Annotated in this window: 58 protein-coding genes, 1 tRNA gene and 1 pseudogene (2 of these 60 running past the window's edge); 45 read left to right on the plus strand and 15 right to left on the minus strand. The window is 69.5% G+C overall.

Translation table 11 applies throughout. The annotated features are described in order from the left end of the window. The 4 genes from BMW88_RS03250 to BMW88_RS03265 form a co-directional block, all read right to left on the minus strand. Positions 1 to 715, minus strand: partial view of a 1,4-dihydroxy-2-naphthoate polyprenyltransferase gene (locus BMW88_RS03250; protein ID WP_089948902.1) — the 5' portion only. It extends 158 nt beyond the left edge of the window; the window shows 715 of its 873 coding nt (coding positions 1-715); the start codon lies at positions 713 to 715; its stop codon lies off the left edge, out of view. 46 nt (positions 716 to 761) lie between these two features. Beyond that, positions 762 to 1,859: a hypothetical protein gene (locus tag BMW88_RS03255; protein ID WP_089948904.1), complete on the minus strand. Its 1,098-nt coding sequence runs from the start codon at positions 1,857 to 1,859 to the stop codon at positions 762 to 764. 77 nt (positions 1,860 to 1,936) lie between these two features. Then, the gene (menE, locus tag BMW88_RS03260) at positions 1,937 to 2,968 is read right to left on the minus strand and encodes an o-succinylbenzoate--CoA ligase (protein WP_089948905.1); all 1,032 of its coding nucleotides are present in this window, start codon (positions 2,966 to 2,968) and stop codon (positions 1,937 to 1,939) included. A 13-nt stretch (positions 2,969 to 2,981) separates the two neighbouring features. Next, the gene (locus BMW88_RS03265) at positions 2,982 to 3,884 is read right to left on the minus strand and encodes a 1,4-dihydroxy-2-naphthoyl-CoA synthase (protein ID WP_425434595.1); all 903 of its coding nucleotides are present in this window, start codon (positions 3,882 to 3,884) and stop codon (positions 2,982 to 2,984) included. A gap of 19 nt (positions 3,885 to 3,903) precedes the next feature. Here BMW88_RS03265 and menD point away from each other — a divergent pair, with 19 nt between their 5' ends. From menD to BMW88_RS03295, 6 genes are all read left to right on the plus strand, one after another. Next, a complete protein-coding gene (gene menD / locus BMW88_RS03270) occupies positions 3,904 to 5,478 on the plus strand; it encodes a 2-succinyl-5-enolpyruvyl-6-hydroxy-3-cyclohexene-1-carboxylic-acid synthase (protein ID WP_089948909.1) in 1,575 nt (524 codons plus the stop codon). Between the two features lie 54 nt (positions 5,479 to 5,532). Continuing rightward, complete coding sequence (locus tag BMW88_RS03275) at positions 5,533 to 7,035, plus strand: M1 family metallopeptidase (protein WP_089948910.1); 1,503 nt, start codon at positions 5,533 to 5,535, stop codon at positions 7,033 to 7,035. 127 nt (positions 7,036 to 7,162) lie between these two features. Then, positions 7,163 to 8,011 (plus strand): helix-turn-helix domain-containing protein, encoded by an 849-nt coding sequence (locus BMW88_RS03280; RefSeq protein ID WP_089948913.1) that lies wholly within the window; start codon positions 7,163 to 7,165, stop codon positions 8,009 to 8,011. Continuing rightward, positions 7,986 to 8,159, plus strand: coding sequence for a DUF397 domain-containing protein (locus BMW88_RS03285; protein ID WP_089948915.1), 174 nt, complete (start codon positions 7,986 to 7,988; stop codon positions 8,157 to 8,159). Before BMW88_RS03280 ends, BMW88_RS03285 begins: the two co-directional genes overlap by 26 nt. Positions 8,160 to 8,274: 115 nt before the next feature. After that, complete coding sequence (locus BMW88_RS03290; RefSeq protein WP_089948917.1) at positions 8,275 to 8,448, plus strand: DUF397 domain-containing protein; 174 nt, start codon at positions 8,275 to 8,277, stop codon at positions 8,446 to 8,448. Positions 8,449 to 8,451: 3 nt separating this feature from the next. Continuing rightward, positions 8,452 to 8,997 carry a GrpB family protein gene (locus tag BMW88_RS03295; RefSeq protein ID WP_089948918.1) on the plus strand — a complete coding sequence of 182 codons (546 nt, stop codon included), beginning with the start codon at positions 8,452 to 8,454 and terminating at the stop codon, positions 8,995 to 8,997. On the opposite strand, the gene BMW88_RS03300 is transcribed toward BMW88_RS03295, so the two are convergent. Then, positions 8,994 to 10,226, minus strand: coding sequence for an isochorismate synthase (locus tag BMW88_RS03300; RefSeq protein WP_089948920.1), 1,233 nt, complete (start codon positions 10,224 to 10,226; stop codon positions 8,994 to 8,996). The genes BMW88_RS03295 and BMW88_RS03300 overlap by 4 nt on opposite strands. A gap of 78 nt (positions 10,227 to 10,304) precedes the next feature. Between BMW88_RS03300 and BMW88_RS03305 the strand changes: the two genes are divergently transcribed. The 8 genes from BMW88_RS03305 to BMW88_RS03340 all read left to right on the plus strand — a co-directional run bounded on the left by BMW88_RS03305 (position 10,305) and on the right by BMW88_RS03340 (position 15,736). Then, a complete protein-coding gene (locus tag BMW88_RS03305; RefSeq protein WP_218147980.1) occupies positions 10,305 to 10,736 on the plus strand; it encodes a DUF3592 domain-containing protein in 432 nt (143 codons plus the stop codon). A 10-nt stretch (positions 10,737 to 10,746) separates the two neighbouring features. Next, the gene (paaA, locus tag BMW88_RS03310; protein ID WP_089948923.1) at positions 10,747 to 11,688 is read left to right on the plus strand and encodes a 1,2-phenylacetyl-CoA epoxidase subunit PaaA; all 942 of its coding nucleotides are present in this window, start codon (positions 10,747 to 10,749) and stop codon (positions 11,686 to 11,688) included. Then, complete coding sequence (paaB, locus tag BMW88_RS03315; protein WP_089948924.1) at positions 11,685 to 11,969, plus strand: 1,2-phenylacetyl-CoA epoxidase subunit PaaB; 285 nt, start codon at positions 11,685 to 11,687, stop codon at positions 11,967 to 11,969. Before paaA ends, paaB begins: the two co-directional genes overlap by 4 nt. Next, the gene (paaC, locus tag BMW88_RS03320) at positions 11,966 to 12,850 is read left to right on the plus strand and encodes a 1,2-phenylacetyl-CoA epoxidase subunit PaaC (protein ID WP_089948926.1); all 885 of its coding nucleotides are present in this window, start codon (positions 11,966 to 11,968) and stop codon (positions 12,848 to 12,850) included. The genes paaB and paaC overlap by 4 nt, the downstream gene beginning before the upstream one ends. Next, positions 12,847 to 13,338 (plus strand): 1,2-phenylacetyl-CoA epoxidase subunit PaaD, encoded by a 492-nt coding sequence (paaD, locus tag BMW88_RS03325; protein WP_177220925.1) that lies wholly within the window; start codon positions 12,847 to 12,849, stop codon positions 13,336 to 13,338. Before paaC ends, paaD begins: the two co-directional genes overlap by 4 nt. A gap of 1 nt (position 13,339) precedes the next feature. After that, positions 13,340 to 14,395, plus strand: coding sequence for a 1,2-phenylacetyl-CoA epoxidase subunit PaaE (gene paaE / locus BMW88_RS03330; protein WP_089948928.1), 1,056 nt, complete (start codon positions 13,340 to 13,342; stop codon positions 14,393 to 14,395). Positions 14,396 to 14,433: 38 nt separating this feature from the next. Then, entirely contained in the window at positions 14,434 to 15,000 is a 567-nt protein-coding gene (locus tag BMW88_RS40800) for a hypothetical protein (protein ID WP_143115954.1), read from the plus strand. 118 nt (positions 15,001 to 15,118) lie between these two features. Beyond that, positions 15,119 to 15,736: a hypothetical protein gene (locus BMW88_RS03340; RefSeq protein ID WP_089948931.1), complete on the plus strand. Its 618-nt coding sequence runs from the start codon at positions 15,119 to 15,121 to the stop codon at positions 15,734 to 15,736. Here the strand turns inward: BMW88_RS03340 and BMW88_RS03345 are convergent. Further along, complete coding sequence (locus BMW88_RS03345; RefSeq protein WP_089948932.1) at positions 15,721 to 16,554, minus strand: inositol monophosphatase family protein; 834 nt, start codon at positions 16,552 to 16,554, stop codon at positions 15,721 to 15,723. The genes BMW88_RS03340 and BMW88_RS03345 overlap by 16 nt on opposite strands. Before the next feature lie 145 nt (positions 16,555 to 16,699). Between BMW88_RS03345 and BMW88_RS03350 the strand changes: the two genes are divergently transcribed. Genes BMW88_RS03350 through BMW88_RS03360 form a run of 3 tightly spaced genes read left to right on the plus strand, consistent with a single transcriptional unit; the run spans position 16,700 to position 19,632 of the window. Beyond that, positions 16,700 to 17,773, plus strand: coding sequence for a glycosyltransferase family 4 protein (locus BMW88_RS03350; protein WP_089948934.1), 1,074 nt, complete (start codon positions 16,700 to 16,702; stop codon positions 17,771 to 17,773). Next, positions 17,770 to 18,867 carry a glycosyltransferase gene (locus BMW88_RS03355; RefSeq protein WP_089948936.1) on the plus strand — a complete coding sequence of 366 codons (1,098 nt, stop codon included), beginning with the start codon at positions 17,770 to 17,772 and terminating at the stop codon, positions 18,865 to 18,867. Before BMW88_RS03350 ends, BMW88_RS03355 begins: the two co-directional genes overlap by 4 nt. A 36-nt stretch (positions 18,868 to 18,903) precedes the next feature. Then, positions 18,904 to 19,632, plus strand: a complete 729-nt coding sequence (locus tag BMW88_RS03360; RefSeq protein WP_089948938.1) for a demethylmenaquinone methyltransferase — start codon at positions 18,904 to 18,906, stop codon at positions 19,630 to 19,632. A 74-nt stretch (positions 19,633 to 19,706) separates the two neighbouring features. On the opposite strand, the gene BMW88_RS40805 is transcribed toward BMW88_RS03360, so the two are convergent. Beyond that, positions 19,707 to 20,669, minus strand: a complete 963-nt coding sequence (locus BMW88_RS40805) for a hypothetical protein (RefSeq protein WP_143115955.1) — start codon at positions 20,667 to 20,669, stop codon at positions 19,707 to 19,709. Between the two features lie 229 nt (positions 20,670 to 20,898). Between BMW88_RS40805 and BMW88_RS03370 the strand changes: the two genes are divergently transcribed. The 16 genes from BMW88_RS03370 to BMW88_RS03445 all read left to right on the plus strand — a co-directional run bounded on the left by BMW88_RS03370 (position 20,899) and on the right by BMW88_RS03445 (position 39,079). Continuing rightward, a complete protein-coding gene (locus BMW88_RS03370; protein WP_089948941.1) occupies positions 20,899 to 22,164 on the plus strand; it encodes a geranylgeranyl reductase family protein in 1,266 nt (421 codons plus the stop codon). 266 nt (positions 22,165 to 22,430) lie between these two features. Then, positions 22,431 to 22,796 (plus strand): NADH-quinone oxidoreductase subunit A, encoded by a 366-nt coding sequence (locus tag BMW88_RS03375; protein ID WP_030478224.1) that lies wholly within the window; start codon positions 22,431 to 22,433, stop codon positions 22,794 to 22,796. A 7-nt stretch (positions 22,797 to 22,803) separates the two neighbouring features. Then, entirely contained in the window at positions 22,804 to 23,355 is a 552-nt protein-coding gene (locus tag BMW88_RS03380) for a NuoB/complex I 20 kDa subunit family protein (protein ID WP_089948943.1), read from the plus strand. After that, on the plus strand, positions 23,352 to 24,104 hold the full coding sequence (locus tag BMW88_RS03385; protein WP_089948944.1) for an NADH-quinone oxidoreductase subunit C: 753 nt from the start codon (positions 23,352 to 23,354) through the stop codon (positions 24,102 to 24,104). The genes BMW88_RS03380 and BMW88_RS03385 overlap by 4 nt, the downstream gene beginning before the upstream one ends. Further along, on the plus strand, positions 24,101 to 25,498 hold the full coding sequence (locus tag BMW88_RS03390) for an NADH-quinone oxidoreductase subunit D (RefSeq protein ID WP_089948946.1): 1,398 nt from the start codon (positions 24,101 to 24,103) through the stop codon (positions 25,496 to 25,498). Before BMW88_RS03385 ends, BMW88_RS03390 begins: the two co-directional genes overlap by 4 nt. Next, positions 25,495 to 26,214, plus strand: coding sequence for an NADH-quinone oxidoreductase subunit NuoE (gene nuoE / locus BMW88_RS03395; protein ID WP_089948947.1), 720 nt, complete (start codon positions 25,495 to 25,497; stop codon positions 26,212 to 26,214). Before BMW88_RS03390 ends, nuoE begins: the two co-directional genes overlap by 4 nt. Positions 26,215 to 26,221: 7 nt before the next feature. Continuing rightward, positions 26,222 to 27,520, plus strand: coding sequence for an NADH-quinone oxidoreductase subunit NuoF (gene nuoF / locus BMW88_RS03400; RefSeq protein ID WP_089948949.1), 1,299 nt, complete (start codon positions 26,222 to 26,224; stop codon positions 27,518 to 27,520). After that, entirely contained in the window at positions 27,517 to 29,982 is a 2,466-nt protein-coding gene (locus BMW88_RS03405; RefSeq protein ID WP_089948951.1) for an NADH-quinone oxidoreductase subunit G, read from the plus strand. The genes nuoF and BMW88_RS03405 overlap by 4 nt, the downstream gene beginning before the upstream one ends. 20 nt (positions 29,983 to 30,002) lie before the next feature. Beyond that, positions 30,003 to 31,298 (plus strand): NADH-quinone oxidoreductase subunit NuoH, encoded by a 1,296-nt coding sequence (gene nuoH, locus BMW88_RS03410; protein WP_089949455.1) that lies wholly within the window; start codon positions 30,003 to 30,005, stop codon positions 31,296 to 31,298. Between the two features lie 2 nt (positions 31,299 to 31,300). Further along, positions 31,301 to 31,834: an NADH-quinone oxidoreductase subunit NuoI gene (gene nuoI / locus BMW88_RS03415; protein WP_089948952.1), complete on the plus strand. Its 534-nt coding sequence runs from the start codon at positions 31,301 to 31,303 to the stop codon at positions 31,832 to 31,834. Next, positions 31,831 to 32,679, plus strand: a complete 849-nt coding sequence (locus tag BMW88_RS03420) for an NADH-quinone oxidoreductase subunit J (protein ID WP_425434596.1) — start codon at positions 31,831 to 31,833, stop codon at positions 32,677 to 32,679. The genes nuoI and BMW88_RS03420 overlap by 4 nt, the downstream gene beginning before the upstream one ends. Then, positions 32,676 to 32,975, plus strand: a complete 300-nt coding sequence (nuoK, locus tag BMW88_RS03425; protein ID WP_089948954.1) for an NADH-quinone oxidoreductase subunit NuoK — start codon at positions 32,676 to 32,678, stop codon at positions 32,973 to 32,975. The genes BMW88_RS03420 and nuoK overlap by 4 nt, the downstream gene beginning before the upstream one ends. A 10-nt stretch (positions 32,976 to 32,985) precedes the next feature. Next, positions 32,986 to 34,920, plus strand: coding sequence for an NADH-quinone oxidoreductase subunit L (gene nuoL, locus BMW88_RS03430; RefSeq protein ID WP_425434598.1), 1,935 nt, complete (start codon positions 32,986 to 32,988; stop codon positions 34,918 to 34,920). After that, on the plus strand, positions 34,917 to 36,485 hold the full coding sequence (locus tag BMW88_RS03435) for an NADH-quinone oxidoreductase subunit M (RefSeq protein WP_089948956.1): 1,569 nt from the start codon (positions 34,917 to 34,919) through the stop codon (positions 36,483 to 36,485). Before nuoL ends, BMW88_RS03435 begins: the two co-directional genes overlap by 4 nt. Position 36,486: 1 nt before the next feature. Further along, the gene (gene nuoN, locus BMW88_RS03440) at positions 36,487 to 38,058 is read left to right on the plus strand and encodes an NADH-quinone oxidoreductase subunit NuoN (protein WP_089948958.1); all 1,572 of its coding nucleotides are present in this window, start codon (positions 36,487 to 36,489) and stop codon (positions 38,056 to 38,058) included. A gap of 55 nt (positions 38,059 to 38,113) precedes the next feature. Next, positions 38,114 to 39,079, plus strand: a complete 966-nt coding sequence (locus BMW88_RS03445; RefSeq protein ID WP_245777578.1) for a polyprenyl synthetase family protein — start codon at positions 38,114 to 38,116, stop codon at positions 39,077 to 39,079. On the opposite strand, the gene rarD is transcribed toward BMW88_RS03445, so the two are convergent. Beyond that, positions 39,076 to 40,116, minus strand: coding sequence for an EamA family transporter RarD (gene rarD, locus BMW88_RS03450; RefSeq protein WP_245777534.1), 1,041 nt, complete (start codon positions 40,114 to 40,116; stop codon positions 39,076 to 39,078). The two genes, BMW88_RS03445 and rarD, sit on opposite strands and share 4 nt — an antisense overlap. Before the next feature lie 73 nt (positions 40,117 to 40,189). Between rarD and BMW88_RS42635 the strand changes: the two genes are divergently transcribed. Then, entirely contained in the window at positions 40,190 to 42,253 is a 2,064-nt protein-coding gene (locus tag BMW88_RS42635) for a sunset domain-containing protein (protein ID WP_089948963.1), read from the plus strand. Positions 42,254 to 42,411: 158 nt separating this feature from the next. On the opposite strand, the gene BMW88_RS03460 is transcribed toward BMW88_RS42635, so the two are convergent. The 4 genes from BMW88_RS03460 to BMW88_RS03475 form a co-directional block, all read right to left on the minus strand. Further along, a complete protein-coding gene (locus BMW88_RS03460; RefSeq protein ID WP_089948964.1) occupies positions 42,412 to 43,461 on the minus strand; it encodes a 2-oxoacid:ferredoxin oxidoreductase subunit beta in 1,050 nt (349 codons plus the stop codon). Next, positions 43,458 to 45,296: a 2-oxoacid:acceptor oxidoreductase subunit alpha gene (locus BMW88_RS03465; RefSeq protein ID WP_089948965.1), complete on the minus strand. Its 1,839-nt coding sequence runs from the start codon at positions 45,294 to 45,296 to the stop codon at positions 43,458 to 43,460. The genes BMW88_RS03460 and BMW88_RS03465 overlap by 4 nt, the downstream gene beginning before the upstream one ends. 211 nt (positions 45,297 to 45,507) lie before the next feature. Beyond that, positions 45,508 to 46,248, minus strand: a complete 741-nt coding sequence (locus BMW88_RS03470) for an enoyl-CoA hydratase (protein WP_089948967.1) — start codon at positions 46,246 to 46,248, stop codon at positions 45,508 to 45,510. 10 nt (positions 46,249 to 46,258) lie between these two features. Further along, positions 46,259 to 46,699: an Lrp/AsnC family transcriptional regulator gene (locus tag BMW88_RS03475; protein WP_089948968.1), complete on the minus strand. Its 441-nt coding sequence runs from the start codon at positions 46,697 to 46,699 to the stop codon at positions 46,259 to 46,261. 147 nt (positions 46,700 to 46,846) lie between these two features. On the opposite strand from BMW88_RS03475, the gene ddaH reads away from it, so the two are divergent. The 4 genes from ddaH to BMW88_RS41635 all read left to right on the plus strand — a co-directional run bounded on the left by ddaH (position 46,847) and on the right by BMW88_RS41635 (position 50,195). Continuing rightward, entirely contained in the window at positions 46,847 to 47,659 is an 813-nt protein-coding gene (gene ddaH, locus BMW88_RS03480; RefSeq protein ID WP_425434608.1) for a dimethylargininase, read from the plus strand. A gap of 178 nt (positions 47,660 to 47,837) precedes the next feature. Beyond that, on the plus strand, positions 47,838 to 48,572 hold the full coding sequence (locus tag BMW88_RS03485) for a class I SAM-dependent methyltransferase (RefSeq protein ID WP_089949458.1): 735 nt from the start codon (positions 47,838 to 47,840) through the stop codon (positions 48,570 to 48,572). 497 nt (positions 48,573 to 49,069) lie between these two features. Beyond that, positions 49,070 to 49,897, plus strand: a complete 828-nt coding sequence (locus tag BMW88_RS43085) for a transglycosylase SLT domain-containing protein (protein WP_245777535.1) — start codon at positions 49,070 to 49,072, stop codon at positions 49,895 to 49,897. Between the two features lie 148 nt (positions 49,898 to 50,045). Next, positions 50,046 to 50,195, plus strand: coding sequence for a hypothetical protein (locus tag BMW88_RS41635; protein ID WP_177220927.1), 150 nt, complete (start codon positions 50,046 to 50,048; stop codon positions 50,193 to 50,195). 27 nt (positions 50,196 to 50,222) lie between these two features. On the opposite strand, the gene BMW88_RS03495 is transcribed toward BMW88_RS41635, so the two are convergent. Continuing rightward, complete coding sequence (locus BMW88_RS03495) at positions 50,223 to 51,254, minus strand: LysR family transcriptional regulator (RefSeq protein ID WP_089948972.1); 1,032 nt, start codon at positions 51,252 to 51,254, stop codon at positions 50,223 to 50,225. Between the two features lie 225 nt (positions 51,255 to 51,479). Here BMW88_RS03495 and BMW88_RS03500 point away from each other — a divergent pair, with 225 nt between their 5' ends. From BMW88_RS03500 to htpX, 4 genes are read left to right on the plus strand one after another with little or no spacing between them, the layout of a single operon-like run. Then, positions 51,480 to 51,890, plus strand: coding sequence for an NADH-quinone oxidoreductase subunit B (locus BMW88_RS03500; protein WP_177224550.1), 411 nt, complete (start codon positions 51,480 to 51,482; stop codon positions 51,888 to 51,890). Then, positions 51,887 to 52,417, plus strand: coding sequence for an NADH-quinone oxidoreductase subunit C (locus BMW88_RS03505; protein WP_089948975.1), 531 nt, complete (start codon positions 51,887 to 51,889; stop codon positions 52,415 to 52,417). The genes BMW88_RS03500 and BMW88_RS03505 overlap by 4 nt, the downstream gene beginning before the upstream one ends. Continuing rightward, entirely contained in the window at positions 52,414 to 52,866 is a 453-nt protein-coding gene (locus BMW88_RS03510) for a 4Fe-4S binding protein (protein ID WP_089948977.1), read from the plus strand. The genes BMW88_RS03505 and BMW88_RS03510 overlap by 4 nt, the downstream gene beginning before the upstream one ends. An 18-nt stretch (positions 52,867 to 52,884) precedes the next feature. Beyond that, on the plus strand, positions 52,885 to 53,748 hold the full coding sequence (gene htpX / locus BMW88_RS03515) for a zinc metalloprotease HtpX (protein WP_089948978.1): 864 nt from the start codon (positions 52,885 to 52,887) through the stop codon (positions 53,746 to 53,748). 21 nt (positions 53,749 to 53,769) lie between these two features. On the opposite strand, the pseudogene BMW88_RS03520 reads toward htpX, so the two are convergent. Both BMW88_RS03520 and BMW88_RS03525 read right to left on the minus strand, forming a co-directional pair. After that, positions 53,770 to 54,060, minus strand: a pseudogene (locus tag BMW88_RS03520) (sugar phosphate nucleotidyltransferase); the annotation flags it as partial. Further along, positions 54,057 to 54,548 (minus strand): YajQ family cyclic di-GMP-binding protein, encoded by a 492-nt coding sequence (locus tag BMW88_RS03525; RefSeq protein WP_089948979.1) that lies wholly within the window; start codon positions 54,546 to 54,548, stop codon positions 54,057 to 54,059. The gene BMW88_RS03525 and the pseudogene BMW88_RS03520, both read right to left, overlap by 4 nt. Positions 54,549 to 54,667: 119 nt before the next feature. On the opposite strand from BMW88_RS03525, the gene BMW88_RS03530 reads away from it, so the two are divergent. From BMW88_RS03530 to BMW88_RS03540, 3 genes are all read left to right on the plus strand, one after another. After that, positions 54,668 to 54,748 (plus strand) — tRNA-Tyr (locus BMW88_RS03530). A 613-nt stretch (positions 54,749 to 55,361) separates the two neighbouring features. Then, entirely contained in the window at positions 55,362 to 55,559 is a 198-nt protein-coding gene (locus tag BMW88_RS03535; protein WP_143115956.1) for a hypothetical protein, read from the plus strand. Continuing rightward, positions 55,546 to 56,335: the 5' portion of a helix-turn-helix domain-containing protein gene (locus BMW88_RS03540; RefSeq protein WP_089948983.1), read on the plus strand. It continues 314 nt past the right edge of the window; 790 of the gene's 1,104 nt are visible here — the first part of the coding sequence; the start codon lies at positions 55,546 to 55,548; its stop codon lies off the right edge, out of view. The genes BMW88_RS03535 and BMW88_RS03540 overlap by 14 nt, the downstream gene beginning before the upstream one ends.

Consider the following 56,335-nt stretch of genomic DNA (forward strand, 5'->3'; position numbering starts at 1 on the left):
CGTAGGGCACCCGCACGGTCATGCCGAGCGCGATCAGGAACGGCACCGCCACCAGCGCCAGGTACAGCCGGCGGGTGTCCTTGTCGCCCAGCACCACGGCCAGGGTCCGCTTGCCCGACACGGCGTCCGTCGGGATGTCGCGCAGGTTGTTCGCCACCAGCACCGCGGCGGAGATCGCTCCCATCGCGATGGACGAGCCGATGCCGATTCCGGTGATCTCGCCGGTTTGCACGTACAGCGTGCCCAGCACCGCGGCCGGGCCGAAGAAGAGGAACACCGCGATCTCGCCGAGCCCCGCGTAGCCGTACGGGCGTTTGCCGCCGGTGTAGAACCACGCCCCGGCGATGCACACCGCGCCGAGCGCGAGCAGCCACCAGAACCCGGACACCGCCACCAGCGCGAGCCCGGCCACCGCGCCGATGCCCAGCGCGATGAACGCCGCCAGCCGCACCTTCGCGGGCTCGGCCGCCCCGGAACCGGTGAGGCGGAACGGTCCCACGCGGTTGTCGTCGGTGCCGCGGATGCCGTCGGAGTAGTCGTTGGCGTAGTTCACGCCGATCTGGAACGCCACCGAGACGACCAGGGCGAGCGCCGTGTGGAGCGGCTTGAACTCGTCGATGTGGTGCGCGGCCGCCGCCCCCACGACCACCGGGGCGATCGAGTTCGGCAGGGTGCGCGGGCGGGTCCCCTGGATCCACTGGACGACTGAGGCCATGCCCCCATCCTCCGTCATGGTGCCTGAGGACCCGCCGACGGGTGGATCAGCAGGTAGCCGCCCCGGAGACGCCCGCCACGTACGCCTTCGCGATGTGCTTGCCGGACGCGATGCGGTACCAGACGTTCGACGTGCCCTGCGTGCCCGTGACCGACTGGCCGGTGAGCTGGCAGGTCACCCGCACCTGGGCGTGGTTCGCGGCGATGCCGACCTGCGACGCCGTGGAGGTCGCGCCGCTGCGGACGTTCACCGTGCCGGCGGCGTCGGCGGTGCGCACCGTCCCCACAGGACCGGAGCCGGTCCACAGGTACGTCACGGTCACCCACGCGTTGTTCGTCAGCTTGAGGCCGTCCCAGAACGTGCCGTCGGCGAGGTCGATGCCCGCCGGGTTCGCGACCTGGCGGCCGAACTGGTCCTCGCCGCCGTTGTAGTCGTCCTCGTACGCGGCCTGCGCCTCCGGCTTGCCCTGCGGCAGGTCCTTCCACATCTCCCGGGTCGAGGACGGGTTCCAGTAGTCGTCCTTGGTGTTCCACGGGCCGACGTCCCACACCGGCGCCCACTCGCACCGGCCGTTCGACGCGCACACCTGCACGCTGTAGTTGCCGGAGTTGCGGCTCGCGAGGCCACGCCGCGACGGCAGCGCCACGAAGTGGTCGCGCGAACGGATCACGTGCCCGTTCGCCGTGGTGCCACCGACCAGGCCCTCCCGCGTCGCGTAGACGCGGTACGAACGTCCGGCGGCGGCCGCGGAGACGTCGTCCGCGGCCGCCGCGGGCACCCGCGCCGCCTTCAGCCGCACGCGCGATGCCTTGCCGCTGCTCAGCACCACGCGGGTCTCGACGGTGGAGGTGGTCACCGGCAGGGTGGCCGGCGCCTCCAGCCACTCGGTCCACTGCCCGTCGGGGCGCAGCCCGCGCACGTCGACGACGCCGTCGCCGGTCACCACCGCCGTGATCGCGTTGGCGGGCCGGTCGAGCCGGTGCCTGCCGAGCTCGACCAGACCCGTCCGCGGGGAGCCGCCCCACGTGACGGCGCGGTCGCCGACCTCGGTCGTCCACTCGTCCGACGCCGGCTCGGCGTGGGCGGGCGACGCCGGTCCGGCCACCAGGGCGGCACCGACGACCAGCGGTAACAGGTAGCGCATGAGAAACCCCCATCGCCAACGCGCGCGGCGGGTTTCCGCGCGCTTCGCGCAGGAGAGTTGCCCTCAGCGGTAAAGGTTCACCTAAAGAGGTCGGCGACCGCTCTCCGGTCGACCTTCCCCGGTCCGCGCAACGGCAGCTCGGACGCGAAGCGCACCAGCTTCGGCGTCGCGGCGCGCCCCACGGCCTCCAGCACGGCGGCCTTCAGCTCGTCGACCGGGGGCTCCGTGCCGCGGGTGACGACCACCGCCGCGACGACCTGGCCCCACTCGTCGTCCGGCACGCCGACGACGCACGCCTCCAGCACGCCCTCGACGGTGGCCAGAGCGCGTTCCACCAGCACGGGAGGCACCTTCTCGCCGCCGGTGACGATCACGTCGTCCGCGCGGCCCAGCACCTCCAGCCGCCCGTCGCGCAGCCGGCCGAGATCACCCGTGCGGAACCATTCGCCGAACGGTTCCTCGCTGCCGCGGTAGCCCAGCGCGAGCACCGGTCCGCTGATCTCGATCACGTCGTCGGTGCGCAGCCGCACGTCCTGCAACGGCTCACCGTCGTACACACATCCACCGGCCGTCTCGCTCATGCCGTACGTGGTGACGACCTGCACGCCGAGCGCGCGCGCCTGCTGGAGGAGCTTCGGCGGGGTGGCGGCCCCGCCGATCAGCACGCCGTCGAACTGCCGCAGCGCCTCCAGGCCCGGCCCCTCGCCCACGACGAGCCGGGAGAGCTGCGTCGGCACCAGCGCGGTGTAGTGGCGCCCCGGCTGGGCGAGCACCGGCTGGGCGGCCTGGGCGAACCCCATGGCGCGGAAGCCCTTCGACAGGTCGAGCACACCGGGCGCGGTGCCGGCGACGATCGACCGCACCAGCACCTGGATCCCGGCGATGTGCCCGGTGGGCAGCGCCAGCAGCCACGTGCCCGGCCCGCCGAGCCGGTCGTGGGTGGCCTGCGCCGACGTGGTCAGCGCGTCGGCGTCGAGCAGGACCGTCTTCGGCTCGCCCGTCGACCCGGAGGTGGGCACGCCGAGCACGGCCCGCTTCTCCCAGCCGTCGAGCGGGCCGTCCACCAGGGGCTCGCCACCGGTGAGCGCCGCGCGCAGTTCGTCGAGCATGGTCTCCGGCCGATCAGAAGTAGTACGGGTAGTTCGACCAGTCCGGGGCGCGCTTCTCCAGGAACGCGTCGCGGCCCTCGACGGCCTCGTCGGTCATGTACGCGAGCCGCGTCGTCTCACCGGCGAAGATCTGCTGTCCCACCAGACCGTCGTCGATCAGGTTGAACGAGTACTTGAGCATCCGCTGGGCGGTCGGCGACTTGCCGTTGATCTCCCGCGCCCACTGCAGGGCGGTGGTCTCCAGCTCGGCGTGCGGCACGACGGCGTTGACGGCGCCCATCCGGTGCATCTCCTCGGCGGAGTACGTGCGGCCGAGGAAGAAGATCTCCCGGGCGAACTTCTGCCCGACCTGCCGCGCGAGGTAGGCCGACCCGTAGCCGCCGTCGAACGAGCCGACGTCGGCGTCGGTCTGCTTGAACTTCGCGTGCTCCGCGCTCGCGAGGGTGAGATCGCACACCACGTGCAGGCTGTGCCCGCCACCCGCGGCCCAGCCGGGCACGACCGCGATGACGACCTTCGGCATGAACCGGATGAGGCGCTGGCACTCGAGGATGTGCAGCCGCCCAGCGCGGGCCGGGTCGACGGTCTCCGCCGTCTCGCCGGAGGCGTACTGGTAGCCGCTGCGCCCGCGGATCCGCTGGTCACCGCCGCTGCAGAAGGCCCAGCCGCCGTCGCGCGGGCTGGGGCCGTTGCCCGTCAGCAGGACGCACCCGACGTCGGACGACATCCGGGCGTGGTCGAGCGCCCGGTACAGCTCGTCCACGGTGTGCGGCCGGAACGCGTTGCGCACCTCGGGCCGGTTGAACGCGATGCGGACCGTGCCCTGGTCGATCGCCCGGTGGTAGGTGATGTCGGTGAAGTCGAAGCCCTCGACGGACTTCCACAGCGACGGGTCGAAGAGCTGCTGATCTGCCACGGTCTGAGACTCTAGGCGCATGAATCCGTCCACGGCGCAGGCGAGGGTGATCGTCGACGAGCTGGTCCGCAACGGCGTGCGCCACGTCGTGCTGTGCCCCGGCTCGCGCAACGCCCCGCTGTCGTTCGCACTGCACCAGGCCGAGCGGAAGGGCCTGCTCACGCTGCACGTGCGCATCGACGAGCGCAGCGCGGGGTTCCTCGCCCTCGGGCTCGCCAAGACGGGCACGCCCGCCGTCATCACCTGCACGAGCGGCACGGCCGTGGTGAACCTGCACCCCGCCGTGGTCGAGGCGGAGCTGACCGGCGTCCCGCTGGTCGCGCTGACCGCGGACCGCCCGGTCGACCTCTACCGCACCGGCGCCAGCCAGACGATCGACCAGTACGACGTCCTCGGCATCCCCACCCTGCACCTGCCGGAGGCCGCGGACGAGCCGACCACGCGCTCGCTGGTCTGCCGCGCGCTCGCGACCCGTGGCCCCACCCACGTCAACGTGCCGTTCCGGCCGCCGCTCACGCCTTCCGACGACGCGTGGCCGTCGTCGCCGCGCAGCGGCCCATGGACCGCGACGGACCGTGCGTCCACTGTCGAGACCAGGCCCTCCGACCTCCCGCCCCGCACCCTGGTGCTGCTCGGCGACGACCACCCGGAGCGGCTGCGCCGGGCGTCGGAGCTGGGCTGGCCGGTGATCGCCGAGCCCACCGCGCCGAACGGCCTGCGCCACGGCTCGCTGCTGCTCAACGCGGGCCTGCCGGAGCACCTGCGACCCGACGCGGTGCTCGTCGTGGGCCGCGTGACGCTCTCCAGGGGCCAGCAGTCCGTGCTCGCCGGCGCCCCGGTCGTGCACGCCGTCGGCGACCAGGCGCAGTGGCCGGACGTGCAGTTCACCGCGACCCGCGCGTCCACCTGGCTGCCCGAGCCCGCGGAGCACGACGACGAGTGGCGGCAGGCCTGGCTGAGCGCGGTGAAGAACGTCAGCGCGGCCGTCGACGACCTGCTGGACGCGCAGCCGTGGCCGACCGGCCTGCACGTCGCCCGCGACCTCACCAGGGCCGTGCCGCCGGGCTCGCTGCTGTTCGTGGGCTCGTCCAACCCGATCCGCGACGTCGACTTCGCGGGCGAACGGCGCCCGGACGTCACCGTGCACGCCAACCGCGGCGCCGCGGGCATCGACGGGGCCGTGTCCACGGCCATCGGGCTGGCGGTCGAGCACGGGGGACCGGCGTACGCGCTGATGGGCGACCTGACGTTCCTGCACGACAGCAACGGCCTGCTGGCCGACCACCGGCCGGACCTCACGATCGTCGTGCTCAACGACGACGGCGGCGGGATCTTCTCGTTGCTGGAACAGGGCGCGCCGGAGCACGACCGGAGCTTCGAAAGGATTTTCGGCACCCCGCACGGGGCGGACCTGGCCGCTTTGTGCGCAGGCTACCGAATTCCGCACTCCATTGTGGACGAGGAGGAGGAGTTCCGTAGCGCACTTGCGCCGCCAAAGGGCCTCCGAGTGGTCGAAGTGCAGGCAAAACGCGATGGGCTGCGGGCGTTGCACAAAAGTCTCAAGGCAACGGTGTCAACCGTTTTCAGGGGATAGGAAACATACGTAAGTCGGTGTCCGGATCACAAACGTGTGGATACCGTCGCGCGCATGTCGATCAGATCCAAGGCGACGGCCGCGGTCGCGTCCGCGGCCGCGATGACCCTCTTCGCGGGGACGGCGCTCGCGGCGTCCCCCGGTGCACCCGGCGCCGGTGATCCGTACTTCCCGACGTACGGCAACGGCGGATACGACGTCTCCCACTACGACATCAGGCTCAACTACAACCCGAACGGCGACCAGCTGTCGGGCACCACGACGATCCTCGCCAAGGCCACCCAGGACCTCACGCAGTTCAACCTGGACTTCCTGCTCAAGGTGAAGTCGGTCCGGATCAACAACGCGCCGGCCTCGTTCGTCTCCGACGACGGCGAGCTCACGCTCACCCCGCGCGGTGGCGTGCGCAAGGGCCAGGACCTGACGATCGTCGTCACCTACGCCGACACGCCGTCGGCCGTGAAGGACCGCAACGGCTTCACGGCGTGGACGAAGACCCCCGACGGCGCTCTCGCCATCGGCGAGCCGGAGATCTCCGCGTGGTGGTACCCGTCCAACGACCACCCGACCGACAAGGCCACGTTCGACGTGAACGTCGCCGTCCCGAACGGCGTCGAGGCGATCTCGAACGGCACGTTCCTCGGCACCACCCGCCAGATCAACGGCTACACCCGCTGGAACTGGCGCAGCACCAAGCCGCAGGCGACGTACCTGACGTTCCTGACCATCGGCCAGTTCGAGATCCGCCAGTCGACCACGCCGTCCGGCCAGCCGTCGCTCAACGCCTACTCCGAGCGCCTCGGCGAGAGCGGCGACGCCGCCAAGGCGAGCGTCGAGCGCACCCCCGAGATCACCGAGTTCCTCGCCGAGAACTTCGGCCCGTACCCGTTCGAAGCGCAGGGCGGCGTGGTCACGCCGGACCTCGGCTACGCGCTGGAGAACCAGACGCGCTCGAACTACGACGACGCGTTCTTCCGCCGCGGCGCCAACACCTACGTCGTCGCGCACGAGATCGCCCACCAGTGGTTCGGTGACTCGGTGTCGGTCCACCACTGGCGCGACATCTGGCTGAACGAGGGCTTCGCCTCCTACGCCGAGTTCCTGTGGTCCGAGCACGTCGGTGAGGGCACCGCCCAGGAGAACGCGGAGTTCGTCTACGACCTGTACCCGGCGGACGACCCGTTCTGGAACGTCCTGCCCGGCGACCCCGGCGCAGGCAACGTCTTCGACGGCGCCGTCTACGACCGCGGCGCACTGGCCGTGCACGCCCTGCGCGTGGCCGTCGGCGACGAGAAGTTCTTCGAGGTCCTCCGCACCTGGACGGCCGAGAAGAAGTACTCGAACGGCACGGTCGAGGAGTTCATCGCGCTGGCGGAGCGGGTGTCCGGGCAGCAGCTCGACCAGCTCTTCCAGACGTGGCTGTTCACCAAGGGCAAGCCGGCGGAGGCTCCCGGCCGTTCGGCTTCCGAGGCGTCCAAGACGCTGTCGGTGACGGCCGAGCCGAAGTCGCGCGCCAAGATCAAGCTGACGCACGAGCTGCTGGACGCGCACAAGTAACCCGGACTGTCAGACCTGTTGAGTACGTTATGACGCAGGGGTTCCCAGCTCAGGGGGACCCCTGCGGCAGCGTTTTCACCCGAACGAGCCCGTATCTTGGACCAGGGCCAAGTCCTACCGTCACGCCATGGCCCCAAGCACTCCATCCACCGCGTACAGCCGTGACCTGGGCGACGAGCTACGGCGGTTGCGCGAGACCTGCACAGACCTCAAAGGCGCCGAGGTGGCCGCCCGGCTCGGCTGGGACCCCAGCAAGGTCTCGACCATCGAACACGGCAAGGCGCGGCCCAGCGAGATCGACCTGGTGCAGTTCCTCACGATGTGCGGCAAGGACATCGACTACTTCGAGGACTTCAAACGGCGCTACCGCAACGCCTTCGACGAGTACATCGTGCAAGTCCCGGACAACGTCCGCACGCTCGCGATGGCCGAGTCAACGGCCAAGACGATGCTCAACTACGACACGCTGACAGTGCCGGGTCTCCTGCAAACGGAGCGGTACGCCGACGCCCTGTTCCGAGCGGCCGGAGTCGCGGTCGAGGAGCGAATCCCGGCGCTCGTGCGGGCGCGTGTGGAACGTCAATCGGTTCTTCGGCGACACGATCGTCCGGACTGCTTGTTCTACGTCCATGAGCTGGCTCTGCGACAGCAGGTCGGCGACGCTCAGGTCATGGAGGACCAGTACCTCCATTTGCTGTTCAACGCGCACATAGTCCGAATCGTGCCTACGAACGTGATCGTGAACTCTGCCGGTGTGCGGTTGTGGGAGTACGAGAAGGCGATGCCGATCGCCTACAGCGAGACGGACCTCACCCAGGTGTTCGTGCAGGACCGAGGGGCCATCGCGCGAACCAGGCTGATCTTCAATCGCTTGGCCGAAGTCGCCTTGGATGAGGAACAATCGCGGAGCAAGCTGGCGGAGTACGTCGGCCCACCGCGAAAGGATCTCGATGATCGAGGACCGCATTTGGCGTAAGAGCAGCTACAGCAACGGCACGCCTGAAGGTGACTGCGTCGAGGTCTCGCTCACCGGTGACGCGTGCGTCCGCGACTCGAAGAACGTGACCGGTGGGATGCTGACCTTCAGCACCGCGGCTTGGCGCGCCTTCCTCGGCGAGATCTGAGAGTTGATCGATGAAGCCGAGGCGTGGGACTACACGCGAGCGGAGGCCCGCCCGCACGCCGCGATGAGCGAGTCGACGGAATCGAGCGCGTCGGTTCCACCGCGAAAGGATCTCGATGATCGAGGACCGCATTTGGCGTAAGAGCAGCTACAGCAACGGCACGCCGGAGGGCGAGTGCGTCGAGGTCTCGCTCACCGGTGAGGCGTGCGTCCGCGACTCGAAGAACGTGACCGGTGGGATGCTGACCTTCAGCACCGCGGCGTGGCACGCCTTCCTCGGCGAGATCTGAGAGTTGATCGAGCAACCCCCGGCCTGGGCCTACGAACGAGCGGAAGTCCGCCCGCACGACCCCCGATGGGCGGCCCGGGCAGAGGCGGAGCGCGACCACCTCGCGAAGCTCCTCGCACCGTGGCTGGTCGACGGGATCGAGCACGTCGGCTCCACGGCCGTCCCCGGCCTGGCCGCCAAGCCGATCATCGATCTCATGGCGTCGGTGACCGACCTGGACACCGTCGTCGAGCAGGCGACCCTCACCGCCAACGGCTGGGCGTACGTGCCGCCCGATCTGGACAACCGGCCGTGGCGCCGCTTCTACGTCAAGCCGGACGCCACAGGACAACGGCGCCGGGCGCACCTGCACCTGATCCCGGCCGGCCACTCGCGGTGGACCGACCAGCTCCGGTTCCGCGACGCCCTCAGAGGAAACGCCGATCTGGCAAAGGCCTACGAGGAACTGAAACGCAGACTCGCTCAGGAAAGCGGCCACAACCGTGAGGCGTACACGGAAGGCAAAGCGGCGTTCATCGTCAAAGCGCTGAACTCCGAAGCGCCGGACTAAAGCCCTTCCAGGGCCTCGCGCATCGGCCGCATCTTCGCGTGCGCCTCCTGCACCTCGATGTCCGGATCCGAGTCCGCGACCAGCCCGCACCCGGCGAACAACCGGGCGTTCGACCCGGAGATCTGCGCGCACCGCAACGCGATCCCCAGTTCTCCGTCACCGTTGCCGTCGATCCACCCGACCGGCCCGGCGTACCGCCCGCGGTCCATCCCCTCCAGTTGCGAGATCAACCGGGTCGCGTCCAGCCGGGGCGTCCCGCCGACCGCGGCCGTCGGATGCACAGCCGAGCCGAGGTGCAGCAACGACACCGGCGACTCAAGCGTGCCGATCACGTCGCTGGACAGGTGTGACACGTTCGGCAGCCGCAGGACCGAAGGTCCCTCCACCGACATCGTTGTGCAGAAAGGGCGCAACGTCTCCGCGAGAGAGGTGATCGCGTAGTCGTGTTCTTCGAGGTTCTTCTCCGACGACATCAACGCCGACGCGAGGGCCTCGTCCGAAACGCCGTCGTGCGGCCAAGTCGTGCCGGCCAGCACTCGTGAGTCCACGACCGAACCGGTGCGTCGCAGCAGCAGCTCGGGTGTCGCACCCACGAGGCCGTCAACGGCGTACGCCCAGCACTCCGGATAGCGCCGGGCCAGGCCCTGCAGCACGAAACGCTGGTCCAGCCGCCGGTCCGTCACGGCCACGAGGTCGTGCGCCAGCACCACCTTGTCGAGCTCGCCGCCGCGCATCCGCAGCACGGCCTCGCGCACGGCTTCGCGGTACTGCGTGACCGGCAGCTGACCGTTCGCGTAGCGGACGGTCGACGGGCGCGTCAGGGGCGCGACGAAGGGGTTCGGGTCGGAGGCGCCGATCGTGGTGACCCACTGCTCGCCGTTGCGGCGGCCGACGACGACCTCGGGGACGATCAGCACCGAGTCGCCCGGGTCGTCGGCGAAGGCCATCGAGACGAATGCCACGGGGCCGCTGCCCGGCACGCCCAGCTCGTCGTCGACGTCGAGCTGTGCGCAGAACTCCTGCCACCACCTGTCGGCCTGCGCGAACCGGTCGGGGCCGCTCACCTCGAACCGCGCGGCCTCGCCCCAGCCGACCAGACCGGACCCGTCGCGGACCCAGGCGAGCGCGTGCTCCGGGTCCGGCAGCAGTCCGAGCAGGTCACCGGCCGTGTGCCGGGTCGACCGGACGCGGATTCGCTGCCGTGCTCGCGATGTGGGTGCTGAGGTCACGTCTCGACTGTATGGACCTCAACCTGAAAGTGCGGCACCCGCCCGGCTCTAGACTTCTCAGTTGTGGTGGAGGACGCAGTGACCAAACCGGCGCTCGGCGTACGTGTCCGCCGAGTGGTCCGCCGAGCATTGCTCGTCGTCGGTGGGGTGGTCACGCTCGTCTGCGTGCTGCTGCCCATCGCGTGCTGGCGCGACGACATGGCGATCGAGGAGCACCTGGGGCAGGCGGTCGCGCAGGTCGACTCCGTCTCCTTCAACAGGACGGTTGTGCGCTATGCCACACCGGACGGTCGCGTGATCATCCCGTCGCAGGGCGTGCTGTACCCGGCGGGGCTGCGGCCGGGGGACAACGTGCGGGTCGAGTACGACCGGACGAACCCGGAACTGGTCCGGGTGGCGGGCCGCGGCGCCTCGCTGTCGCTGTTGCCCGTCGGGACCTTCCTCGTGTCCGTCTGGCTCGTCATCATCGCCGTTGTGACAGTTCTACGCAGATTCGGCACTCAGGTGTAACATCGAGGGCATGGCGGATGACCTGGAGCTGCGCTTCGAGCGCACCGTGCAGGCCGAAGCGCGCATCGAGCCGCGCGACTGGATGCCCGACGGCTACCGCAAGACCCTGATCAGGCAGATCGCCCAGCACGCCCACTCCGAGATCATCGGCATGCAGCCGGAGGGCAACTGGATCAGCCGCGCGCCCTCGCTGCGCCGCAAGGCGATCCTGCTGGCGAAGGTGCAGGACGAGGCGGGCCACGGCCTGTACCTGTACTCGGCGACCGAGACGCTCGGCGCCGACCGCGAGGACCTGACGACCAAGCTCATCGAGGGCCGCCAGAAGTACTCCTCGATCTTCAACTACCCGACGCTGACGTTCGCCGACGTCGGCGTCATCGGCTGGCTGGTCGACGGCGCCGCCATCTGCAACCAGGTGCCGTTGTGCCGCACGTCCTACGGGCCGTACGCGCGCGCCATGATCCGCATCTGCAAGGAAGAGTCGTTCCACCAGCGCCAGGGCTACGAGCTGCTGATGACGATGATGCGCGGCACCCAGCAGCAACGCGACATGGTGCAGGACTCGGTGAACCGGTGGTGGTGGCCGGCGCTGATGATGTTCGGCCCGCCGGACGCGGAGTCCACGAACACCGAGCAGTCGATGGCGTGGCGGATCAAGCGCGACACCAACGACGAGCTGCGGCAGAAGTTCGTGAACATGAGCGTGCCGCAGGCCGAGGCGCTCGGCGTGACGTTCCCCGACCCCGACCTGAAGTGGAACCCCGAGCGCGGGCAGTACGACTTCGGCTCGCCGGACTGGGACGAGTTCTGGCAGGTCGTCAAGGGTGGCGGCGTCTGCAACCAGCAGCGGATCGCCCACCGCCGCAAGGCGCACGAGGACGGCGCGTGGGTCCGCGAGGCCGCCGCCGCGCACGCCGCGAAGCAGGCCGTGTCGAAGGAAGGTGCCGCGTGAGCACGTCTTGGCCGCTGTGGGAAGTGTTCGTGCGGGGCAAGCGCGGCCTGAACCACGTGCACGTCGGTTCGCTGCACGCGCCGGACGCCGAGATGGCGCTGCGCAACGCCCGCGACGTCTACACGCGCCGCAACGAGGGGGTCTCGATCTGGGTCGTGCCCGCGGCCTCGATCACCGCCTCCTCGCCGGACGAGAAGGACCCGTTCTTCGCGCCGTCCGGTGACAAGGTCTACCGGCACCCGACGTTCTACGCGATCCCCGAGGACGTGCCGCACCTATGAGCTTCGACAACGCGTACGAGTCGCTCCTCGGTCACGAGGACGCGCACTGGGCGTTCGGGACGGGCTTCTCCGAGCCCCTGTCCGGCGTCAACCGCGAGTTCCCGGCCGGGGTGGACCGCGACGCCCTCGCCGCGTACTGCCTGATGCTCGGTGACGACGCGCTGATCTTCTCCCAGCGGCTCTCGGAGTGGTGCTCGCGCGCCCCCGAGCTGGAGGAGGACATCGCGCTCGCGAACATCGCCCTCGACCTGCTCGGCCAGGCCCGCATGCTGCTCACACGCGCCGGGGAGGTGTTGGGCAAGGACGAGGACGCGCTGGCGTACCTGCGCGACGAACGCGAGTTCCGCAACGTGCACCTCGCCGAGATCGACTGCGGACCCGGCCCCGGTGGCGACTTCGGCACGACCATCGCGCGGCTGCTCGTGTTCTCGTCGTGGCGTCTCGCTCTCTTCTCGCGCCTGCGCGGCTCGGCCGACCCGGTGCTCGCTGCCGTCGCCGAGAAGGGCCTGAAGGAACTGGCATACCACCGCGACCACGCCGCCCAGTGGACCGTCCGCCTCGGCGACGGCACCGACGAGTCGCACCGCCGCATGCAGGCGGGTCTCGAGCGGGTGTGGCCGTTCGTGGACGAGCTGTTCGCGACGCACCCGGTCGAAGCCGCCCTGACCGGCGTCGCCGTCGACCCCGCGTCGCTGCGGTCCGAAGTGGACGGTGTGCTGACCGCGGTGCTGTCCGCCGCGGGCCTCACGCGTCCCGCCGACACGAAGGCCGCGCGGGTGGCGGGCATGGCGGGCCGCGACGGCGTGCACACCGAGGCCATGGGCTACCTGCTCGCCGAGATGCAGCACCTGCACCGCTCGCTGCCGGGGGCGGTCTGGTGACGAAGGCGTTCGAGATCGCGTCGGCCGTGCGGGACCCGGAGCTGCCGGTCCTCACGCTGGCGGACCTCGGCGTGCTGCGCGAAGTGTCCGAAGAGGACGGTCGCGTCGTCGTCACCATCACCCCGACCTACTCCGGGTGCCCCGCGATCGACGAGATGGGCGCCGACCTGCGCCGTTCGTTGCGGTCGGCGGGTTTCGCGGAGGTCGAGGTGCGCCTGTCGCTCTCGCCGGCCTGGACGACGGACTGGATCAGCGCGGAGGGCCGCGCGAAGCTGGCCGCCGCCGGCATCGCGCCGCCGTCGCGGATCGGCCCCTCGGCCGCCGGCCCGGTGCCGCTCAACCTGGTGCCACCGTCACGTCAGGTCGCCTGCCCGCAGTGCGGCTCGCTCAACACCTCGGAGATTTCCCGGTTCGGCTCGACCGCGTGCAAGGCCCTGCGCCGCTGCCACGCCTGCGCCGAGCCCTTCGAGCACGTCAAGGAGATCTGAGTTGCCGCCTGCACCGGGGAAGCGGGGTGCCGCCTTCCACAAGCTGACGGTCGCCCGCGTCGACCGCCTCTGCGACGACGCCGTGGCCGTCACGTTCGACGTGCCCGCGGACCTGGCGGACGAGTTCGCCTTCTCGGCGGGCCAGTACCTGACCGTGCGCCAGGGCGACGAACGCCGCTCGTACTCGATCTGCGCCCCGGCGGGCGCCGCGCCGCGCATCGGCGTGCGCCGTGTCGACGGCGGCCAGTTCTCCACGTGGCTGGTCGACCGCGTCGCCCCCGGTGACGTGCTCGAGGTCCTGCCGCCCCTGGGCAAGTTCAGCCCGACCGGCGTGGGCACCCACCACGGCTTCGTGGTGGCCGGCTCCGGCATCACCCCGGCGCTGTCGATCGCCGCGACCGTGCTCGCCACCGGCGCCCGCGTGACGCTGCTGTACGGCAACCGCAGCACCAACACGGTGATGTTCGCCGACGAGCTGGCCGACCTGAAGGACCGCTACCCGGCCACCTTCCAGCTCATCCACGTCCTGTCCCGAGAACCCCGGGACGTGGAGCTGTTCACCGGCCGCCTGACCGCTGCGAAGCTGACGGCCCTGTTCGGCACCGTCGTGCCGTTCGACGCCATCGACGAGTGGTGGCTCTGCGGCCCGTACGAGATGGTCCAGGACGCCACCGCCGTGCTGCGCGACCGCGGCGTCCCCACCGACCGCGTCCACCACGAGCTCTTCTACGTCGACGAGCCGCCCCCCCCGCCCCGCCGCGCCGAGGCCGTGGTCGACTCGGCCGCGACGGTGACGGTCGTGCTGGACGGCAAGTCGACCACGCTGCCGCTGCCCACCGGCGAACCCGTCCTGGACGCGGCCCAGCGGGTGCGCGCCGACCTGCCCTTCGCCTGCAAGGGCGGGGTGTGCGGGACGTGCCGGGCACTGGTGACCGAGGGCAGCGTCGAGATGCGGCGCAACTACGCGCTCGACGAGTCCGAGGTGGCGGCCGGGTTCGTGCTGACGTGCCAGGCGCTGCCGACGAGCGAGCGCGTGACGGTCGACTTTGACGCCTGACCGGAGTAGTCCGTTACTCCTTTGAGACCATACGGTCCATGTGGCACGGATTTCTGGATGAGTCGCGACGCGGAACCACCTACCTCGTCGTCGCGGTCGTCGTTCGACCGCGAGAGCTTGATGCGGTTCGCTCCGCACTGCGCCGACTGGTGAGGCCTGGTCAGCGCCGCGTGCACTTCAAAAAGGAAGGTGACTCGCGCAGGCGTGAGCTCGTCGCACGGCTGCGCGGGATGGGTCTGCGGGCAGGCGTGTGGGTGGTTCGTGACTCGGATGACGTTCGTGCTCGCCAGTTGTGCCTGTCCGCTGCGGCGGCTTGGCTGCAGGAGCTCGGAGTGACCCGCTTGGCGATCGAGAGCTGTGCGCACCAGGACGTGCGTGACCGGCAGACGCTCGCTGCTGTGCTGGAGAAAGTGGATGAGCCGTTCACCTATGAGCACCTGCGGCCGGCAGAGGATCCGGTTCTCTGGGCGAGTGACGCGCTGGCGTGGTGTTTCGGCGCAGGAGGCGATTGGCGCCACCGAGTGCAGCCGATGCTCGACGCGGTGGTGCGCCTCGACAACCACCAGGAAAGCGCGAAACCCGGCAACCGACCGTCCGGACGGTGAACCGGGTCCACTTCCGGCTCCTACTGGAACCGGCAAAAAAACTATAGCAGACTTGATGCGCACCGTGATCCCCCGATGGGCCGACGAACGCCCGGAAAACGTGGCACGATCAGGTGTCATGGGGGTCGTCGTCCGCTCAGCGCTCTGGGGTGCCGCACTCGGCACCCTGGTCATGGGCGCCCTCGCGACCGCCGTCGACCTGGCCGTCCCGAGCCAGAAGCCGTCCTCGCTCCTCGTCTCGGTCGCCGCGATCCTCATCCTCGCCGTGACCGTCGGTGGCGTGCCCGGCGCGGTGATCGGCACCGGCGTCGGCGTCGTCCGCCGCTCGGTCCACCGCCCCAGGCATCCGGTGCCCGCGTACCCGCCGGTGCCCCAGCGGCCCTACGACATGTGGTCCGAGCTGGTCGAACGATGTGCCGAGTCGACGAGGAGGGTGGCGAACGCGGTGCAGACCGTGCCGAAGTCACCCGCCAAGGAGTGGCTGCAGCGGATCAGCGAGCAGCTCACGAAGGAGCTCGACGACGTGCGCGGCATCGCGCAGCTCGGCAGGGCGCTCGGCGCGGTCGACCGGCAGCACCCGGTCTACCGGCGGCTGCTCAAGGCGGCGCACGACTTCCACCAGTTCGAGAACGAGGTGGGCCGGGTCGCGCTCCAGATGTTCGACCACCCCGACCTGGACGAGGCGCGCACGCACCTCGAGGTGCTCGAGAAGCAGCTCCCTCAGCTGTCGGCCTGAAGCGCGGACTGCCACCAGCCCAGCACCTCGTCGGCGGCCTCCGGTGCGGCCACCAGCAGACCGTCCACGGGCAGTTGGGCGCCTTCGCCGCGTCTGTCCAGCACGACCGCACCGGACTCCACGGCCAGTGACACGGCACCGGCCACATCCCACTCGTGGTAGCCGTGCAGCACCGCGGCGGCTACATGACCCAGCGCCACCTGCGCCACGGCCAGGCACTTCGAGCCCAGGACGCGCACCCCGGTGCCCGCTATCGCGGCCGTCGAGATGAACTCGCCCATCCCGGGCCACGGACCGGTCCTGGTCATCTCCGTGCACACGACGAGCGAGTCGCCCTGGCGTTCGGTCAGGCGGACCGGGGTGCCGTTCGCGCGCATGCCCCTGCCGCGCGCCGCGGCGTAGATCTGCGAGCGGTACGGGTCGGCCACGACGCCGACGACCGGGCCCCAGCGGTCCACCAGGGCGAGGCTGTAGGCGCACCACGGCATGCCGGCGGTGTAGTTCGCGGTGCCGTCGACCGGGTCGACCACCCAGCGGAACTCGGAGTCGCCGGGGACGTCCACGTCGGTGTTCTCGCAGAACACGGGGATCGAGGGGAACTCGGCCGTGAGCACGCGGCGGGTGTGGCGTTCGAGGGTGCGGTCCGTGTCGGTGACCCAGTCGAACGGCGACTCACCGGAGTCCGGACGCACGCCGCGGCCGGCGGTGGCCATGATGACGTCCGAGGCGTCGTTCGCCAGGCGGCCAGCCACCTCCAGCGCGATGGACACCAGCCCGGGGTCGACCGGGTGCGCGGGACGGGACGACAAGACGGTCATGCTGGCCTAGTCTCACCGCGTCTCATGACCGGCAACCCAAGCGGAGATGACGAAACGACGATCACCTGGCCACGACGTGAGGTGTTCCGACCGCGTCAAATTTCGTGTCATGCGGACTTCACACGCGCACTACAGGGTGTGATCCGTGCGCGTAGCGATCGTGACCGAGAGCTTCCTGCCCCAGGTGAACGGGGTGACCAACTCCGTCCTCCGCGTGCTGGAGCACCTGCGGCGCGGCGGCCACCAGGCTCTGGTGGTCGCGCCGGGTGCCGGCGCGGAAGAACACCACGGCACGCCCGTCGTCCGGGTCTCCGCCGTCGACGTGCCCCTGGTGACCAGCCTGCCGATCGGCGTGCCGAGTCCGAGAGTGCACCACGCGCTCGCCGACTTCCGGCCCGACGTCGTGCACCTCGCGTCGCCGTTCGTGCTGGGTGCGTACGGGCTCAGAGCCGCGCGCAAGCTCGACGTGCCGACCGTCGCGGTCTACCAGACCGACGTCGCGGGGTTCGCCGGCAACTACGGGCTCGGGCTGACCAAACGGGCGGCCTGGCGGTGGACGAAGCGCCTGCACGCGCTGGCCGACCGCACGCTGGCGCCGTCGAGCTCGGCCGTCGAGGCGCTGGAGCGGCACGGCGTGCCGCGCGTGCACCGGTGGGGCCGCGGCGTCGACATCGACCTCTTCCACCCGCGCCCGAGGCACAACGACGAGCTGACCGTGGGCTACGTCGGCCGCCTGGCGCCGGAGAAGCAGGTGCACCGCCTGCGTGAGCTGCGCGACCTGCCGGGCGTCAAGCTGCGGGTCGTCGGCGACGGCCCCGACCGCGAGCAGCTCGAGAAGGACCTGCCCGACGCCGAGTTCCTCGGCTTCCGCACCGGCCAGGAGCTCGCCGAGGCCTACGCCTCGCTCGACGTCTTCATCCACACCGGACCGCACGAGACGTTCTGCCAGGCCGTGCAGGAGGCGCTCGCGTCCGGCCTGCCGGTGCTCGCGCCGGACGCCGGTGGCCCGCGCGACCTGGTTCAGCACGGCAGGACCGGGTACCTCTTCGAGGACGACATCGCGCAGTACGTCGACCTGCTGCGCGACCCGCTGCGGCGCAGGCGCTTCGGCCTCGCGGCCCGCAAGTCGGTGCTCTCCCGCACCTGGCCCGCGGTCTGCGACGAGCTGATGGGTCATTACGCCGCGGTGATCGGACTCACCCACCAGGCGGCCGCTTGAGGATCGTTCAGCTAGCCAACTTCTACGGACCGAAGTCGGGCGGGCTCCGCACGGCGCTGCACCACCTCGGCACCGGCTACGCGCAGGCCGGTCACGAGGTCGTGCTCGTCGTACCGGGCGACCGCCGCGCCGACGAGGTCCTGCCGGGCGGCGTCCGGCGCATCACCCTGCCCGCGGTGAAGATCCCGTACACCGGCGGCTACCGGGTCGTGGACCCGTGGCGGGTGCAGGCGCTGATGGAGCACCTGAGTCCGGACCGGCTGGAGGTCTCCGACCGGCTGACGCTGCGCGGCATGGGCGCGTGGGCGAGCGAGCGGGGCATCCCGAACGTCGTGATCTCCCACGAGCGCCTCGACCGGCTGCTGCGGTTCGTGCTGCCGGAAGGCCCCGCCGTGCGCGGCGCGGACTGGGCCAACCGCCGCATGGCCGCCTCCTACGACACGGTGGTGTGCACCACGGGGTTCGCCCGCGAGGAGTTCGACCGCATCGGCGCCCGCAACGTCACGCAGGTGCCGCTCGGCGTCGACCTCACGACGTTCACCCCGCGCCGCCACTCCGCCGACCTGCGGCGGGACCTGTTGCGGGGCGAGGAGAGCCTGCTGGTCCACTGTGGACGGCTCTCGCCGGAGAAGCACGTGGAGCGCTCCGTCGACACGCTGGCCGAGCTGCACGAGCAGGGCCACTCCGCGCGGCTGGTGATCGCGGGCGACGGGCCGCGCCGCGCGGCGCTGGAGAAGCGCGCGGCGGGCCTGCCGGTGACGTTCCTCGGCTTCGTCAAGTCGCGCCTGGACGTCGCGTCGCTGCTGGCCTCAGCGGACCTGTCGCTGGCGCCCGGTCCGCACGAGACGTTCGGGCTGGCCGCCCTGGAGGCCTTGGCCAGCGGCACGCCGGTCGTCGTCAGCCGGAGCAGCGCGCTGAAGGAGATCGTCCAGCCGTCGTGCGGCGCGGCCGTCGACGACCACGCGGCCGCGTTCGCCTCGGCCGCCCGGCACCTGCTGAAGTCGGGCTCCCGCGAGGCCGCGCGGGCCCGCGCGGAGGAATACCCCTGGCACGCGGCGGTGGACGGGATGCTGAGCGCTCTGAAGGTGCCCTGAAGACGATCCCGGCGGCCCTGACCTACTCTGGGAGCCATGTCGCGAGCCGGCTTGGACAAGAACCCCCGCGAGGTCGCCGAGATGTTCGACGGCGTGGCCAAGGGCTACGACCGCACGAACTCGGTCATGACGCTGGGCTTCGACCGCCGCTGGCGGGAGTGGAGCAGGCGCGTGCTCGACGCCCGCCCCGGCGAGAAGGTCCTCGACCTCGCCGCGGGCACCGCGGTGTCCACCGTGGAGTACGCCGAGTCCGGTGCCTGGTGCGTCGCCGCGGACTTCTCCGTGGGCATGCTCGCCTCCGGCGCGCACCGCCGGGTCCCGAAGGTCGCCGCCGACGCCCTGCGGCTGCCCTTCCAGGACAACTCCTTCGACGCCGTCACGGTGTCGTTCGGCATCCGCAACTTCAACGACACCGTCGTGGCCCTGCGGGAGATGGCCCGCGTGGTCAAGCCGGGCGGCCGCATGGTGATCTGCGAGGTCTCCACCCCGGTGTGGAAGCCGTTCCGGTTCGTCTACATGAGGTACCTGCTCAAGCTGCTGCCGCTCATCGCGAGGTTCGTGTCCTCGAACCCGGTGGCCTACTCCTACCTGGCCGAGTCGATGGCGACGTGGCCGGACCAGCGCGCGCTGGGCGAGCTGATCTCGCAGGCGGGCTGGGAGGACGTCGCGTGGTTCAACCTGACCGGCGGGATGGTGGCGCTGCACCGGGCGACGAAGCCGAAGACCGGCGCCGCCGAGTCCGGACCTCCCGAGCCGACCGCCTAACCCCACCTCTCGTCGAAGAGGAACGCGGGGGCCCTACGTTTCCCTGACGGGAACGCAGGGCCCCCGCGTTCCCGTCAAACGGGCCGCCACAACGTTGCCGTGACGTTAGGGCGTGGGCGACTGGCCGCGGTGCGGTAAGCGCCCAGCAACTCGTTGAGAACGCTGTTCGGATCTGCTCTGAGTCGTGATGGAACGGTATGCACGGTCATCACGCCGTGCGCCAGCAGGGCTGAGTGCTGTGTCATCGTGTGGGCGTAGTCGGTAGGAGACAAGTGGAACTCCTTCGAGTCGATCTGCCATGCCAACCCGACCTCGTCCCACCAACCGTCCACGATCGCGAGTTGCCGTCCACGTGCGGAGCGGATCAGCACGTTTCGTTGAGGCTGAGGTAGTGACGACCGGCCGACCAGCGACCGCGCCCAGGCTTCGGCCGCGGAGCGGACACCGTCGGATACCTCGTCCAGCACCGCTCTGGGCAGGGCGGTGCCGCCGAGGTGAAGGTTTCTGAGTTCCGCCGCCAGCGCCGTTGGCGAGCAGAGCTGTCGTTGGACAGCGTCGGCGATCATCGCCCGGACCACGTCGAAGCGAGCCTCCCGACGTGCAGCGTCGATCAGCGCGCGAGCGAGATCGACTGTGGGAAATCCGTCGATCAAGCTGCCCGACCATGGCCGGTTGGACCGTTCGACAAGGAGAGGGCCCTGGCTGGCGAGACCTCGGCCGTGAGGTACGAGGACGTGGATGCGAAGGTCTTCAGGCAGACGTCGCACGCCATGTCTTCGAGCTGCCTCCAAGCCGGTCAGGTAGGAGAGCGGGCCTGCGCGCAACAACGCACCTCGGACGAGCTGTCTTCGGTCGGGCGTGCCCCCGGTCAGCAGGTAGACACCGAGGAACATCCTCGTCCAACCACCGCCAGGCCGGCATTTGAGTGCCATGGCCTTTCCCGTCAGCCCGAGTTTCAGCAGGTCGCGGCGGGCGGCCACCCCGTCTTCGAACAGGTCGGCCAGCAGTCCGTAGTCAGCGGCGGTTCGTTTGGTCATTCGTCCAATCCTGGGCAAATCTCGGCGGACAGCAACCACCCCATGATCGACATGTGGACAACTTGAGATCTTCGAAGGAACGCGGGGGCCCCGCGTTTCCTCATGGGGAACGCGGGGGCCCCGCGTTCCCGGCGGTGGCGGGGGATTGGGGCGCGGGGGTCCTCAGGTGGGGGCGGTTAGAGTCGCGAACAGAGCTGTGCGCAGTGACCGGTACACGTAGGGAGTCTGGATGAGCAGGCGCGGGATCAACGAGGACGCCGACGTCATCGTGGTGGGTGCGGGACCGGCGGGCTCGACCGCGGCGACCTACCTGGCCAGGGCAGGCCTCGACGTCCTGCTGCTGGAGAAGAGCTCCTTCCCCAGGGAGAAGGTCTGCGGTGACGGGCTCACGCCCCGCGGCGTCAAGCAGCTGATCGACCTCGGCATCGACACCCGCGAGGAGAACGGCTGGCTGCACAACAAGGGCCTGCGGGTCGTCGGCGGCGGCGTCACGATGGAGCTCGACTGGCCGGAGCTGGCCACGTTCCCCAACTACGGCGTCGTGCGCCCGCGCATGGACTTCGACGAGATGCTCGCGAACGCCGCGAAGGCGGCCGGCGCGCGGATGCACGAGAACACCACGGTCACCAAGGCCATCATCGAGAACGGCCGGGTCGTCGGCGTCGAGGCCAAGCAGGGGCCGGAGAAGAACCCGGTCAGCTACCGGGCCCCGATCGTCGTCGGCTGCGACGGCGTGAGCGCGCGCCTGGCCCTGTCCGTCGGCCTGCAGAAGGACGACGACAAGCCCATGGGCGTGGCGGTCCGCAGGTACTACGCGAGCCCGCGCACCAAGGACGACTACCTGGAGTCGCACCTGGAGCTGTGGGCGCCGGACGGCCAGCTGCTGCCCGGCTACGGCTGGATCTTCGGCATGGGCGACGGCAGCGTGAACGTCGGCCTCGGCATCCTCAGCACGTCGAAGGCCTACGGCACCACGGACTACCGGCAGCTGCTGCGCAGCTGGCTCGACGGCACGCCGGAGGAGTGGGGCTTCCGCGAGGAGAACGCGACGAGCCGCATCGGTGGCGCCGCGCTGCCCATGGGCCTCAACCGCAAGCCGCACTACCGGGCGGGCCTGGTGCTCGTCGGCGACGCCGGCGGCATGGTCAACCCCTTCAACGGCGAGGGCATCGGCTACGCCATGGAGTCGGCCAAGATCGCGAGCGAGAGCATCGTCCAGGCCCTCGCGCGCACCGGCGTCAACCGTGAACGAGCGCTCCACGGCTACCCCGTCCGGATCGAACAGGCGCTCGGCAGTTACTACCGGCTCGGGAACGTCTTCTCGAAGCTGATCGGCAACCCGGCGGTCATGCGGACCGCAACGAAGTACGGAATGCCGCGAAAGCGCCTGATGAAACTGGTGCTCAAGCTGCTGGCGGGCCTCTACGACCCCAAGGACGGCGACGCAATGGACCGCCTCATCGTGGCCGCCACGAAGCTCGCGCCGACGGCCTGAATTACTCCGAATAGGTGACGGCACCGGCTCAATACGAGCCGGTGCCGTTTCGTTTGTGTCCGTCATGTTAAAGACCCAGGTCAGACCCTGTGGCCCAGGTCATTTACAGGCGTTCTACACTGGCGATCGACCTTGTGAATCACTTCACAACAGTGTGGACTGGCTTGTGAAGTGTTTCACAAGCGTTTGTTAGGACCGCCTAACAAACGTGTCGCGGATCTACCCCCTTAGGGTGCGCCTCGACCACGAGGAAAGGACGACGGAGCGTGCTTGACCCTTACCTCCCCCTCGTATTGATGTTCGCGCTCGCCGGAGCGTTCGCTCTGTTCTCGGTGACCGCAGCGCCCTACATCGGACCCCGCCGCTACAACAAGGCGAAGCTCGACGCCTACGAGTGCGGCATCGAGCCGAGCCCGCAGCCGGTCGTGGGTGGTGGGCGCATGCCCGTCGCCTACTACCTGACGGCGATGCTCTTCATCTTGTTCGACATCGAAATGGTGTTCCTCTACCCGTTCGCCGTGGCTGCCGACAAGCTCGGCCTGTTCGGGCTGGTGGAGATCGTCCTGTTCGTCGCCACGGTCGGCTTCGCGTACGTCTACGTGTGGCGTCGCGGCGGCCTCGACTGGAACTGAGGAAGTCATGGGTCTCGAGGAGAAGCTCCCGAACGGCATCCTGCTGGCCAGCGTCGAGAAGCTGGTCAACTGGACCCGCAAGTCCTCGCTCTGGCCTGCCACCTTCGGCCTGGCCTGCTGCGCCATCGAGATGATGACGACGGGTGGTCCGCGCTACGACCTCGCCCGCTTCGGCATGGAGGTCTTCCGGGCCTCACCGCGCCAGGCGGACCTGATGATCGTCGCGGGCCGCGTCACCAACAAGATGGCGCCGGTGCTGCGGCAGATCTACGACCAGATGCCCGAGCCGCGCTGGGTGCTGGCCATGGGCGTGTGCGCCAGCAGTGGCGGCATGTTCAACAACTACGCGGTGGTGCAGGGCGTCGACCACGTCGTGCCCGTCGACATGTACCTGCCGGGCTGCCCGCCGCGGCCGGAGATGCTGATGGACGCGATCCTCAAGATCCACGCCAAGATCATGGACGAGCCGCTGGGCGCCGTGCGCGCCAAGGCGCTCGCCGACTCTGGCTACCGCACCGACCTCATCCCGTCCTCCGAGCGCTTTGCGAGGAAGAAGTGACCGAGCCAGGGGGAGAGCACTCCAGCGTCAACAACCGCGCCGGAGAGGACCTCGAGAAGACCAACCCGGACGAGGCCAAGGCGAAAGCCCCCGTCTTCGCGGGCAAGGAGCGCAAGGGCCTCTTCGGCGTCACCGGCTCCGGTGACACGTCCGGCTTCGGTGGCCTGCGCCTGCCCGCCCACGTGGCCGCTCCGTCCGAGCGCCCGTACGGCGGCTGGTTCGACGAGGTCGCGGACGAGATCTTCGCCGCGATCAGCGAGAAGGGCCTGCCCGCCGACACGGTGCAGCAGGTGTCGGTCGACCGCGGCGAGATCACCTTCTACCTCAAGCCGGAGACGCTGGCGGAGGTCGCGCGCATCTGCCGCGACACCCCGTCGCTGCGCTTCGAGCTGTGCAGCTCGGTGTCCGGCGTCGACTACGGCGTCGGCGTGCCGCAGCGCCTGCACTCGGTCACCCACCTCACGTCGATGACGTACCGCCGCCGCATCCGGCTGGAGGTCGCGGTCGACGTCGAGCACCCGCACGTGCCGAGCCTCGTCGAGGTCTACCCGACGGCGGACTGGCAGGAGCGCGAGACCTGGGACATGTTCGGGATCGTCTACGACGGTCACCCCGGACTGACCCGCATCCTCATGCCGGACGACTGGGACGGCCACCCCCAGCGCAAGGACTACCCGCTGGGCGGCATCCCCGTCGAGTACAAGGGCGCGGAGATCCCTCCGCCGGACCAGAGGCGGTCCTACTCATGACCGAGCGGCTTTCCGACGTCACCACCGGGACCAACACCAGCGCGACCGGGAGCGACAGCACGGACGACGTCACCACCGGCACGGCCACCCCGGAGGTCGCGGACTCCCGCAAGACCACCGAGGGCACCGTCTACACGGTGACCGGCGGCGACTGGGACGAGGTGCTCGCGGACGCGGTCCACGACGAGCGCATCGTCATGAACCTCGGCCCGCAGCACCCGTCGACGCACGGCGTGCTCCGCCTGGTCCTCGAGCTCGAGGGCGAGACGGTCACCCACGCCCGCAGCGTCATCGGCTACCTGCACACGGGCATCGAGAAGAACGTCGAGTACCGCAACTGGGTGCAGGGCGTCACGTTCGTGACGCGCACGGACTACCTGGCGCCGCTGCACCACGAGGCCGCGTACTGCATGGCCGTCGAGAAGCTGCTCGGCGTCACGGTGCCGGACAAGGCGCAGGCGATCCGCGTGCTGCTGATGGAGATCAACCGCATCAGCTCGCACCTCGTCGCGCTCGCCACCGGCGGCATGGAGCTCGGCGCCCTCACCGGCATGACCTCCGGCTTCCGGGAGCGCGAAGAGGCCCTGCACCTGCTGGAGCACCTGACGGGCCTGCGGATGAACCACGCGTTCATCCGCCCCGGCGGTCTCGCCCAGGACCTGCCCGACGACGCGGTCGAGAAGATCACCGCGTTCGTCAAGGTCATGGAGAAGCGGCTGCCGGACTACGACAAGCTGCTCACCGGCCAGCCGATCTGGCGCAACCGCCTCGCGAACGTGGGCTACCTGCCCGTCGACGCGTGCCTCGCGCTCGGCATCACCGGCCCGATCCTGCGCTCCGCCGGCCTCGCCTGGGACCTGCGCAAGATCGAGCCGTACAGCGGCTACGAGAACTACGAGTTCGACGTGCCGACCTCGAACGCGGCGGACTGCTTCGCGCGGTACCTGCTGCGCCTCGAGGAGATGCACCAGTCGCTGCGGATCATCAAGCAGGTCGTGAAGAACCTGCCGACCGGTCCGGTGATGGTCTCCGACGCGAAGATCGCGTGGCCCGCGCAGCTCACGATCGGCAGCGACGGCATGGGCAACTCGCTCGAGCACGTCCGCAAGATCATGGGTCAGTCCATGGAGTCCCTGATCCACCACTTCAAGCTGGTGACCGAGGGCTTCAAGGTTCCGCCCGGCCAGGTGTACGTGCCGGTGGAGTCGCCGCGCGGCGAGCTGGGCTACCACGTCGTCTCCGACGGCGGCTCCAGGCCGATGCGCGTGCACCTGCGCGAACCCAGTTTCGTGAACCTCCAGTCGATGCCCGCGATGTGCGAGGGCGGCATGGTCGCCGACGTGATCGCGTCCGTCGCCTCGATCGACCCGGTGATGGGTGGTTGCGACCGATGACTCAGGCTCCAGAGAGCACCACGTTCGACCAGGCCACCGCGGACCGCGCGCAGGCGATCATCGCCCGCTACCCGCAGCCCCGCAGCGCCCTGCTGCCGATGCTGCACCTCGTGCAGTCGGTCGAGGGCTACGTCTCCCAGGAGGGCATCCGGTTCTGCGCCGGCCAGCTCGACCTGACCGAGGCGGAGGTCAGCGCGGTCGCGACCTTCTACACCATGTACAAGCGCCGCCCGTGCGGCGAGCACCTGGTCAGCGTGTGCACGAACACGCTGTGCGCGGCGCTGGGCGGCGACGAGATCTACTCGACGCTCAAGAACCACCTCGGCGTCGGCCACGACGAGACCGCGGGCGAGCCGGGCACGCCGGGCTCGATCACCCTGGAGCACGCCGAGTGCCTCGCCGCGTGCGACCTCGGCCCGGTCCTCCAGGTGAACTACGAGTTCTACGACAACCAGACCCCGGAGAAGGCGCTGGGACTGGTGAAGGCGTTGCAGTCGGGGGAGAGGCCCGCCCCGACCAGAGGCGCCCCGCTCACCGACTTCAAGCAGGCCGAGCTCCAGCTCGCCGGGTTCTTCGAGGGGCGCGACGCCGACCTCGACGGCCCGTCGGCGGCGCCGGAGACGTTGCGCGGAGCCGAGATCGCGCAGGAACGCGGCTGGGACGCCCCCGCGGTGCCCGCGAACGCCGAGTTCCCTGCCCTGCCAGAGAAGAAGTAGGGGAACCATGGTTGACCCGCTGACTCCCGTTCTCACCAAGCGCTGGACCGAGCCCAGGTCCTGGACCATCGAGACCTACGAGCGCACCGGTGGCTACACCGCCCTGCCCAAGGCGCTGAAGGCCCACCCGGACCAGCTCATCCAGCAGTGCAAGGACTCCGGGCTGCGCGGCCGCGGCGGCGCGGGGTTCCCCACCGGCATGAAGTGGGGCTTCATCCCGCAGGGCGACGGCAAGCCGCACTACCTCGTCATCAACGCCGACGAGGGCGAGCCGGGCACCTGCAAGGACATCCCGCTGATGATGGCGGACCCGCACTCGCTGATCGAGGGCGTGATCATCACGTCGTACGCGATCCGCGCGAACTTCGCGGCGATCTACGTCCGCGGCGAGGCCCTGCACTGCATCCGCCGGCTCAACGCGGCGGTGCGCGAGGCGTACGCCAAGGGGTACCTGGGCAAGAACGTCCTGGGCAGCGGGTTCGACCTGGACGTCGTGGTCCACGCCGGCGCCGGCGCGTACATCTGCGGTGAGGAGACCGCGCTGCTCGACTCGCTGGAGGGCCGTCGTGGCCAGCCGCGGCTCAAGCCGCCGTTCCCCGCCACCTCGGGCCTGTACGCGTCGCCCACCGTGGTGAACAACGTCGAGACGATCGCGTCGGTCCCCTTCATCGTCAACGGTGGCGCCGACTGGTTCCGCGAGATGGGTCGCGACCGCTCGCCCGGTCCGAAGATCTACTCGCTGTCCGGCCACGTGACCAACCCCGGCCAGTACGAGGCGCCGATGGGCACCACGCTCCGGCAGCTGCTGGAGATGGCGGGCGGCATGAAGGACGGCATCCCGCTGAAGTTCTGGACGCCGGGTGGTTCGTCCACGCCGCTGTTCACCGCGGAGCACCTCGACGTGCCGCTGGACTTCGAGGGCGCCGCCGAGGCCGGCTCGATGCTGGGCACGACCGCCGTGCAGGTCTTCAACGAGACCGTGTCCGTGCCGTGGGCCGTCATGAAGTGGACGGAGTTCTACAAGCACGAGTCGTGCGGCAAGTGCACGCCGTGCCGCGAGGGCACGTACTGGCTCGTGCAGATCCTGCAGCGGATGGTGGCGGGCAACGGCACGGCGAGCGACATCGACACGTTGCTCGACGTCTGCGACAACATCCTCGGCCGTTCCTTCTGCGCGCTCGGTGACGGTGCCGTCAGCCCGATCACCAGTGGCATCAAGTACTTCAAGGACGAGTTCCTGGCTCTCTGCGACCAGAACTCTGCCAAGAACAGGGCCAACTCCGTCCTGGCTGGAGCGAACGCATGACCATCGCGCCTGACAAGCCCAACGCAACCGAGCTCGTCGTGCCGGAGGGGCACGTCAAGCTCGTCATCGACGGTGTGGAAGTGGTCGCTCCCAAGGGCGAGCTGCTGATCCGCACGGCCGAGCGCCTCGGCACGGTCATCCCGCGCTTCTGCGACCACCCGCTGCTGGAGCCCGCCGGCGCCTGCCGCCAGTGCCTCGTCGAGGTCGAGATGGGCGGCCGGCCGATGCCGAAGCCGCAGGCCTCCTGCACGATGACGGTCGCGGACGGCATGGTCGTGAAGACCCAGCTGACCTCGCCGGTCGCGGACAAGGCCCAGCAGGGTGTGATGGAGCTGCTGCTCATCAACCACCCGCTGGACTGCCCGGTCTGCGACAAGGGCGGTGAGTGCCCGCTGCAGAACCAGGCGATCGCCCACGGCCGCAGCGACTCCCGCTTCCACGAGCACAAGCGGACGTTCCCGAAGCCGATCAACATCTCGACGCAGGTGCTGCTCGACCGCGAACGCTGCGTGCTCTGCCAGCGCTGCACCCGGTTCTCCGCGCAGATCGCCGGCGACCCGTTCATCGAGCTGCTGGAGCGCGGCGCGCAGCAGCAGATCGGTGTGGCGCAGGAGAAGCCGTTCCAGAGCTACTTCTCCGGCAACACCATCCAGATCTGCCCGGTCGGTGCTCTCACCAGCGCCGCCTACCGGTTCCGCGCCCGTCCGTTCGACCTCGTGTCGACGCCGAGCATCTGCGAGCACTGCTCGTCGGGATGTGCCGAGCGCACCGACTGGCGCCGCGGCAAGGTGCAGCGCAAGCTCGCCGGCGACGACCCGCAGGTCAACGAGGAGTGGATCTGCGACAAGGGCCGGTTCGCCTTCCGCTACGCGACGACCGCCGACCGCATCAGGCGGCCGCTGGTCCGCGACGCCGCGACCGGTGAGCTGCGCGAGTCCTCCTGGACCGAGGCGCTGCAGGTCGCGGCGGCCGGTCTGGCGGCAGCCAGGGACGCCCACGGCGTCGGCGTGCTGACCGGTGGCCGGCTGACCGTCGAGGACGCCTACGCGTACTCGAAGTTCGCCCGGATCGCGTTGCGCACCAACGACATCGACTTCCGCGCCCGGCCGCACTCGGCCGAGGAGCTGGAGTTCCTGTCCGGCACGACGGTGTTCACCAACCCGGACAACGGGGTCACCTTCGGGGGCATCGAGTCCGCACCGGCCGCGCTGCTGGTGGCGTTCGAGCCCGAGGAGGAGGCGCCGATCGTCTTCCTGCGGCTGCGCAAGGCCGCTCGCAGGGGCACCACGAAGGTCTTCCACCTCGGCCAGTTCACGACCCCGGCCGTCGAGAAGACGTTCGGCACGCTGCTCGCCTGCGTGCCGGGCGCCGAGGCGAACGCGATCAACGCGCTGCCGGACCACGCGAGCGATGTCGTCGACCTGCTGGGCAAGCCCGGCGCGGTGATCCTCGTCGGCGAGCGCGCCGCCGAGATCCCCGGCGCGTTCACCGCGGTCGCCCGGCTCGCGGAGCGCACCGGTGCCAAGGTCGCGTGGATCCCGCGTCGTGCCGGTGAGCGCGGCGCGCTCGCGGTCGGCGCCACGCCGAACCTGCTGCCCGGTGGCCGCCACGTCGCGAACGCGTCGGCGCGCACCGAGGTCGAGCGCACCTGGGGCGTCGAGGAGGGCACGATCCCGGCCACGCCGGGCCGGGACACCACCGGCATCCTGACCGCCGCCGCGAACGGCGAGCTGTCCGGCCTGGTGGTCGGCGGCGTCGACCCGTTCGACCTGCCGGACCCCGTGCTGGCGCAGAAGGCGCTGGCGGGCGCCGGGTTCGTCGTGAGCCTGGAGCTGCGGCCGAGCGCGGTCACCGCGCACGCCGACGTCGTGCTCCCGATCGCCCCGACGGTCGAGAAGTCCGGCAGCTACCTCAACTGGGAGGGCCGCCGCCGGGAGTTCGGCACGACCCTCGAAGGCACCGGCGCGCTGTCGGACTGCCGCGTGCTCGACACCCTCGCGGTGGAGATGGACGCGGACCTGTTCACGCAGACGCCCGCCGCCGCGGCCGCCGACCTGGCCCGCCTCGGCGAGGGCGTCCCGAGCGGGTCCTCGCTGAACGTCGCCGCGCCGCTGCAGTCCCCGGCCGGTCCCGGCAAGGCCGTGCTCGCCACGTGGCACCGCCTGCTCGGCAACGGCTCGCTGCAGGTGGACGAACCGCACCTCGCCGGCACGGCCCGCCCGGTCGTCGCGAAGGTCGCGGAGGTCACCGCGACGCAGTTCGGCCTGGAGACCGGCGGCTACGTGACGGTCTCCACCGAGCGCGGCGCGATGACGCTCCCGGTCGAGACCGACGACCTGCCGGAGGGCGTCATCTGGCTGCCCACCAACTCCGGTGACGTGACCGTCCGCGCCACTCTCGGCGCGGGCCACGGTTCGATCGTCTCCGTCAGCGCCGGATCCAGCCTTGGGGTGACGTCATGACGAAGTACTTCGCAGCGGAGATCGGCGACACCGCCGAGGTCCTCGCGGACGACCCGATCTGGCTGATCCTGGTCAAGGTCGTCGGGATCTTCGCGTTCCTCGTGGTCATGACCCTGTTCATGATCAACTGGGAGCGCAAGGTCGTCGCGCGGATGCAGCACCGCCCCGGCCCCAACCGGGTCGGCCCGAACGGCTGGCTCCAGTCGCTCGCGGACGGTCTGAAGCTCGCGTTCAAGGAGGACATCCGCCCGGTCCTCGCGGACAAGTGGGTGTTCTTCCTCGCCCCGGTGATCTCCTGCATCCCCGCGTTCCTCGCGTTCTCGGTGATCCCGCTCGCGGGCGAGGTCAGCATGTTCGGTGAACGCACCGCGTTGCAGCTCGTCGACCTCCCGGTCGGCGTCCTGGTGGTGCTGGCCTGCTCCTCGCTCGGCGTCTACGGCATCGTGCTGTCCGGCTGGGCCTCCGGCTCGCCGTACCCGCTGCTCGGCGCCCTGCGCTCGGCCGCGCAGGTGATCTCCTACGAGATCGCGATGGGCCTGTCGATCGTCGCGGTGATCATGTTCACCGGCTCGATGTCGACCGGTGACATCGTCGGCGCCCAGGCGAGCACCGTGCTCGGCGTGCTGCCCGGCTGGTTCGGCATCCTGCTGTTCCCCAGCTTCGTGATCTACGTGGTGTCGATGGTCGGCGAGACCAACCGCGCGCCGTTCGACCTCCCCGAGGCCGAGTCGGAGCTGGTCGGTGGCTTCCACACCGAGTACAGCTCACTGAAGTTCGCGCTGTTCTTCCTCGCCGAGTACGTCAACATGGTCACCGTCTCGGCGCTCGCCACGACGCTCTTCCTCGGCGGCTACCACGCCCCGTGGAGCGGCGAGTTCATGAACACCGGCTGGTGGGGCCTGCTCTGGTTCATCATCAAGACGCTGGCGTTCCTCTTCCTCTTCATCTGGCTGCGCGGCACGCTTCCCCGCCTGCGCTACGACCAGTTCATGAAGCTGGGCTGGAAGGTGCTGGTCCCGACCAGCCTCGTCTGGATCATGGCCGTCGCGGTCATCCGCACCGGCGCGATCCAGCAGCTCTCCACGGCGCAGCGGCTCATCGCACTCGGCGTGATCGTCGGCCTCGTGCTGCTGGTCTCGTTCCTGCTGCCGGACAAGAAGGTCCAGGACACCAAGGGCGTTCCGCTCGCGGGTTCCGGCTTCCCGGTGCCGCCGCTCGACCTCGCCGTCCCCAAGTCGGCGCCCAAGCGCAAGGTCAAGGTCGCCAATCTCCCCAAGGAGACGGCAGCCGTCACCACCGGTAAGGAGGCTGAGTAGGGATGTTCGAGTCCCTGAAAGGCTTCGGAGTCACCTTCGGCACCATGTTCAAGAAGGTGGTGACGGAGGAGTACCCCGAGGTCAAGAAGGTGACCGCGCCGCGGTTCCACGGCCGTCACCAGCTGAACCGGCACCCGGACGGGCTGGAGAAGTGCGTCGGCTGCGAGCTGTGCGCGTGGGCCTGCCCCGCGGACGCGATCTTCGTCGAGGGCGGTGACAACACCGAGGACGAGCGCTACTCGCCCGGTGAGCGCTACGGCAAGGACTACCAGATCAACTACCTGCGGTGCATCGGCTGCGGCCTGTGCATCGAGGCGTGCCCGACCCGGTCGCTCACCATGACGAACGAGTACGAGCTCGCCGACGACAACCGCCAGGACCTCATCTTCACCAAGGAGGACCTGCTGGCGCCGCTGCTGCCGGGCATGGAGCAGCCGCCGCACCCGATGCGGCTGGGCGACAACGAGAACGACTACTACGTGAACGGGCCCCAGCTCGCGAAGGTGGCCCAAGAGGGACAGGGGACGCAGCGGTGAGCCTCCTGACGTTCCTGGCCCAGCAGCCGGAGCCGGTCCAGCGCGCGGTCGACACCGTCACCACGGGTGAGGCGATCTCGTTCTGGGTGCTCGGCCCGCTCGCGCTGGCCGGCGCGCTCGGCATGCTCTTCGCGCGCAACGCCGTGCACTCCGCGCTGTGGCTCGTGGTGACGATGCTCAGCCTCGGTGTGCTGTACATGGTCCAGCAGGCGCCGTTCCTCGGCTTCGTGCAGATCATCGTCTACACCGGCGCGATCATGATGCTGTTCCTCTTCGTGCTGATGATGGTCGGCCGGGACAGCTCGGACTCCGTCGTCGAGGTCATCCGCGGGCAGCGGCTCGCGGCCGCGCTGCTCGGCATCGGGTTCGCCGTCCTGATGGTCGGCTCCGTCGCCCGCGCGCTCACCTCGGTGCAGCCGGCGGGCCTCGCCGAGGCGAACACCACGAACGGCGGCAACGTCGGCAACATCGGCCAGAAGCTCTTCACGGACTACCTGTTCCCGTTCGAGCTGACCTCGGCGCTGCTGATCGTCGCCGCCCTCGGCGCGATGATCCTGGCCTTCGTCGGCCGCGACGGGAAGCCCGCCAAGAAGACGCAGCGGGAACTGGTCGAGGAGCGCTTCCAGGCCGGTGGCCGGGTCGGGTCCATCCCCGGTCCCGGTGTCTTCGCCACCGCGAACTCGGTGGCCACCCCCGCACTGCTGCCCGACGGCAGCGTGGCGGAGGAGTCGCTGTTCGACGTCATCGAGGCGACCGACAAGTCCAGGCTCTCGGACGACGTCGCCGAGGTCGCCGGCACCGCGCACGAGCCGGACGCGCACGCGCTCAAGGGAAGTGAGTCGTGACTCCCACGTACTACCTGCTGCTGTCGGCACTGCTGTTCAGCATCGGCGCCATCGGCGTGCTGGTGCGCCGCAACGCCATCGTGGTGTTCATGTGCGTCGAGCTCATGCTCAACGCGGTCAACCTGAGCCTCGTGACGTTCGCGCGGATCAACGGCTCGCTCGACGGTCAGGTGATGGCGTTCTTCGTGATGGTCGTCGCCGCGGCGGAGGTCGTCGTCGGCCTCGCGATCATCATGTCCATCTTCCGGACGCGTCGCTCGGCCTCGGTCGACGACTCGAACCTGCTGAAGTACTGAGGGGTCACCGGTGACGGAACCTGTTGCCGCCAGCGGGATCGCTTCTCTCGCCTGGCTTTTGTTGGCGCTGCCCGCGTTCGGCGCGGCGGTGCTGCTGGTCGGTGGCAAGCGCACCGACAAGTGGGGTCACCTGCTCGGCTGCGCCACGATCCTCGGCGCGTTCGGCTACGGACTCGCGCTGTTCTTCTCGACGCTCGGCCTGTCGCCGGAGGAGCGGGTGCAGAACGTGCACCTGTTCAACTGGATCGACGTCAACGCGCTGACCGTCGAGTTCGGCCTGCGGCTCGACCCGCTGTCGCTCACGTTCGTGCTGCTGATCACCGGTGTGGGCTCGCTGATCCACATCTACTCGATCGGCTACATGGCGCACGAGGCCGGCCGGCGGAAGTTCTTCGCCTACCTGAACCTCTTCGTGTCCGCGATGCTCCTGCTGGTGCTGGGCAACGGTTTCGTGACCCTGTACTTCGGCTGGGAGGGCGTCGGTCTCGCCTCGTACCTGCTGATCGGCTGGTACCAGCACAAGCCGGAAGCGGCGTCGGCGGCCAAGAAGGCCTTCCTGATGAACCGCGTCGGCGACCTCGGCCTGGCCATCGCGATCTTCCTGATGTTCAACCGCCTCGGGTCCACGCAGTACACCGAGGTCTTCAGCCGGGTGGGCGAGTTCTCCTCGGCCGAGGTCCTCGCGATCACGCTCCTGCTGCTGCTCGGCGCCTGCGGCAAGTCCGGTCAGTTCCCGCTGCAGGCCTGGTTGCCCGACGCGATGGCCGGTCCGACCCCGGTGTCGGCGCTCATCCACGCGGCGACGATGGTCACCGCGGGCGTGTACCTGATCGCCCGCTCGAACCCGCTCTACAACCTGAGCGCGGACGGCCGCCTGGTCGTGATGATCATCGGTGGCGTCACGCTGCTGATCGGCTGCATCATCGGTTGCGCCTACGACGACTTCAAGAAGGTCCTGGCGTACTCGACCGTGTCGCAGATCGGCTACATGATCCTCGCGGTGGGCCTCGGCCCGATCGGCTACGCGCTGGGCATCATGCACCTGCTGACGCACGGCTTCTTCAAGGCGGGGCTCTTCCTCGGCGCCGGTTCGGTCATGCACGGCATGAACGACGAGGGCAACATCCGGCGGATGGGCGGGCTCTACAAGTTCCTGCCGATCACGTTCGTCACCTGGACGCTCGGCTACCTCGCGCTGATCGGCATCCCGCCGTTCGCGGGCTACTTCTCGAAGGACGCCATCATCGCGGCGGCGTTCGGCGCGGAGGGCTGGCGCGGGTACGTCTTCGGCGGTGTCGCACTGCTCGGTGCCGCGCTGACCGCGTTCTACATGACGCGCCTGCTGATCCTCGTCTTCCTGGGCAAGCCCCGCTGGGAGGAGCTGAAGTCCGAGGACGGGCGCGACTACCACCCGCACGAGTCCCCGCTGTCGATGACCATCCCGATGATCATCCTGGCGGTCGGCTCGGTGGCCGGTGGCTGGTTCCTCTCCTCCGGCGGGCGCCTGGCCGGCTGGCTCGAGCCCTCGCTCGGCGAGCTGCAGGAGTCGCACGGCGTGCTCTCGCACGGCGTGGTCGGGATCCTGACCGTCGCGCTCTCGCTCCTCGGCGCCGGTCTCGCGTTCCTGCTCTTCGGCCGTCGCGCACAGCCGGTCGAACGGCCGGAGCGGGTGTCGTTCCCGGTGCGCGCGGCCCGTGCGGACCTCTACGGCAACGCTCTGAACGAGGCTCTCTTCGCGCGGCCGGGCACCTGGCTCACCCGCGCGCTGGTGTTCCTCGACCTCAAGGGCGTCGACGGTGTGGTCAACGGCACCGCGGCGCTGCTCGGCGGTAGCTCCGGCCGGTTGCGCAGGCTGCAGACCGGGTTCGTCCGCTCCTACGCACTGTCCATGCTGCTGGGCTCGATCTTCGTGCTCGGAGCGCTCCTGGTGGTGAGGTTCTCGTGACCTGGGTTCTGATCGCACTGCTGGTCGTGCCGCTGGTCGGCGCGCTGGTGGTGGCGTTCCTGCGCAAGGACGACAGGAAGGCCAAGCTCGTCGCACTGGCCTTCTCGCTCGTCGAGCTCGTGCTCGCCGGTCTCCTGTGGTTCGCCTACGACCCGGACGGCGACCGCCTCCAGCTCGCCGCGGGCGTGGACTGGATCCCGGCGTTCGGCGTGCGGCTGCAGTTCGGCATCGACGGCATCGCGCTGGTGATGATCGCGGTGATCGCGCTGCTGATCCCGCTGGTGATCGGCGCCGGCTGGACGGAGAAGCTGCCCGCCGGCCGGTCGCAGGGCGGCTACCTCGCGCTGATCCTGGTGCAGGAGGCCGTCACGGTCGCGGTGTTCGCCGCCACCGACGTCTTCCTGTTCTACGTGCTGTTCGAGGTCATGCTGATCCCGATGTACTTCCTGATCGGCGGCTACGGCGGCGCGCGCAGGCAGTACGCGGCGGTCAAGTTCTTCCTGTACTCGTTCCTCGGCGGCCTGATCATGCTGGCCTCCGCGATCGGCGCCTACGCGATGGCGTCGGACGAGCTGGGCAAGGGCACGTTCGACTGGGCGACCCTGGTCACCGTGGTCCGCGACGCCGACCCGACGACCCAGACCTGGCTGTTCCTGGGCTTCTTCCTCGCGTTCGCGATCAAGGCGCCGCTGGTGCCGTTCCACACCTGGCTGCCGGACGCGGCCGCCGAGGCGCCCATCGGCGTCACGGTGATCGTCGTCGGCATCCTGGACAAGGTCGGCACGTTCGGCATGCTGCGCTACCTGCTGCCGATGTTCCCGGAGGCCTCGAAGAACCTGGCGCCGTACATCCTGGTGCTGGCGGTGGCGGGTGTCCTCTACGGATCGCTGCTCGCCACGGGCCAGCGGGACATGAAGCGGTTCCTCGCGTACGTCTCGATCGCGCACTTCGGCTTCATCGCGCTCGGCATCTTCGCGTTCACGTCGCAGGCGGGCGTGGGCTCGGTGTCGTACATGCTCAACCACTCGATCTCGACCGGCATGCTGATCCTGGTGATCGGCATGGTGATCGCGCGCGGTGGTTCGTCGCAGATCTCCGACTACGGCGGCATGTCGAAGGTGGCGCCGCTGCTCGCGGGCATGCTGCTGCTGTCCGGTCTGACCACGCTGTCGCTGCCGGGCACGAACTCGTTCGTCTCCGAGTTCCTGGTGCTGATCGGCTCGTTCCCGACGCAGCCGGTCTACACCGTCCTCGCGACGATCGGCATGGTGCTCGCGGCGCTCTACGTGCTGTGGCTCTACCAGCGGATGATGACCGGCCCGCTGCGCGGCGACGCCCTCGTGGGCGCCGCCGCTGGTCCGGGCGCCGTCGGCGACCCGGAGCGCAAGACGGCCATCGGCGACCTGAACAAGCGCGAGATCGCCGTTCTGGCGCCGCTCGTCGTCATCGTGCTGGCACTCGGGTTCTACCCGCAGCCGGTGCTCGACGTCATCACCCCGACTGTCGGGGCGACGCTGACCGAGGTCGGCGTGACCGACCCGGTCTCCGTGCAGGAAGGCAAGTGACGTGAACCTCCTCGTCGCCCAGGCGCAGCAGATCGAGGCGCCGGAGATCCACTACGGCGCCATCGCGCCGGTGCTCGTCGTGCTCGGCGCGGCGTGCGTCAGCGTGTTGCTGGAAGCGTTGCTGCCCAAGCACCAGCGGTGGGCGGTGCAGCTCGTGCTGTCGCTCGTGACGCTGGTCGGGGCCACCGGCGCGTTGATCCTCTACGCGACCTCCGACCGTCCCGAGCAGGGCGTGGCGACGCTGGCGGGGGCGATCGCGGTCGACTCGCCGTCGCTCTTCCTGTGGGCCACGCTGCTGGTGCTGGCGTTCGGGTCGATCCTGCTGATCGCCGACCGCTCGGTGGAGCCCGGTGGCGCGTTCGTGGCCCAGGCCGCGATCCGCCCCGGCACCGTCCAGGACCGCGCGCAGGCGACGAAGACCGGCATGCAGACCGAGGTCTTCCCGCTCACGCTGTTCGCGCTCGGCGGCATGATGACGTTCGTCGCGTCGAACGACCTGCTGACGATGTTCATCGCGCTGGAAGTCCTGTCGTTGCCGCTGTACCTGCTGTGCGGCCTGGCTCGCCGCCGTCGCCTGCTCTCGCAGGAAGCGGCCGTGAAGTACTTCCTGCTCGGCGCGTTCGCCTCCGCGTTCTTCCTCTACGGCGTGGCCCTGCTGTACGGCTACGCGGGTTCGGTGAAGCTCTCGGCCATCGCGACCGCCGCCGGCGGCACGGACCGCTCGGACACGCTGCTGTTCGCGGGCTTCGGCCTGCTGGTGGTCGGCTTGCTCTTCAAGGCGGCCGTGGGTCCGTTCCACGCCTGGACCCCGGACGTGTACCAGGGCGCACCGACGCCGGTGACGGCGTTCATGGCCGCGTGCACCAAGGTCGCCGCGTTCGGCGGCATCCTGCGCGTGCTCACGGTGGCGTTCGAGAACACCCAGTGGGAGTGGCGCGGCGTGCTCTACGGCGTCGCGGTCGTGTCGATGGTGATCGGTGCCATCCTGGGGCTCACCCAGACCGACGTGAAGCGCATGATCGCGTACTCCTCGGTGGCACACGCGGGCTTCCTGCTGATCGGCTCGATCGCCCTGACGCCGGACGGCGAAGGCGTGAGCGCGACCATGTTCTACCTGCTGGTGTACGGCTTCACGACGATCGCCGCGTTCGGCATCATCTCGCTGGTCCGCAACTCGGACGGCGAGGCGACGCACCTGTCGCAGTGGGCGGGCCTCGCGAAGCGGTCGCCGATCGTGGCGGCCGTGTTCACGTTCCTGCTGCTGGCGCTGGCGGGCATTCCGATGACGTCCGGCTTCATCGGCAAGTTCGTCGTGTTCAGCGCGGCGATCGACGCCGGCCTGGCGCCGCTCGTGGTGATCGCCCTGGTGGCCTCGGCCGTCGCGGCGTTCTTCTACCTGCGGGTGATCGTGCTGATGTACTTCAGCGACCCGGCTCCGGACGGCCCGACCGTCACGGTGCCGGGGGCGTTCACCACGATCGCGATCACGCTGGGCGCGGTCGTGACGCTGGTGCTCGGCCTGTGGCCCACGTTCGTGCTCGATTGGGCGGGTACCGGCACCTTCCTCAGCTAGGTGTACGTAGTCTGCTGGTGTGACCAGTAGCGAGCATGAGGGACCGGGGTTCGCGTTGGTGGACCCCGTGCTCACCGAGGTAGTCCAGGACGGCCTGGCCGAGGTGGAGCGCAATCTGCACGACGTGGTGCAGAACGAGTTCCACCCGGTCACGGAAACCTCGCTTCACCTTGTGGAGGCGGGCGGAAAGCGGATCCGCCCGCTCTTCACACTGCTCGCATCGCAGTTCGGCGCCGAGTGGGACCGGGAGAAGGTCATCAAGGCGGCCACTGTGGTCGAGCTCACCCACCTCGCGACGCTCTACCACGACGACGTCATGGACGAGGCGACCATGCGGCGCGGCGCGGTGTCCGCGAACGTCAAGTGGGACAACAGCATCGCCATCCTGACGGGCGACTTCCTGTTCGCCCACGCGTCACGGCTCACCGCGGACCTGGGGACGGACGCGGCGCGGATCATCGCGGAGACCTTCTCGATCCTGGTGACCGGGCAGATGCGCGAGACGGTCGGCCCGCAGCCGGGCGAGGACCCGATCGCGCACTACCTGCGGGTGATCGGGGAGAAGACCGGTGTGCTGATCGCCACCGCGGCGCGGTTCGGCGGCATGTTCTCCGACGCGACCGAGGAGCAGACCGACGCGCTGCGCCGGTACGCCGAGGTGATCGGGGCGGCGTTCCAGATCTCCGACGACGTCATCGACATCGCGTCGCCTTCGGTGCAGTCCGGCAAGACGCCGGGCACCGACCTGCGCGAGGGCGTGAAGACGCTGCCGATGCTCTACGCGCTCGCGGACCCGGCGGAGACGCGGCTCGCCGAGCTGCTGGCGGGCCCGATCACCGACGACGAGCTGGTGGACGAGGCGCTGGCGCTGCTGCGGAAGTCCTCCGGCATGGACAAGGCGCGCGAGATCCTCGACGAGTACGCGGACCGGGCCCGTGCGGAGCTGGACAAGCTGCCGCCGTGCGCCGCGCGCGACGCCCTGGATGACCTGGCCACCTACGTGGTGGCCCGCTCTCACTAACCGCTTCTTCTGCCACGCGGGGGCCCCGCGTTTCCCTCAGGGGAACGCGGGGCCCCCGCGTGGCGGCGAGTGGAAGGGCGCAGCGCGTCGAAGGTGAAGATCGCCAGGGCGAGCCAGACCAGGGCGAAGCCGATCCACCTGCTGGCTGGCATCGGTTCGTGGGCGACGAACACGCCCCAGACGAACTGCAGGATCGGCGCGAGGTACTGCAACATGCCCATCGTGGTCAGCGGGATCCGCTGCGCGCCCGCGCCGAACAGCAGCAACGGGATCACGGTGACGATGCCGGTGCTGAGGATCATCAGCGTGTGGCCGGTGCCTTCGGTCGTGAAGGTGTTCGCGCTGCCGAGCGCCAGCAGGTAGACGAGGGCGATCGGCGCGATGACCGCGCTTTCCGCGGCGAGGCTGGAGACGGCGTCGAGCGGCACCTTCTTCTTCAGCAGCCCGTAGACGCCGAACGAACAGGCCAGGAGCAGCGAGATCACCGGCATCCGGCCGTAGTCGACGGTGAGCACGATCACAGCGATGACGACCACACCGATCGCGATGACCTGACTGAGACGCAATCGTTCCTTGAGAAAGATCATGCCGAGTGCCACGCTCACCAACGGCGTGATGAAGTAGCCGAGCGCCGCCTCGACGATGTGCCGGCTGTTGACGGCGTAGATGTACGTGCCCCAGTTCGCCGTGATCAGGACGGCTGCCGCGGTGACGATGAGCCAGCCCCTTCCGGACAGCTCGACGAAAGGACGCCACCTCCTGAGCACCGCGACGGCGATGGCGAGCAGGACGAACGACCAGACGACCCGGTGCGCGAGCACCTCGAGCGGCTGGGCGGGTACGAGGAGTGGCCAGTACGCCGGGAACAGGCCCCAAAGGACGTAGGCGGCTGTGCCGTAGGTGATTCCTCGCCCCTGGGTGTGAACTTCTGGCGAAGTGAGGGCCGAGGTTGTCAGAGGTGGCACAAAATCCCACTCTACGCTGGGCTTTCTTGTGGTTTGTTGCGCCGAACGGCGTAGTGACGGAGCATCATCCAAGGCACTGTAGTTTGGCCGTGCTCACCCTTCCGAGTGAGTGGGGTCGGAGTGTGGTCGTAGAAGGGGCTTACCCGTGAACATCTTCGGGCAGGTCTGGCTGTGGAGCCTGCTTTCCTTCGTCGCGGGAGCGCTGCTCACCTGGGTGGTGATGGTTCGTCCCGCGCGCAAGCAGGCAGCCGACCTCGAAGATCAACTTCGCGACGCGCGCCGAGCGGCACCGCCGGTCGCGGCCGCGCCCGCCGCCGACGAGTTCGTGGTCGACGAGTGGGCCGACGCGCCGCCGCGTTCGCTGAGCGACGAGGTGCTGGCGCCCGCGCCGCCTCCTCCCGCTCCGGCGCCCGCGCCGTACGCGGAGCCGCCCGCCTACCGCGGTGAGCCCGTGCCCGCCCCGGTGCCCGCGCCCGTGGTGGAGGACCCGGTCGACGTCGACGAGGTCGAGGAGCCCTCCGCGCCGGTCCGCCAGTACCTGCAGCCGGACGAGGCCCAGCGCCGGTTCGAGGAGCAGCTGGCCGGGCAGAGGACCTTCACCGAGGACGACGACGACCGCCCGCGTTCCCTCTTCGAGCGCCTCGCGCCCGAGAACGAGGCGCCCGCCGAGACGCCGGCCGAGATGACGGCGGTCCTGCCGCGGTCGGGTCCGCAGGCCGCCGACTACGACGACGAGCCCGAGCTCCCGGCCGAGCAGACGTCGTACGTCCCGACCGTCGAGCCGGTCGCCGAGCCCGCCCCGCCGGTCGAGAAGCCGACCGCGGGACCGGAGGTCCACGAGCCGGCCGACGACTTCATCTACCAGCCGCGCGAGGTCTGGGCGGAGGAGGAGCAGGAGTCGTTCCTCGACGAGGCCGCCGAGACCGAGGACGAGCCCGCCGGCACCCGCTCCGAGCAGACGACGTACATCGCGGTCGACGAGGGCACCTGGCCCGACAACGACCTGACCGGCGAGTTCCCCGGCCTGCGCGACGAGATCTCCGGCCAGCTCGACGGCTTCACCGAGCCGGAGGCCTCCGCCGAGCAGACGGGCCTGATCGAGCCGGTCGACCTGGACGCGCCGCACGTGCGCAACGGCGTCTTCGAGACGACGCTGGCCGAGGAGCGGGCGTTCACGGAGCCGGAGCCCGCACGTGAGGAGCCCGCACGCGACGAGCCGGTCTACGAGGAGCCCGCACGCGACGAGCCGGCTCATGAGGAGCCTGCTCGTGAGGAACCGGCCTACGAGCGGCCTGCTCGTGAGGAACCGGCCTACGAGCGGCCTGCTCGTGAGGAACCGGCCTACGAGGAGCCCGCTCGTGAGGAACCGGCTCACGAGGAGCCCGTGCTCGCGGAGTTCGTCGAGCCCCGGCCCTCGTTCTCCCAGCCGTTCACGGCCCCCGGAGCCCCGCCGCCAGCGCCGTTCTCGGCGTTCTCCCCGCGCACCGAGGCGGAGGAGGTCCCGGAACGCACCCCGCGCGCCGTGGGCGCCGCGTTCTCCCACGGCACCGAAACCCCGGCCCCGGCGCCGGCCCCCGTGGCCGACCGCCCGCGCTCGCTGTTCGAACCCCTCCTGGACGCCGACGAGCCGCTCCCGCCGACGGGTCAGACCCGCACGCTCCCGGACACGCGCGACGACCAGCCGTTCGTGCCGAAGTTCGTGCCGAGCGACGAGCCCCTGCTCGCCGCCCCGCCGGAGCCAGAGCCGGAACCGGTCGTCGAAAGCGACCTGCCGCAGCGCGTGACCGAGGCAGGCCTGCCGATCCGCGAGGCCCGCCGCACCACCGTGCAACGCCAGCAGAGCTTCCCGGCCTTCCAGGCCTTCGAGTCCCCGAAGCAGGAGACGCCGCCGCCGCCCGCCGCCCTGCCGGCCCGCCCCCGCCCGGTCGGCTACTCGCCGTCCACCGGCGGCCGCCCGAACGGTGCACCCGGCTCGTCGGCGCGCTTCCAGCAGCCGGAGGGCTTCAACCCGCGCTCGCCGTTCGGCCCCGGTTCGGTCCTGCCGAAGTCGGACGGCCTCGCCCCGGCCCCGGACTTCGCGGTGAAGGCGACGCTGACCGGCCGCCGCTACTACAACGAGGGGTCCGCGAACTTCGCGGAAACCCGCGCCGACGTGTGGTTCCGCACCGAGGCGGACGCGGAGAAGGCCGGGTTCCGCCCCGCGCCCTGACCTGCCCAGGAGACTGACCTACCCAGGAGACCGCGAAAGGCCCGCCGGCACCACGTCGGCGGGCCTTTCGCGTGGTCCCGGTTCGCGCCGGTGTCAGGACCCGCGACATGGCGAAGGCCCGCCGGCGGTGCGCCGACGGGCCTCCATCCGGTCCGGGGTCAGCCGACCACGGTCCACGTGTCCTTGCCGTGCAGCAGCTTGCTCAGGTCCGCGGCCTTGGCCGCCTTGGCCTCGTTGACCTGCGCCCTGGCGCTGTCGTCGTAGGTCGGCCGGTCCGCCCGCCGGAACACGCCGGTGACGGTGTGCGAGAGGTCCTGCGTCGACAGCCGGGAGAGCGCGAACGACAGGTTCAGGTCCGACGCGTCGTGGATCACGACGTCCGAGGCGTCCACGTCCGCGGACTTGGCCACCGCGAGCCCGAAGCCGTCGCGCACCACGCAGTACTCGCCCTCGCGGCCGAACCGGATCGGCTCGCCGTCGACGACGTTGATGATGCGGCGGGACGCCTCGTCCGCGTCCTTGAGCACGTCGAACGCGCCGTCGTTGAAGATCGGGCAGTTCTGGTAGATCTCCACGAGCGCCGAGCCGCGGTGTTCCGCCGCCTGGCGCAGCACCGAGGTGAGACCGGCCTTGTCCGAGTCGAGCGCCCTGCCGACGAAGGAGGCCTCCGCGCCCAGCGCCAGCGACACCGGGTTGAACGGGTGGTCGAGCGACCCGAGCGGGGTCGACTTGGTGACCTTGCCCTCTTCGGAGGTCGGCGAGTACTGGCCCTTGGTCAGGCCGTAGATCCGGTTGTTGAACAGCAGGATCTTCAGGTTCACGTTGCGGCGCAGCGTGTGGATCAGGTGGTTGCCGCCGATGGACAGCGCGTCACCGTCACCGGTCACCACCCACACGCTCAGGTCGGGCCGCGCCACGGCGAGACCCGTGGCGATGGCCGGCGCACGACCGTGGATGGAGTGCATGCCATAGGTGTTCATGTAGTACGGGAAGCGGGACGAGCACCCGATGCCCGAGACGAACACGATGTTCTCGCGCTTGAGACCCAACGACGGCAGGAACGACTGCACGGTGTTGAGCACGATGTAGTCGCCACAGCCCGGGCACCAGCGGACTTCCTGGTCGGACTTGTAGTCCCTGGCCGTCTGCTTCTCGTCCGTGGTGGGCACCCCGGTCAAGCCGGGGATTCCGAGGTCGATCGCAGTCACGCCGACACCCCCTTGATCACGTCAGCGAGCACGTCCTGCAACTCCTCCGCCTTGAAGGGCAGGCCCTGGACCTTCGTGTACGACACGGCGTCCACCAGGTACTTCGCCCTCAACAACAACGCGAGCTGGCCCAGGTTCATTTCCGGCACGACCACCTTCTCGTACCGGCCGAGCACCTCGCCCAGGTTCTTCGGGAACGGGTTGAGGTGCCTCAGGTGCGCGTGCGCGACCGGCAGGCCCAGCTTGCGGACCCGGCGCGCCGCCGCGCCGATCGGGCCGTAGGACGAGCCCCAGCCCACGACGAGCACCTTCGCCTCGCCGCTCGGGTCGTCGACCTCGACGTCCGGGACCTCGATGCCGTCGATCTTCGCCTGGCGCAGGCGCACCATCCGGTCGTGGTTCTCCGGGTCGTAGGAGATGTTGCCGGTGACGTCCTGCTTCTCCAGACCGCCGATGCGGTGCTGCAGGCCGGGCGTGCCGGGCACGGCCCACGGGCGGGCCAGGGTCTCCGGGTCGCGGGAGTACGGCTGGAACGTCTCCGGGTCCGTCGCGAACTCCACCGACAGGTCCGGCAGCGCGTCGACGTCCGGGATCAGCCAGGGCTCGGAGCCGTTCGCGATCGCGCCGTCGGACAGGAACAGCACCGGCGTGCGGTACTGGAGCGCGATGCGGGCGGCGTCGAGCACGGCGTCGAAGCAGTCGGACGGCGACTGCGGCGCGACGATCGGCACCGGCGACTCGCCGTTGCGGCCGAACATCGCCTGCAGCAGGTCGGCCTGCTCGGTCTTCGTCGGCAGACCGGTGGACGGGCCACCGCGCTGCACGTCGATCACCAGCAGCGGCAGCTCGGTCATCACCGCGAGGCCGATGGTCTCCGACTTCAGCGCGATGCCGGGACCGGACGTCGACGTGACGCCGAGCGCGCCGCCGTAGGAGGCGCCGAGGGCGATGCCGATGCCCGCGATCTCGTCCTCGGCCTGCACCGTGGTGATGCCGAAGTTCTTGTGCTTGCTCAGCTCGTGCAGGATGTCCGACGCCGGCGTGATCGGGTACGTGCCGAGCACGACGGGCAGCTTCGAGCGCTGCGCCGCCGCGACGATGCCGTACGCCGTGGCCGTGTTGCCGGTGATCTGGCGGTAGGTGCCGACGTTGAGCTTCGCGGGCGCCACCTCGTAGGTGACGGCGAAGGCCTCCGTCGTCTCGCCGTAGTTCCAGCCGGCGCGGAACGCGAGGACGTTGGCCTCGGCGATGTCGGGCTTCTTCGCGAACTTCTCGCGCAGGAACCGTTCCGTGCCCTCGGTCGGCCGGTGGTACATCCACGACAGCAGGCCGAGCGCGAACATGTTCTTCGCGCGCTCCGCGTCCTTCTTGCCGAGCCCGGTCTCCTCGAGCGCCCCGATGGTCAGCGTCGCCATGGCGACCTTGTGCACCTGGAACTTGTCGAGCGAGTCGTCCTCGAGCGGGTTCGCGTCGTACCCGACCTTCGTCAGGTTCCGCTTGGTGAACTCGTCGGTGTTGACGATGAGGATGCCGCCGTCCGGCAGGTCGACGACGTTCGCCTTGAGGGCGGCCGGGTTCATCGCGACGAGGACGTCGGGGCGGTCGCCGGGTGTCAGGATGTCGTAGTCGGCGAAGTGGAGCTGGAACGACGACACGCCGGGGAGGGTGCCCTGGGGCGCACGGATCTCGGCGGGGAAGTTGGGCTGTGTGGCGAGGTCGTTGCCGAACGCTGCCGCTTCCGACGTGAACCGGTCTCCGGTGAGCTGCATGCCGTCACCGGAGTCGCCGGCGAAGCGGATCACAACGCGATCCAGCTTGCGGGTCTCAGTGCTCATTCCTACGCCGATACCTCTCTCCAAGGGTGGCTGTGCCCCACCGCGAGGGTAGTCGCCAGGACCGCCTGCGAGACGGGCCGTGTACCACTGGGCGAGACGAACTGTCCCATCTACCGCACCGGGTCCTCGCCTAGACGGTAAGCACAGCTCTACCAGCGGATACCCGAATGCGGCAGACGTCACCCTCAATACCTGTTACCCAAGGTAACACTCAACGTCCGCTGATCCGAGCCTTCATCGCGGCAAGCCTCGCAGCGAACTCTGGAGTGTCGATCGAAGCGACCTGTGGCCGCAGCTCGGTCTCGACGGCCTCCGCGTGGTCGTGGAGAACATCGGTCACGCGCATGGTCGCCTTGATGGTCCGGACGAGTTCCGCCGGTGCCTCGGCGGCCGCCCGCGCCATGTCCCTGGCCTTGACCAGCGGGTCTTCCGCAGTCGCGTGGACCAGCCCGGTCCTGAGCGCCTCGTCGGCGTCGAGGACCTCGCCGAAGAGCGTCATGGCCGTGGCGGTCTGGGGGTTGGTGAGCCGTTGCAGCATCCACGTCATGCCGCCGCCGGGGTGGATGCCGAGCTGCAGGAACCGCGCGTCGAACCGCGCCTTCGGCCCCGCGACGCGGACGTCGGCCGCCAGCGCGAGGTTGAGGCCCGCACCGACCGCGGCCCCGTTGACCGCCGCGATCGTGGGGATCGTCGCGTTCGCCACGGCCAGGAAGCCCCGGTAGATCTTCCGCAGGCCGTCGTCGGTGGAGCTGCCGAGCTGCGTGAGGTCCGCGCCGGCGCAGAACGCGGGCGGCGCCCCGGTGATGATCAGCGCGTTGGCCTCCCGCTCGGCCTGGGCGACCTTGTCCGCGAGCTCCTGGGACAGGTCGACCGTCAGCGCGTTGCGCCGGTCCGGGTCGTTGATCGTGATCACGGCGACGGAATCGTTGTGCTCCAGCAGAACCTCACCCATGACCCGGACTCTAGGGGGCCGGCGGCCGGTCCAGGAGCCGGGACAGCACGACCGTCGACACCGTGCGGTCGATGATCTCGACGGCCCGCAGCCGTTCCAGCGCGGTCTCCAGGTGGTGGATGTCGGCGGCCCGCAGGTGCACGATCGCGTCCGCCGCGCCCGACACCGTGTAAGCCGCGCTGACCTCGGCCATCGGCTCAAGGCGGTGCTGGATGTCGTGCGGCGCCACGTTCCCCTTGCAGTGCACCTCCACGAAGGCCTCCGTACCCCACCCGAGCGCCTCCGGGTCGACCACCGCCGTGAACCCCCGCAACACCCCGTTGTCCAGGAGCTTGTCCACCCGCCGCTTCACCGCGGGCGCACTCAACCCGACCTCTTTGCCGATCTCCGCGTAGCTGGAGCGCGCGTTGGCCATGAGGCACGAAATGATTCGCTGGTCGATGCTGTCCACACGCAACATTCTGCCCTAGATCACGCAATGTCGCGGCGTTGTTCGGGGGTCCAGCTCGCATTTAGATTTCGATCCATGACCGTATCCATCTCCGGGCCCGGCGAGCCGATCACGCTGGACATCGCCACGCCCCTCGCGCCGACGCGCATGCCGACGACCCGTCGGTACCTCATGTGCCCGCCGACGTACTTCACGGTGGAGTACGCCATCAACCCGTGGATGGATCCGACCAGGCCCACCAGCACGTCACTGGCGCTGGAGCAGTGGACGGCGCTGAAGGAGACCTACGAGCGCCTGGGCCACGAGGTCAACGTCATCGACCCGGTCCCCGGCCTGCCGGACATGGTCTTCTCGGCCAACAGCGGCACCGTCATCGACGGCCGGGTGCTGGGCTCCCGCTTCCGCGCCCCGCAACGCGCGGCCGAAGCCGACCACTTCCGCCGCTGGTTCCTGTCCTCCGGCTACCACTCCGTGGTCATGCCCACCGCGGTGAACGAGGCGGAGGGCGACTTCACCTGGACGGGCTCCCTGCTGCTGGCCGGCACCGGCTTCCGCACGGACCCCCACGCGCACTCCGAGGCGCAGGAGGTCCTGGGCGTGCCCGTCGTCTCCCTGCAACTGGTCGACCCGCGCTTCTACCACCTCGACGTGGCGCTGTTCATGCTCGACGACCAGTCCGCCTCCCCGCTGGTCGCCTACTACCCGCAGGCCTTCTCGCCCGGCTCCCAGCAGGTCCTGAAGCGCCTGTTCCCGGACGCCGTGATCGCCAACGACGACGACGCCGTGTGCCTCGGCCTCAACGCGGTCTCCGACGGCAAGCACGTCGTCCTGCCCGTCGAGGCCACGCACCTCGCCGAGCAGGTGGCGCGGCGCGGGTTCGAGCCGGTGTTCGTGGACATCTCGGAGCTGCGCAAGTCGGGTGGCGGCCCGAAGTGCTGCACGATGGAGCTCAGAGGCTGATCGATCACTTTTCGTAGTTCTCGGTCTGCGCTGGTTGAAGCCTGAAAACGGGTTTGTCCAGCGCAGACTCATATCTTCCCTCGGTATGGCTCACTCACTGCCCGGTCGCGACGCCGCGCGTCCGGTGGCCGTGGTGATCTCCCGACGTCCTGATTGATCTCTCGGCAGTATGGGAACCATGCCCACCGCTCCCAAGAGTTCCACCGACATGGCCGTGGAGAACGACTACGACCTCTTCGCCGAGGGGTATACGGCCGTGAACGACACCAGCCTCCTCAACGCCTACTACGTCCAGCCCGCGATCGTGGACCTGGCCGGCGAGGTGACCGGGCGGCGGATCCTGGACGCCGGGTGCGGCTCCGGCCCCGTGTCCGAGGCGCTGCGCGCCAAGGGAGCCATCGTGGCCGGCTTCGACCGCAGCGCGAAAATGGTGGAGCAGGCCCGGCAGCGCCTCGGCAACGACGCAGATCTGCGGGTCGCCGACATCAGCCAGCCGCTGCCGTACCCCGATGGCGCGTTCGACGACTGCGTCGCCGCCCTGGTCCTGCACTACCTGGAGGACTGGACCGCACCGCTGGCTGAGCTGCGTCGGGTGCTGAAGCCCGGTGGCAGGCTGATCGTGGTCGTCAACCACCCCATCATGCTCCCGTTCCTGGATCGCGAGGCCGACTACTTCGCGACCACCAGGTGGACCGACGAGTACGACTTCAACGGCCAGAAGGCCGTGCTCACCTACTGGCACCGGCCTCTGCACGCGATGACCGACGCCTTCACCGCAGCAGGCTTCCGCACGGCCGTCATCAGCGAGCCACCTCCGGCGCCGGAGGCCCACGAACTCTTTCCCGATGAGATGGCGAAGTTCCCGTCCGGGTCCTTCCTGAGCTTCGCGTTCTTCGTCCTGGAGGCCGCCTGACCCGGCGAGGCGGAGCAGTGGGGACGTTCTCCAGCGGTGACCCACAACGTCGGATGAACCGTCCGAGCGTGTGCTCCGTACCCCTGGGCAGACCCCGAGCAACACCCCGGACAGCACCGTCCAGCGATCAAGCCCCAGCAGGTCAGCACCACACTCCGACCCCACGACGAAAGCGTGACCGCACGACTCGGCCGCGTGGTCAAGGACTGATCCCGCGACGAGAGCCGAACCACGTCAAGCTGACAGACAGGTCCGTTGGAAAGACACCACTAAACGGCACATCGAGCAAGCTGCTCGCTGACTGTGTGTTAGCGAGGCGTAGCCCAAGCCATCGAAAACGTGACGAGAGTCACCCAACGGGCATCGAGGCTTGCCTGTGCTGGTGACGTGAGGTTACGTTCTCGCCCGCCGATAACGGTTTGGTCACCGGCAGGACACGGGGAGCCGCAGGAACGAGGGCTCCCCAGTCCGCTCGGAATCCCCCGCCGAGAAGCCCGGTGGCCAAGCTCCCCGACGCAGGAGGCTCCCCCTTGGCCCGGCACAGCAAGGCCGCCGGCCGCACCGTGTACACGGTCGTGCCCAAAGCAGAAGTGAAGCCCGGCGCGCATCGCGTCGAGGACGACAAGGTCCCGCTCGCCCACCGCGTGAGCGCCATCGTCGTCGCGGCTGGTGTCGCCGCCGGCACCGCTGCCATCGCCAACGCCGCGACCAGCGGCTCGTCGACGGACCTGGCCGCGGGTGCGGCCGAGCTGGGTGCTCTTCCCGACCAGCAGGCCAAGACGATCCAGACCGTGCACGACGTCAACCCCGGTGGCGAGGTCGGCCGGCTGCTGCAGTTCCAGCAGATGTACGCGCAGCAGACGTTCCAGCAGGCCACCAAGGCCGCCGCGGACGCCCACGCCCAGCGCGAGGCGGCCGCCAAGGCGGAGGCGGAGCGTCAGGTCGAGATGCGCAAGCCCGCCAAGCAGCGCGAGATCGAGGGCTGGATCAAGGAAGCCATCAAGGTGCTGCAGGCCAACGGGACGGCCATCGACAACAGCAGCATGGACGAGATCTACACGATCATCATCAAGGAGTCGAACGGCAACCCCGGCGCCGTCAACAACTGGGACTCCAACGCGATGCGCGGCACGCCCTCCAAGGGCCTCATGCAGTGCATCGACCCGACGTTCCGGGCCTACAAGCTGCCCGGTTACGACAACATCCTCGCGCCGGTCGACAACATCATCGCGGGCGTGCGCTACACGTACGCGCGCTACGGCGGCTTCCACAACCACCCCGGTTTGGTCAACATGAACCTGGGTGGCGGCTACCTGGGGTACTGAAGGCGTCAATTCGGCCGTGTCGGGGTGCGCGGAACGTATCGGCGGACGATGCTGTCAAGCAGGTTCACCCACAAGAATGGCGGCCCTAGCGGGCGCACGCCCGGTAGTGCTCCCATCGAAGCGATTTCCCGAACGCAGGGAGTGGCCGATGAACGAGCAACAGGCACGCGACGACGAGCTGACGAAGATCCGCTCTGAGGCGACGAGCTGGCTGGCCAAGATGGCCAAGGCCCAGCCTCGTCCCGAGGTCGGACAGCGGAGGCCTGAGCACGACGCCATGACACCCGCGAAGAAGTAGCAAGGGAACAAGGTGGGAGCGCCTCGGCTACGGCCGGGGCGCTTCTGCTTTGAAGGCCGTCCACAGCAGGCTGAGCGGGTGGTCCGCCGGGTGCTTGGCCAGCTCGTCCGTTCGGGCGAAGACGCCCACCAGCCTCTCCAGCGAGTCGTCGGCGAGCTCGACGACGCGCAGGCCCCCGCCCTCCCGCAGCTCGTTGTTCGACGCCACCACGCCCAAGCCGGACGTCACGATCATGGCTCCCTGGACGAGGTTCGAGCGCAGCAGCGAGATGCCGTACTGGATCTCGTCGATCTCGGCCGCGATCTCGAGCCCCTGGCGGTAGTCCGGCCCGAACCAGCCGCGCAGGAACTCGGCGATCAGACCGGCCCCCGGCACCACCAGCGGCACCGAGCGCAGCTGGGGCACGCGCACCCGGTCCCCGACGACCGTCTCCGGCAGGTTCGTCAGCAACGCGAGCCCGCCGCGCCGCCACTCGATCACCTCGAACTCGGGGCGTTCCCAGCCCGCGCCCGCGTGCGTCACGACGCTGCCGCAGACGACATCCACCTCCCGCGTCTCCAGCTTCGCCCAGATGTCCTTGGTGCGGATGTGGACGACCTTGAGGTCCACGTCGCGCTCGCGGAACTCGTCGGCGACGTGGTGCCACGCCTTCGCGAGCGTGTCGAGCATGTATCGCGTGGTGCCGACGGTGACGGTCGTGCCGAGCTTGCGGCGGCACTCGTGAATTCCGTCGAGCCACTCCGCGAGCGTCTCCCGCGCCAATTCGACGAGTGACTCACCAGTCGCGGTGAACAGCACGTCTTTTCCGCGTCCCTGCTTCACCACGAGTGGTTCGCCGCACAACTGCACGAAGTTCCTGTTCAACGTGTCGAGCTGCTTCTGCACGCTCGACTGCTCGCGTCCCAGTGCCCGTGCCGCCCGCAGCGCCGACCGCGTCTCGTGAACGGTCAACAGCGTCCTGAGCTGGTCCATCGTGGTATCCAGTAGAGCGCCGGGCATGTTCAGCAGACGGTGCAGCGAGGTGCTGGTGGGGAGCACCAGCTGGGACGAGCCGGACATCGGGACCCTCTCTGATGATCTACCGATCAGTTGAGCTGAACTTGACCGCATTTCGCCGTCAGATTATCCGCAGATCCTGTCGGCAATCCGCTGGACACTTATCGCGCGATGTACAAAACTATCCGCGGCGACCACGCGTGGGAGCCGATTCCGGGGGGAATCATTGGGGGGTGGGGGTCCGCCAGGCGTGAGCCGGCGGGCCCCCAAGTATTACCCTCGCTGGTTGTGACGGCTTCCGCTCGCCTGGAATGGGGCACCACCTACCAGGTCACCGTGCTCGAACTCGGACTCGCCTGCTGCGGCGTCGAGGTGATGGCGGCTCTCGACCGCCTCCCCGACCTCGGCGTCACGCCGGTCGACGGCGCCGGCGAGGCGCACGTCCTCGTCGTCTCCGGCACGGTCACGGACGTCATGTTGCCCGCTGTCCTCCGCAGTTACGAGGCCATGCCCGAACCCCGCTACGTGATCTCCGTCGGCGCCTGCAGCAACACCGGCGGCCCGTACTGGGATTCCTACAGCGTCACCAAGGGCATCGACCAGGCCCTGCCGGTCCACGTCGCCGTGCCCGGCTGCCCGCCGCGCCCCGAAGCGCTGCTCGAAGGCCTCAAAGCCCTGCACGGCCTGGTGAACGCATGACGGGCACGCCGAAGACCGCCTTCGGCCAGACCGTCCACCACGTGGAGCTGGCCGGCTGGCTCGACGCCGCCACCCGGCACCACGACGAGGGCTGCGTCATGTTCGACTGGCTCGGCGTCGAGGACGCGGGCCGGCCGGGCGCCGCGGGGCAACGCCACGCCGTCTTCCTGCACGTCATCGACCCGCGGACGCGCGAAGGCGTCATGCTGCGCACCGAGGTGACCACGGAGGACGTGCTGCCGAGCGTCGCCCACCTGTGGAAGGGCGCGCGGTGGCACGAGCGCGAGGCCGCGGAGATGTTCGGCATCACCGTCGGCGGCGAGCCGGAGCACCTGCTGCTGCCGGACAGCTTCCAGGGCCACCCGCTGCGCAAGGACTTCGTGCTGGCGTCGCGCGTCGTGCGCCCCTGGCCGGGACGGTTGGAACCGGGCGAGGACAACACCAGCGCGCCGAGCCGGCGCCGCACCGCACCACCCGGAGTGCCGGACCCGTCCTGGGGACCGCGCCGTGAAGAGGAGCAGTCGTGACGAACCTTCCGCCGCGTACGAGGGGCGTTATCGCGCTGTTGGAGGCCAACTGCACGGTCTGCATGATCTGCGCGCGCGAGTGTCCTGATTGGTGCATCCACATCACCTCGCACACCGAGGTCGAGCAGCAGCCGGGGAGCGCCCGCCCGCGCAGCCGCAACGTGCTCGACCGGTTCGCGATCGACTACGGCCAGTGTCTCTACTGCGGGATCTGCGTCGAGGTCTGCCCGTTCGACGCCCTGCACTGGGCACCGGAGTTCGGCTACCCGGGAACGGGCTCGATCGACGGCGAGGGCGCCGTCGCGGAGCTGGTGCACGAGCGGGACGTGCTCGCCACGTGGGTGGACGAGGTCCCGCCGCCGCCACCGCTCGACCCGGCCGCCGAGGCCGCGCCGGAAACGGCGACAGGAACCGGCAGGAGGCCTGGTTCGTTGAGGGGGAGGACGTAAAGACCCGGAGGCGAAACCGTGCACAAGCACTTCAACGGGTTGAAGACGGCCGTGCTGCTCGGTGGGATGAGCGCGCTGATCGTGCTGGTCAGCAGCTTGTTCGGCCGGACGGCACTGGTCATCGGCCTGGTGTTGGCCTTGGGCGTGAACGCCTACGCGTACTTCAACTCCGACAAGCTCGCGCTGCGCGCCATGCGGGCGAGGCCCGTGTCGCAGGTGGAGCACCCGGTGTTGTTCGCGATCGTGCGCGAGCTGTCGCAGAAGGCGCGTCAACCCATGCCCAGGCTCTACCTGAGCCCCACGGTGGCGCCGAACGCGTTCGCGACGGGCCGCAACCCGCGCAACGCGGCCGTGTGCTGCACCACGGGCATCCTGGAGCTGCTCGACGAACGCGAGCTCCGCGCCGTGATCGGCCACGAGCTCGCGCACGTCTACAACCGCGACATCCTGATCAGCTGCGTGGCCGGCGCGCTGGCCGGCGTGATCACGATGCTCGCGAACCTGGCCCTGTTCGCCGGGATCTTCGGCGGCGGTGACGGCGACGACGACGGCCCCGGCCCGCTCGGCCTGCTGCTGATCGCGCTGCTCGGCCCGGTCGCCGCCACCGTGGTCCGCCTGGCCGTGAGCCGCTCGCGCGAGTTCCAGGCGGACCAGTCGGGATCCGAGCTCACCGGCGACCCGCTCGCGCTGGCGAGCGCGTTGCGCAGGATCGAGCAGGGGACGCGGGCGGCGCCACTCGCACCGGAGCCGGAGGTGGTGTCGCAGAGTCACCTGATGATCGCGAACCCGTTCCGCCCGGGAGACCAGTTCGCGAAGTGGTTCTCGACCCACCCGCCGATCGCCGACCGCGTCCGCAGGCTCGAGGAGATGGCGCGCCGCTAGCCAACGGCCGCCCGCCGCCACGAGGTACTCGCCGTTCGCGTCGACCTCGCCCACGCCGTACCGCTCAGGGCCCTTCACCTCGTACCCGGACAGCACACAGCGTCCAGAGTGGACGCGTGGTGCTGCAACGTCGACGAGAAGCCCTGCCCGTAGAAGAACTTGTCACCCAGCACCAGCGCCACGTCGTCGTCACACCGACAGCGGGTAGTAGATCATCGGCTTGTCTCAGACCGGCGGCAGTTGCTTCGAGACGGCCTGCGTGATCGGGTGCAGGCGCGTCCCGCTGCCGCCGGCCAGGACGATGCCCTTCACCGGTAGTTCGTGAACTGCAGGGCGATGCCGAAGTCGGAGTTCTTCAACAGTGCGATGACGTCCTGCAGGTGGTCCTTCTTCTTGCCGGACACCCGCAGCTGGTCACCCTGGATCTGCGCCTGCACGCCCTTGGGCGCCTCGTCGCGGATCTTCTTGGCGATCTCCTTGGCTTTCTCCGACGAGATGCCCTGCACGAGGTTCCCCGTGACCTTGAACACCTTCCCGGACACCGCGGGCTCGCCCACCTCGAACGCCTTCATCGAGATGTTGCGCTTGACCAGCTTCTCCTGGAAGACGTCGATCGCCGCCTTGCAGCGCTCCTCGGTCTCGGAGGTGAAGGTGATCGCCTCCTCGCCGGCCCAGGCCACCGTGGTGTTGGTGCCCCGGAAGTCGAAGCGCGTGCTCAGCTCCTTGGCAGCCTGGTTGAGCGCGTTGTCGACCTCCTGCCGGTCCACCTTGCTCACCACGTCGAACGACGGGTCCGCCACGTCTTCACTCCTCAACGATCTCGGGGTCACAGCCAGCGTCGATGCTACTGGGGTACCCCGATTTGGGGCTTCCCGAAGGGGTTATGTATTGTTCTCACCGCACCGTTACGACGGTGTGGGGCGGGCTGCCCGAGCGGCCAATGGGAGCGGACTGTAAATCCGTCGCGAAAGCTACAGAGGTTCGAATCCTCTGCCCGCCACAGCAGGACCGAAGGCCCTGTGACCAGGAAGCTGGTCACAGGGCCTTCGTCATGTTCTCTTCCGGCCGCGCTAGTCGCAGTGCGAGGGCACAACGGGCAGAGCGTGTCCAGGTAGCCGGTGGTCGGCGTCTCGCGACCTGTCAGGACACCGTTGAATGGCAAGCCTGACCGGAACGTTTTGTTGGCACGTAAGGAAAACGGTCATCGGTGCAACTCCGTGCCTGTCCTCATGACGTCGTTACCGGTAGTGCGTGCACCGATGCGAATTGATGATGGTTGAGCCGTTGAGCACTGTTGGCCTGGCAGTGAATCCGGTCCATGCCCCAGACTGTCCGGGATCGAAGTTGGTCAGCGCTCGCCCGCGGTTGCCGCTGCGGGGGGCGCGTTGTGGTTTCAGAACGAGGAAGGCCGAGTCACCTGCGCAGGTCCGACGACCCGCGCAGCTCGTCCACCGTCCAGCCGGGTGGTGGTCCAGAGATCTGATGTGAAGGGATGTCCGGTGATCTGCGGTAAGAACGGCGCTGATGCGCGCCCTCGTGGCGACTGGCCCGGAGCGGTCGTCGTCCTGGGGGACGTCGCTGCCGAGGTGGGCTTGGTACTCGCCGGAGTCCAGGTGACGACTGCTTCGGTGCTGGTCGCGGGCGCGACCGCTACTGGGGTGATCGGTTATCGGCTGCTGTCGGCCGGACCGCTGCCGCGGTTCGTGCGCGCCCCTCAGGACAACTCCGCCCAACTGGCGGCCTCGATGCCGGGTGGCGGAGCGGTCGTGCCCTTCAACCGCGGGGAGAACGCCGGCGATGGCGCGCCCTGAGGCCGAGATCGATGGCAGCACGCCGGAGGGCGACTTCGCCCTCCGGCTGCGCGCCCTGCGGGACAAGGCGCGGCTGGACTACCGCGCGATGGAGAAGCTCGTGCACTTCGCGTCCTCGACGCTGAGCAAGGCCGCGTCGGGCAACGGGTTGCCGACGCTCGAGGTGACGTTGGCCTACGTCAGGGCGTGCGGCGGCGACGAGCAGGAGTGGGAAGCCCGATGGCATGAGTTGCGCAGGACCGCGGGCCGGGGTCCGCGTGCGGTGAAGGGCGCCGTTCCGTCACAGCGCGACGCTGAGGGCGAGCAGAGGACCGGGACGGAGAAGTCACCCGATCGAGGCGACGGGTCGGAGCACGCGAACGAGCCGGACCCGGAGTTACCGAGAATCCCCGAGCAGGTGACGGGTGACCAGATCGCCGATCAGGCACTGGGCGGGGGGACTGCCAAGACACCGGATCCCGAGGCGACCGACCGGATTCCGCGGACCGGTCTCCCCGCTGAGGTGAGTGCGGTGCCGAGAGGTCCCCTCCTGGAGGAACCCCGTCGTCAAGGGACGCACCGCGCCGTGCAGCAGTCGCCGAGGCGCGCTTCGGCGTGGGTCGTTGTCGTCTTGATCTTGCTCAACCTCTCGTCGCTCGCCGCGCTCGCGTTCTCGGACGAGGACCGGGAGCCGGCGGCGCAGAGTTCGACGGCTACGACCACGGTGGCGACCTCGATCCAGTCCTTCGAGATCGCGGAGCTGGAAGAACCTCCGATCGTCCTCAAGGCCGGGGCGA

Source organism: Lentzea xinjiangensis, assembly GCF_900110955.1.
GTDB lineage: Bacteria > Actinomycetota > Actinomycetes > Mycobacteriales > Pseudonocardiaceae > Lentzea > Lentzea xinjiangensis.

Bases quoted from the DNA above. Each gene is read 5' to 3' on its own strand.
- BMW88_RS03380 (WP_089948943.1), top strand. From the start codon at position 22,804: ATGGGTCTCGAGGAGAAGCTCCCGAACGGCATCCTGCTGGCCAGCGTC.
- BMW88_RS41635 (WP_177220927.1), top strand. From the start codon at position 50,046: ATGAACGAGCAACAGGCACGCGACGACGAGCTGACGAAGATCCGCTCT.
- nuoF (WP_089948949.1), top strand. From the start codon at position 26,222: ATGGTTGACCCGCTGACTCCCGTTCTCACCAAGCGCTGGACCGAGCCC.
- menE (WP_089948905.1), bottom strand. From the start codon at position 2,968: ATGCTCGACGAACTGCGCGCGGCGCTCACCGGTGGCGAGCCCCTGGTG.
- BMW88_RS03285 (WP_089948915.1), top strand. From the start codon at position 7,986: ATGATCGAGGACCGCATTTGGCGTAAGAGCAGCTACAGCAACGGCACG.
- BMW88_RS03360 (WP_089948938.1), top strand. From the start codon at position 18,904: ATGTCGCGAGCCGGCTTGGACAAGAACCCCCGCGAGGTCGCCGAGATG.
- BMW88_RS03280 (WP_089948913.1), top strand. From the start codon at position 7,163: ATGGCCCCAAGCACTCCATCCACCGCGTACAGCCGTGACCTGGGCGAC.
- nuoE (WP_089948947.1), top strand. From the start codon at position 25,495: ATGACTCAGGCTCCAGAGAGCACCACGTTCGACCAGGCCACCGCGGAC.
- BMW88_RS03495 (WP_089948972.1), bottom strand. From the start codon at position 51,254: ATGTCCGGCTCGTCCCAGCTGGTGCTCCCCACCAGCACCTCGCTGCAC.
- BMW88_RS03465 (WP_089948965.1), bottom strand. From the start codon at position 45,296: ATGAGCACTGAGACCCGCAAGCTGGATCGCGTTGTGATCCGCTTCGCC.
- BMW88_RS03505 (WP_089948975.1), top strand. From the start codon at position 51,887: ATGACGGGCACGCCGAAGACCGCCTTCGGCCAGACCGTCCACCACGTG.
- BMW88_RS03345 (WP_089948932.1), bottom strand. From the start codon at position 16,554: ATGACCGTCTTGTCGTCCCGTCCCGCGCACCCGGTCGACCCCGGGCTG.
- BMW88_RS40805 (WP_143115955.1), bottom strand. From the start codon at position 20,669: ATGACCAAACGAACCGCCGCTGACTACGGACTGCTGGCCGACCTGTTC.
- BMW88_RS03255 (WP_089948904.1), bottom strand. From the start codon at position 1,859: ATGCGCTACCTGTTACCGCTGGTCGTCGGTGCCGCCCTGGTGGCCGGA.
- paaA (WP_089948923.1), top strand. From the start codon at position 10,747: ATGGCGGATGACCTGGAGCTGCGCTTCGAGCGCACCGTGCAGGCCGAA.
- BMW88_RS03275 (WP_089948910.1), top strand. From the start codon at position 5,533: ATGTCGATCAGATCCAAGGCGACGGCCGCGGTCGCGTCCGCGGCCGCG.
- paaC (WP_089948926.1), top strand. From the start codon at position 11,966: ATGAGCTTCGACAACGCGTACGAGTCGCTCCTCGGTCACGAGGACGCG.
- BMW88_RS03390 (WP_089948946.1), top strand. From the start codon at position 24,101: ATGACCGAGCGGCTTTCCGACGTCACCACCGGGACCAACACCAGCGCG.
- BMW88_RS03340 (WP_089948931.1), top strand. From the start codon at position 15,119: ATGGGGGTCGTCGTCCGCTCAGCGCTCTGGGGTGCCGCACTCGGCACC.
- BMW88_RS03485 (WP_089949458.1), top strand. From the start codon at position 47,838: ATGCCCACCGCTCCCAAGAGTTCCACCGACATGGCCGTGGAGAACGAC.
- BMW88_RS03370 (WP_089948941.1), top strand. From the start codon at position 20,899: ATGAGCAGGCGCGGGATCAACGAGGACGCCGACGTCATCGTGGTGGGT.
- BMW88_RS03290 (WP_089948917.1), top strand. From the start codon at position 8,275: ATGATCGAGGACCGCATTTGGCGTAAGAGCAGCTACAGCAACGGCACG.
- ddaH (WP_425434608.1), top strand. From the start codon at position 46,847: ATGCCGACGACCCGTCGGTACCTCATGTGCCCGCCGACGTACTTCACG.
- nuoI (WP_089948952.1), top strand. From the start codon at position 31,301: ATGTTCGAGTCCCTGAAAGGCTTCGGAGTCACCTTCGGCACCATGTTC.
- BMW88_RS03405 (WP_089948951.1), top strand. From the start codon at position 27,517: ATGACCATCGCGCCTGACAAGCCCAACGCAACCGAGCTCGTCGTGCCG.
- menD (WP_089948909.1), top strand. From the start codon at position 3,904: ATGAATCCGTCCACGGCGCAGGCGAGGGTGATCGTCGACGAGCTGGTC.
- BMW88_RS40800 (WP_143115954.1), top strand. From the start codon at position 14,434: ATGTGGCACGGATTTCTGGATGAGTCGCGACGCGGAACCACCTACCTC.
- BMW88_RS03470 (WP_089948967.1), bottom strand. From the start codon at position 46,248: ATGGGTGAGGTTCTGCTGGAGCACAACGATTCCGTCGCCGTGATCACG.